Annotated in this window: 42 protein-coding genes and 3 pseudogenes (1 of these 45 running past the window's edge); 32 read left to right on the forward strand and 13 right to left on the reverse strand. The window is 66.4% G+C overall.

What is annotated here, in order from left to right:
• Both CWS39_RS16875 and CWS39_RS16880 read right to left on the reverse strand, forming a co-directional pair.
• On the reverse strand, nucleotides 1-81 hold the start of the coding sequence (locus CWS39_RS16875) for a 1-phosphofructokinase family hexose kinase (RefSeq protein WP_102144081.1). The gene continues 903 nt to the left of window position 1, outside the view; the window shows 81 of its 984 coding nt (coding positions 1-81); the start codon lies at nucleotides 79-81; the stop codon falls past the left edge of the window.
• Nucleotides 78-845: a DeoR/GlpR family DNA-binding transcription regulator gene (locus CWS39_RS16880; protein WP_102144082.1), complete on the reverse strand. Its 768-nt coding sequence runs from the start codon at nucleotides 843-845 to the stop codon at nucleotides 78-80. Before CWS39_RS16880 ends, CWS39_RS16875 begins: the two co-directional genes overlap by 4 nt.
• Nucleotides 846-889: 44 nt before the next feature.
• Between CWS39_RS16880 and ptsP the strand changes: the two genes are divergently transcribed.
• Nucleotides 890-2626: a phosphoenolpyruvate--protein phosphotransferase gene (gene ptsP, locus CWS39_RS16885; protein WP_102144083.1), complete on the forward strand. Its 1737-nt coding sequence runs from the start codon at nucleotides 890-892 to the stop codon at nucleotides 2624-2626.
• Between the two features lie 55 nt (nucleotides 2627-2681).
• On the forward strand, nucleotides 2682-3656 hold the full coding sequence (locus CWS39_RS16890) for a pirin family protein (protein ID WP_102144084.1): 975 nt from the start codon (nucleotides 2682-2684) through the stop codon (nucleotides 3654-3656).
• Here CWS39_RS16890 and CWS39_RS16895 read toward each other — a convergent pair.
• Entirely contained in the window at nucleotides 3653-5785 is a 2133-nt protein-coding gene (locus tag CWS39_RS16895; protein ID WP_102144085.1) for an FUSC family protein, read from the reverse strand. The genes CWS39_RS16890 and CWS39_RS16895 overlap by 4 nt on opposite strands.
• Before the next feature lie 110 nt (nucleotides 5786-5895).
• Nucleotides 5896-6462, reverse strand: a complete 567-nt coding sequence (locus CWS39_RS16900; protein WP_102144086.1) for a TetR/AcrR family transcriptional regulator — start codon at nucleotides 6460-6462, stop codon at nucleotides 5896-5898.
• Nucleotides 6463-6621: 159 nt separating this feature from the next.
• Between CWS39_RS16900 and CWS39_RS16905 the strand changes: the two genes are divergently transcribed.
• The 7 genes from CWS39_RS16905 to CWS39_RS16935 all read left to right on the forward strand — a co-directional run bounded on the left by CWS39_RS16905 (nucleotide 6622) and on the right by CWS39_RS16935 (nucleotide 12827).
• The gene (locus tag CWS39_RS16905; protein ID WP_102144087.1) at nucleotides 6622-7272 is read left to right on the forward strand and encodes a TetR/AcrR family transcriptional regulator; all 651 of its coding nucleotides are present in this window, start codon (nucleotides 6622-6624) and stop codon (nucleotides 7270-7272) included.
• A gap of 73 nt (nucleotides 7273-7345) precedes the next feature.
• Complete coding sequence (locus tag CWS39_RS16910; RefSeq protein ID WP_102144088.1) at nucleotides 7346-8281, forward strand: class I SAM-dependent methyltransferase; 936 nt, start codon at nucleotides 7346-7348, stop codon at nucleotides 8279-8281.
• 85 nt (nucleotides 8282-8366) lie between these two features.
• The gene (locus CWS39_RS16915) at nucleotides 8367-9773 is read left to right on the forward strand and encodes an aldehyde dehydrogenase family protein (RefSeq protein ID WP_102144089.1); all 1407 of its coding nucleotides are present in this window, start codon (nucleotides 8367-8369) and stop codon (nucleotides 9771-9773) included.
• Nucleotides 9774-9817: 44 nt separating this feature from the next.
• A complete protein-coding gene (locus tag CWS39_RS16920; RefSeq protein ID WP_102144090.1) occupies nucleotides 9818-10678 on the forward strand; it encodes an SDR family oxidoreductase in 861 nt (286 codons plus the stop codon).
• The gene (locus tag CWS39_RS16925) at nucleotides 10679-11650 is read left to right on the forward strand and encodes an NADPH:quinone oxidoreductase family protein (protein WP_102144091.1); all 972 of its coding nucleotides are present in this window, start codon (nucleotides 10679-10681) and stop codon (nucleotides 11648-11650) included.
• Nucleotides 11647-12345, forward strand: coding sequence for a haloacid dehalogenase type II (locus CWS39_RS16930; protein WP_102144092.1), 699 nt, complete (start codon nucleotides 11647-11649; stop codon nucleotides 12343-12345). The genes CWS39_RS16925 and CWS39_RS16930 overlap by 4 nt, the downstream gene beginning before the upstream one ends.
• Nucleotides 12342-12827, forward strand: a complete 486-nt coding sequence (locus CWS39_RS16935; protein WP_102144093.1) for a DUF456 domain-containing protein — start codon at nucleotides 12342-12344, stop codon at nucleotides 12825-12827. The genes CWS39_RS16930 and CWS39_RS16935 overlap by 4 nt, the downstream gene beginning before the upstream one ends.
• On the opposite strand, the gene CWS39_RS28880 is transcribed toward CWS39_RS16935, so the two are convergent.
• The 5 genes and pseudogenes from CWS39_RS28880 to CWS39_RS16965 form a co-directional block, all read right to left on the reverse strand.
• Nucleotides 12817-13659 carry a type IV toxin-antitoxin system AbiEi family antitoxin gene (locus CWS39_RS28880; RefSeq protein ID WP_158240351.1) on the reverse strand — a complete coding sequence of 281 codons (843 nt, stop codon included), beginning with the start codon at nucleotides 13657-13659 and terminating at the stop codon, nucleotides 12817-12819. The genes CWS39_RS16935 and CWS39_RS28880 overlap by 11 nt on opposite strands.
• A gap of 86 nt (nucleotides 13660-13745) precedes the next feature.
• Nucleotides 13746-14525 carry a tyrosine-protein phosphatase gene (locus CWS39_RS16950; protein WP_199178157.1) on the reverse strand — a complete coding sequence of 260 codons (780 nt, stop codon included), beginning with the start codon at nucleotides 14523-14525 and terminating at the stop codon, nucleotides 13746-13748.
• Nucleotides 14525-15739, reverse strand: coding sequence for an acyl-CoA dehydrogenase family protein (locus CWS39_RS16955; protein WP_199178161.1), 1215 nt, complete (start codon nucleotides 15737-15739; stop codon nucleotides 14525-14527). Before CWS39_RS16955 ends, CWS39_RS16950 begins: the two co-directional genes overlap by 1 nt.
• Before the next feature lie 58 nt (nucleotides 15740-15797).
• A pseudogene (locus CWS39_RS16960) lies at nucleotides 15798-16142 on the reverse strand (cytochrome bc1 complex cytochrome b subunit); the annotation flags it as partial.
• Between the two features lie 199 nt (nucleotides 16143-16341).
• Nucleotides 16342-17481, reverse strand: coding sequence for an acyl-CoA dehydrogenase family protein (locus CWS39_RS16965; protein WP_102144097.1), 1140 nt, complete (start codon nucleotides 17479-17481; stop codon nucleotides 16342-16344).
• Nucleotides 17482-17563: 82 nt separating this feature from the next.
• Here CWS39_RS16965 and CWS39_RS16970 point away from each other — a divergent pair, with 82 nt between their 5' ends.
• The 3 genes from CWS39_RS16970 to CWS39_RS16980 are packed head-to-tail and all read left to right on the forward strand — an operon-like array spanning nucleotide 17564 to nucleotide 20403.
• Nucleotides 17564-18649, forward strand: a complete 1086-nt coding sequence (locus CWS39_RS16970; protein ID WP_102144098.1) for a Re/Si-specific NAD(P)(+) transhydrogenase subunit alpha — start codon at nucleotides 17564-17566, stop codon at nucleotides 18647-18649.
• The gene (locus tag CWS39_RS16975; protein ID WP_102144099.1) at nucleotides 18650-18982 is read left to right on the forward strand and encodes an NAD(P) transhydrogenase subunit alpha part 2; all 333 of its coding nucleotides are present in this window, start codon (nucleotides 18650-18652) and stop codon (nucleotides 18980-18982) included.
• On the forward strand, nucleotides 18979-20403 hold the full coding sequence (locus CWS39_RS16980) for an NAD(P)(+) transhydrogenase (Re/Si-specific) subunit beta (RefSeq protein ID WP_102144100.1): 1425 nt from the start codon (nucleotides 18979-18981) through the stop codon (nucleotides 20401-20403). Before CWS39_RS16975 ends, CWS39_RS16980 begins: the two co-directional genes overlap by 4 nt.
• On the opposite strand, the gene CWS39_RS16985 is transcribed toward CWS39_RS16980, so the two are convergent.
• Nucleotides 20400-20510 carry a hypothetical protein gene (locus CWS39_RS16985; protein WP_102144101.1) on the reverse strand — a complete coding sequence of 37 codons (111 nt, stop codon included), beginning with the start codon at nucleotides 20508-20510 and terminating at the stop codon, nucleotides 20400-20402. The genes CWS39_RS16980 and CWS39_RS16985 overlap by 4 nt on opposite strands.
• 150 nt (nucleotides 20511-20660) lie before the next feature.
• On the opposite strand from CWS39_RS16985, the gene CWS39_RS16990 reads away from it, so the two are divergent.
• Complete coding sequence (locus tag CWS39_RS16990) at nucleotides 20661-21308, forward strand: TetR/AcrR family transcriptional regulator (RefSeq protein ID WP_102144102.1); 648 nt, start codon at nucleotides 20661-20663, stop codon at nucleotides 21306-21308.
• Here the strand turns inward: CWS39_RS16990 and CWS39_RS16995 are convergent.
• A complete protein-coding gene (locus CWS39_RS16995) occupies nucleotides 21305-22399 on the reverse strand; it encodes an alcohol dehydrogenase catalytic domain-containing protein (protein WP_102144103.1) in 1095 nt (364 codons plus the stop codon). The genes CWS39_RS16990 and CWS39_RS16995 overlap by 4 nt on opposite strands.
• A 35-nt stretch (nucleotides 22400-22434) precedes the next feature.
• Here CWS39_RS16995 and CWS39_RS17000 point away from each other — a divergent pair, with 35 nt between their 5' ends.
• Nucleotides 22435-22863, forward strand: a complete 429-nt coding sequence (locus tag CWS39_RS17000) for an acyl-CoA thioesterase (protein ID WP_102144104.1) — start codon at nucleotides 22435-22437, stop codon at nucleotides 22861-22863.
• Nucleotides 22864-22880: 17 nt separating this feature from the next.
• Entirely contained in the window at nucleotides 22881-23315 is a 435-nt protein-coding gene (locus CWS39_RS17005; RefSeq protein WP_102144105.1) for an SRPBCC family protein, read from the forward strand.
• Between the two features lie 34 nt (nucleotides 23316-23349).
• Here the strand turns inward: CWS39_RS17005 and CWS39_RS17010 are convergent, their stop codons facing one another.
• Complete coding sequence (locus CWS39_RS17010; protein ID WP_233213546.1) at nucleotides 23350-24060, reverse strand: GntR family transcriptional regulator; 711 nt, start codon at nucleotides 24058-24060, stop codon at nucleotides 23350-23352.
• A 135-nt stretch (nucleotides 24061-24195) separates the two neighbouring features.
• On the opposite strand from CWS39_RS17010, the gene fadD5 reads away from it, so the two are divergent.
• From fadD5 to CWS39_RS17075, 13 genes are all read left to right on the forward strand, one after another.
• The gene (gene fadD5, locus CWS39_RS17015) at nucleotides 24196-25851 is read left to right on the forward strand and encodes a fatty-acid--CoA ligase FadD5 (RefSeq protein WP_102144107.1); all 1656 of its coding nucleotides are present in this window, start codon (nucleotides 24196-24198) and stop codon (nucleotides 25849-25851) included.
• Nucleotides 25852-26063: 212 nt separating this feature from the next.
• Entirely contained in the window at nucleotides 26064-26861 is a 798-nt protein-coding gene (locus CWS39_RS17020; protein WP_102144108.1) for an MlaE family ABC transporter permease, read from the forward strand.
• 1 nt (nucleotide 26862) lies between these two features.
• On the forward strand, nucleotides 26863-27732 hold the full coding sequence (locus CWS39_RS17025; RefSeq protein ID WP_102144109.1) for an ABC transporter permease: 870 nt from the start codon (nucleotides 26863-26865) through the stop codon (nucleotides 27730-27732).
• Nucleotides 27733-27737: 5 nt separating this feature from the next.
• Nucleotides 27738-28958, forward strand: coding sequence for an MCE family protein (locus tag CWS39_RS17030; protein WP_102144124.1), 1221 nt, complete (start codon nucleotides 27738-27740; stop codon nucleotides 28956-28958).
• Nucleotides 28955-29986: a virulence factor Mce family protein gene (locus tag CWS39_RS17035; protein WP_102144110.1), complete on the forward strand. Its 1032-nt coding sequence runs from the start codon at nucleotides 28955-28957 to the stop codon at nucleotides 29984-29986. The genes CWS39_RS17030 and CWS39_RS17035 overlap by 4 nt, the downstream gene beginning before the upstream one ends.
• On the forward strand, nucleotides 29983-31566 hold the full coding sequence (locus tag CWS39_RS17040; RefSeq protein ID WP_102144111.1) for an MCE family protein: 1584 nt from the start codon (nucleotides 29983-29985) through the stop codon (nucleotides 31564-31566). The genes CWS39_RS17035 and CWS39_RS17040 overlap by 4 nt, the downstream gene beginning before the upstream one ends.
• 9 nt (nucleotides 31567-31575) lie before the next feature.
• Nucleotides 31576-33219 (forward strand): virulence factor Mce family protein, encoded by a 1644-nt coding sequence (locus tag CWS39_RS17045; RefSeq protein WP_102144112.1) that lies wholly within the window; start codon nucleotides 31576-31578, stop codon nucleotides 33217-33219.
• Entirely contained in the window at nucleotides 33219-34358 is a 1140-nt protein-coding gene (locus CWS39_RS17050; protein ID WP_102144113.1) for a virulence factor Mce family protein, read from the forward strand. The genes CWS39_RS17045 and CWS39_RS17050 overlap by 1 nt, the downstream gene beginning before the upstream one ends.
• Before the next feature lie 3 nt (nucleotides 34359-34361).
• Nucleotides 34362-35915: an MCE family protein gene (locus CWS39_RS17055; protein ID WP_102144114.1), complete on the forward strand. Its 1554-nt coding sequence runs from the start codon at nucleotides 34362-34364 to the stop codon at nucleotides 35913-35915.
• The gene (locus tag CWS39_RS17060; protein WP_102144115.1) at nucleotides 35885-36535 is read left to right on the forward strand and encodes a hypothetical protein; all 651 of its coding nucleotides are present in this window, start codon (nucleotides 35885-35887) and stop codon (nucleotides 36533-36535) included. Before CWS39_RS17055 ends, CWS39_RS17060 begins: the two co-directional genes overlap by 31 nt.
• A complete protein-coding gene (locus CWS39_RS17065) occupies nucleotides 36532-37506 on the forward strand; it encodes an RDD family protein (protein ID WP_102144116.1) in 975 nt (324 codons plus the stop codon). Before CWS39_RS17060 ends, CWS39_RS17065 begins: the two co-directional genes overlap by 4 nt.
• A complete protein-coding gene (locus tag CWS39_RS17070; RefSeq protein ID WP_102144125.1) occupies nucleotides 37503-38063 on the forward strand; it encodes a mammalian cell entry protein in 561 nt (186 codons plus the stop codon). Before CWS39_RS17065 ends, CWS39_RS17070 begins: the two co-directional genes overlap by 4 nt.
• Entirely contained in the window at nucleotides 38030-38881 is an 852-nt protein-coding gene (locus CWS39_RS17075; protein WP_102144117.1) for a mammalian cell entry protein, read from the forward strand. Before CWS39_RS17070 ends, CWS39_RS17075 begins: the two co-directional genes overlap by 34 nt.
• A 12-nt stretch (nucleotides 38882-38893) precedes the next feature.
• On the opposite strand, the gene CWS39_RS17080 is transcribed toward CWS39_RS17075, so the two are convergent.
• Nucleotides 38894-40528: an HNH endonuclease signature motif containing protein gene (locus CWS39_RS17080; protein WP_102144118.1), complete on the reverse strand. Its 1635-nt coding sequence runs from the start codon at nucleotides 40526-40528 to the stop codon at nucleotides 38894-38896.
• A gap of 123 nt (nucleotides 40529-40651) precedes the next feature.
• Here CWS39_RS17080 and CWS39_RS17085 point away from each other — a divergent pair, with 123 nt between their 5' ends.
• The 4 genes and pseudogenes from CWS39_RS17085 to CWS39_RS29630 all read left to right on the forward strand — a co-directional run.
• A complete protein-coding gene (locus CWS39_RS17085) occupies nucleotides 40652-41488 on the forward strand; it encodes an SDR family NAD(P)-dependent oxidoreductase (protein WP_102144119.1) in 837 nt (278 codons plus the stop codon).
• Nucleotides 41481-42250: pseudogene (locus CWS39_RS17090) on the forward strand (fructosamine kinase family protein). The gene CWS39_RS17085 and the pseudogene CWS39_RS17090 overlap by 8 nt, the downstream one beginning before the upstream one ends.
• A 399-nt stretch (nucleotides 42251-42649) precedes the next feature.
• Complete coding sequence (locus CWS39_RS17095) at nucleotides 42650-44002, forward strand: hypothetical protein (RefSeq protein ID WP_199178158.1); 1353 nt, start codon at nucleotides 42650-42652, stop codon at nucleotides 44000-44002.
• Nucleotides 43984-44227 (forward strand): annotated as a pseudogene (locus CWS39_RS29630) (hypothetical protein); the annotation flags it as partial. The gene CWS39_RS17095 and the pseudogene CWS39_RS29630, both read left to right, overlap by 19 nt.

Consider the following 44227-nt stretch of genomic DNA (forward strand, 5'->3'; position numbering starts at 1 on the left):
CTGGACCGCGCCCCGGGTCAGCGGCGCGGCGAGCGTGACGGTGCGGTCGATGCTCGGGTTAGGTGTGACAGTGACGATCATGCGGTCACCACCTCAACGCCCTGCTCGGTGAATTCCCGGCGGTCGGCGTCGGTGATCTCGGAGTCGGTGATCAGCGTGTCGACGCTGGAGATCGGTGCGAAGCTGACCAGCTCCTCGCGGCCCACCTTCGACGAATCCGCCGCCACCACAACGTAGTTCGCGGACTTGACCATCGCGCGCTTGACCGCGGCCTCGTCGCTGTCCGGGGTGGAGAGGCCATGGCGGACGCTGATCGCGTTGGTACCGATGAAGGCGATGTCCACCCGCAGGGTGTCCAGCACGCGGAGCGCCTGCTCGCCGACCGCGGCCTGGGTGAGGCCGCGCACGCGCCCGCCGAGCACCTGCAGCGTCACCGACGGCATACCGGCCAGCCGGGCCGCGATCGGCACGGAGTTCGTCACGACGACGAGCTCGCGATCCGTCGGCAACTGCGCGGCGATGCGCGCGGTCGTCGTCCCGGCATCCAGCAGCACGCTCGCCCCGCTGAGCGGAAAGAACTCGGCGGCGGCCGCGGCGATGGCGTCCTTCTGGGCGGAGCGCGTGGTCTCGCGTTCGCCGACACCGGTCTCGACGAGGTGAAGCGCACGCACCGGCACCGCGCCGCCGTGCACGCGGCGCAGCACGCCGGCCTTGTCGAGCGCGGCCAGGTCGCGGCGCACCGTCTCGGTGGTGACGTCGTAGGCCTGCGCCAATTCCGCGACGGAGGCGCGGCCCTTCGCGATCACCAGCTTGGCGATCGCTTCCTGGCGCTCTTCGGCATACATCGCGGCTCCCGATTGTGTGGCATCACGCCCACTTGAATGTGGATATGTTTGGTTTTACTCCCGTTCATGTTGACTTGTCAAGAAATTCTTGTAATCTGCTTCACATGACTGCTTCATCGCCGCCTACCTCACTCACCGTGCTGCGCGGGGTTCCAGTGGTCGCCGGCGTCGCCTACGGCCCGGTGATCCGCCCGGGCCGGCCGCCCGTGCTCGAGGACACCGAGCCCGAGGTACCCGAGCAGGACCGCCGCGGCGAAGCGGCCCGATTCGCCGCGGCCGCCAGCGCCGTCGCCAACCGCCTGCGGGAGCGCGCGGCCCACGCCACGGGCGCGGCCTCCGAAGTGCTCGCCGCAACCGCCACGCTGGCGCAGGACCGGGCCTGGCTGGGCGCCGCGGAGAAGCGCATCACCAGCGGGGTCCCTGCGGTGCGTGCGGTGGTCGAGGCCGTCGACCAGTTCATCGACCTGTTCACTCAGGTCGGCGGGCTGATGGCCGAGCGGGTCACCGATCTGAAGGACATCCGCGACCGCGTCATCGCCGAACTACGTGGATTGCCCGAACCCGGCGTCCCGCTGCCCGCGGTGCCGTCGATCCTGTGCGCCGAGGATCTGGCGCCGGCCGACACCGCCGGCCTCGACCCGTCGCTGGTCATCGCGCTGGCCACCACGCTGGGCGGGCCGACGAGCCACACCGCGATCATCGCCCGCCAGCTGGGCATTCCGTGTGTGGTCGCCGTCGACGGCCTGGACGCAGTGGCAGCCGGAACCATGGTGCTTGTCGACGGCACCCGCGGCACGGTGCGCGTTGCCCCCGACGAGGCCGCTGCGGGCGAGGCCGTCGCGGCCGCACAACGAGAAGCCGAACGCGCCGCGCATTGGACCGGGCCGGGCGCCACCGCCGACGGCCACGCCGTCGCAATCCTCGCCAACGTGCAGGACGGCGCCGCCGCCCGCTCGGCACGCGAAACGCCGGCCGAGGGCGTCGGGCTCTTCCGCACCGAGCTGTGTTTCCTCAACCGCGACACCGAGCCGACGGTCGACGAGCAGGCCGATATCTATGCCGAGGTGCTGAGCGCCTTCGACAAGGTCGTCGTCAGGACGCTCGACGCGGGATCGGACAAGCCGCTGAAATTCGCCGGGCATCCGGACGAGGCCAACCCCGCGTTGGGGGTGCGCGGCATTCGTATCGCACACGGCAATCCGGGGATTCTGGAGCGTCAGCTGGAGGCCATCGCCCGCGCCGGCGAGCGCACCGGCAATGCGCCGTGGGTGATGGCGCCGATGATCGCCACCGCCGACGAAGCGAAAGACTTTGCCGCCAAGGCCCGTTCGCATGGCCTGACGCCGGGCGTGATGATCGAGGTGCCCGCGGCGGCGTTGCGGGCCGACCGGATTCTCGAACACGTCGACTTCCTGTCGATCGGCACCAACGATCTGGCCCAGTACACGATGGCCGCCGACCGGATGTCGGCCGAACTCGCCACGCTCACCGACCCGTGGCAGCCCGCGGTGCTGGCGCTGGTCGCGATGGCCGCGCAAGCGGGTGCGCGGGCGGGCAAGCCGGTCGGGGTGTGCGGCGAGGCCGCGGCCGATCCGCTGCTGGCCTGCGTGCTGGTCGGTCTCGGTATGACATCGCTGTCGGCGGCTGCCGCGGCGATTCCCGGGGTTGGCGCCAAACTCGCGCAGGTCACGCTGGCGCAGTGCCGGGCGGCGGCCGACGCCGTGCTGGCCAGCGCCACCGCCGCCGACGCGCGCGCTGCGGCGCTCGAGGCGCTGTCGTAGGAATAATCGGACCGCAGTCCGGTTATAACCGGTACGCCATATATAGGAGGTACCGATGCCCGCCGTCACCGCCGATACGTTGACCCTGCCCCGAATCGCCCCACCCACGCCGTCCGACACCGAACGCCCGGTCCGGTCGATCACCACCGGCCCCCGCGGTTACGAGGGTGAGGGATTTCCCGTCGTCCGCGCGTTCGCCGGCGTCAGCACCGCCGACCTCGACCCGTTCGTGCATATGGATCAGATGGGCGAGGTGGAGTACCAGCCCGGTGAGCCGCGAGGCACCGACTGGCATCCGCATCGCGGATTCGAAACCGTCACCTACATGATCGACGGCCGCTTCGCGCACCAGGATTCGCACGGCGGAGGCGGGTTGATCACCGACGGCGCGACGCAATGGATGACGGCCGGGTCCGGCATCCTGCACATCGAAACCCCGCCCGCGGAGCTCGTCGAGAGCGGCGGGGTGTTCCACGGCATCCAGCTGTGGGTGAACCTGCCGCGCAAGGACAAGTTCGCCGAGCCCAGATACCAGGCCATCGAGGGCAACCAGGTGACGCTGCTGAGCTCCGACGACGGCGGGGCGCTGGTGCGCATCATCGCCGGCGACATCGCCAGTCATCGGGGTCCGGGCGCCACGCACACGCCAATCACCTTGGCGCACGCGACGATCGAGCCCGGCGCACGGTTGAACCTGCCGTGGAAGCGCGACTTCAACGCACTGGTCTATGTGCTGTCCGGCCGCGGCGCCGTCGGCCCCGTCGGCCATCCCATCCACCAGGGCCAGCTGGCAGTGCTCGGCCCGGGCGACCGGATCAGCGTCGCCGCGCAAGCCACGCAGGATTTGAACCGGCCCGCGCTGGAAGTGCTGCTGCTTGGCGGTCAACCGATCCGCGAGCCGGTGTTCCATTACGGCCCGTTCGTGATGAACACCAAGGCCGAACTGGTCCAGGCGCTGGAGGATTTCAACGCCGGGAAATTCGGCGCGATCCCGCCGAACGCGCTGATGCCGCACCGGCCCGGCCGCTAACCCACCTTCTCGGCGGGCTGGGGGTAGAGCAACTCCAGCTCACCGAGATTGGCCGCGACGGTGACCAACGGCAGCGCCGCCGAGATCGCCAAGTCGTCACCGGCCGACTCCGCGCGAAGCGCGAGGACGAACGCGTCGGAGATCGGCGGCCGCGGCGGCCAGGCATGCACGCCCATGAACCGCGCGCTGATCGCATCGGCGTGCTCTTCGAGCACGTCGCGGGTGCGTGGGTAGACGCCCAGCGGCGGCGGCACCACGTCGGTGATCAATTCCGCGGCGGCGCGCAACCGGATGGCGCGGTTGGCGGCCCGCACCACCGGCGCCCGCAGATCGGTGGTGCCGCCATTCTCCGAAAGATATTGCCGCACAGCATCGTCCATCGTGCGCGACGCCTCCAGCGCGGCGTGGCTGAGCGCCATCACCCGGTCGGTGGCCGCCTCGGACGCTCCGCGTGTGACCCGCCGCACGGCCGCGGTCAGAAACTTCGCGCCGACGGTGCGGGCCCGTTCGATCGCCTTGGATGCCGACGCCGTCGCACCCCGGGGCCAGAGCAGAAGCGACACCACGATGCCCACCATCGCGCCCACCACGACGTCCTCCACCCGCACCAGCCCCACCCGCCAGCCCGTCGGGTTGATCAGGTTGAAGTTGATCAGCACCATCATCGTGAACGCGGCCTGCCCGGCGATGAACGACGCCACCTCGGGCACATACGCCGAACCGAACGCCACAATCGGCAGCAGCGCCCACAACACCACCGGCTCCACCCCGACCAGCTCGATGAGCAGCGCGCCCAACACGAAACCCACCGCCGTCCCCGCAACCGCGCGCAACACCCGGGTGCCGGTGGTCAGCGCGCTGCTGCGCAACACCGACATCGCGCCGAGCACCACCCAGAACCCGTGCTCCACCGGAAAGACGTGGGTGACCGCGACCGCCAGCGCCAGCCCCAGCCCGGTGCGCAAACTGTTGCGCAGCACCACCGCCCGGGTGGCGAGGAAGCCCTTGGTGATGGCCGCGACCGCCGTCGTCTCCGGCATGATCCAGTCCGCGGCGCCGGTCTCGGGCAGCCGGCGGCCCAACACCCGCGCCCAGACAGGTCGGGCGTCGGCCTCGGCGGCGTTGCGGATGATCCGCCCGGTCACCGCGACGGTGGCCGAGATGGTGCGGCGGTTCAGTAAGGTACGTCCGATCGCGAGCGCGGTGGCGTCGTCGGGTGCGTCCAACAACTCGACGATGTCGGTGCGGTAGGTGCCCTGCGCGACCGACCGCTGCTGGGCAAGTGCCTCACGCAGGTCGTTGCTGCGGGCGGAACGCTCGGCGCGGCCGCGAATGCGAAGCACCGCGGCGCAATCGCGCAGCACCCGCACCGCCGGATCCCGCATGGCACCGAGCTTTTCGCCGGTGTCGGCGGTAATCCGATCGGAGAGCCAGCCGAGGTCGTCGACCACCCGCACCAGCGCCCGGCTGCCCGCGGTCAGGGCGACGGGGCGATAGTCGGCGTTGAGAAAGCTTTCGTAGAGCGCGTTCATCGCGCGGGTGACCTCGCGCCCGTCCGCCGCGCCCTCGAGCCGGTCGGCCAGCCTGTTGCAGACCCGCGCCGCTTGCCGGCGCAGCTCGTCGTGATGTTGCGGCGGGAAGAGGAACAACGCCGCGGGCACGCACACCACCAGCGCGATGAGCCAGCCCAGCAGCCGCTCCGAAATGGGGCCGACGGGCGTGCACGCCGGCAGCACGAACAGCAGCAGAGTCGCCCGTTGGCCCGCGGCGATGATCTCGCTGAGCACGCCGGCGAAGATCACCGCGACGCCGAGCACGAACATCGACACCACGGACAGCCAGGGATGGGGTGCCACGAGCGTGCCCAGCGCGATCAGCACGGCCCCGTTGAAGCCCAGGCCGAAGTAGGCGAGCGCGCGGGCCGGCCGGTTGCCGGGGAAGTCGACCATGATGAGCAGCGCGACCGACCCGAAGATGCAGAACAGCGGCGTCTGCGAACCGGCGCCGACGGTGAAGCCGGCGGCCGCCGCGACGGGCATCACGATCGCCGCGCGCAGTGCGCGACGGAACGCGTCGTGCTCGGGATCGCGTTGCTGTATGCGGTGCCACAGCGATTTCGGCGAGCGCAACCAACTGACCGGAAAATGCGTAACTGATGTGCCTGGTGGTGCTGGTGAGGCGAATTTTCACGCCTACGAGGCGTCCCCTGAAGGAAAAGTAGAGCTACGCCGAAATCGCATCAGTCGGCGTCGGGCACCGAGGCGAAGTGGCCGGAGTCCAAAGCGTCGAGCAGTTGGTCGACGAGCCACTCCAGCGCGGCCGGATCGGGTGGCAGCGCCGCCTGCTCGTAGCCGACCACCAGGTACAGACCCCACGAGGCGAACAGATGCGCCGCCCGCTTGTTCTGAAGAATCTCGAACGCCGACTCGTACATGATGTCGAAGCGCTGTTGATCGACCGCGGCCTGCACCGCGTACACATCCCGGTCCATCGAACTCCACACCCGGATGGCGGCCTCGGCGCCGTGCGGCAACGCCAACCCCTCCTTCTTCAGCGCGTCGATGCGCCGTCGCGGATCCGGCTCGGTGCGCACGCCGTCCAACACATGCGTGGTTCGGGCCTGCATCCAGTGCGTGACCAGCTCCCGGGTATAGGCTGGCCAGTTGGGGAAATAGTGATAGAAGGACCCGGTCGTGACGCCCAGCCGGTTGCACACCTCGGCCAGTTTCAGGCCGCCATACCCCCGCTCCGCCAAGACCTCGAGACCGGTTTCGAAGTAGGCCTCTCGCGAAACGCCGCTCGCCATGGCAGCTCACCCTAGTTCGCCACCGTGCCTGCGTCTGCCCTCATCGCTGGATTGCGTACGCACTACGCATTCATGTCGTTTGCTGGAATCCCATCGCGGCGGTTTCTGCAAAGGGGGACCCCGCTCATCAGGCAACGTGATCTGTGGCACAATTTGACCGTGGTGCATACGGCGAGTCGCGGCCCCGGACGTCCTCCTGCAGCTAAGGCCGCGGAAACGCGCGAGCGCATCGTGCGGGCCGCCCGAGAGGTGTTTAGCGAACTCGGCTACGACGCCGCGACCTTCCAGGCGATCGCTATCCGGGCCGATCTGACCCGGCCCGCGATCAACCACTATTTCGCCAGCAAGCAGGTGTTGTGGCGGGAAGTCGTCGAGCAGACCAACGCGATGGTTATTAGCGCGGGGTTGGCCAGAGCCCAGGACGCGACCTCGTTGTTGGGACAGCTGTCGGCGTTTTTCGCGGCTACGATGCAGGCCGATTCCCAAGACCGTTCGGCCGCAGCTTTTCTCGTGACCTCGGTGCTGGAGTCTCAGCGCCATCCCGATCTGCGCAACGACAATGGCGATGCCTTGAAGCATTCCCGCGAGTTCGTGTCGTCGGCGGTGACCGACGCGATCAAGCGCGGCGAGCTGGTCACCGACACCGACGTCTCTTCGATCGTCGAGATGCTGGTGGCGGTGATGTGGGGGATGGGCTTCTACGCCGGCTATGTCGGAGACCACGAGGACCTTGCGGCCATCGTCGACAAGTTCGAGATGCTGATGGCCAACAAGCTGTGGCAGCTGCGCGACGGCGCGGCAGTGAGGTAGCGCACAGCTCGTATAGCTCAGCTAAGTTATTCGGTAGCATTGCGAACCAAATGACTGATCTGAGCGACGTGCGATGAGCTCGCTGCGGACCGACGACGACACCTGGGACATCGCGACCAGCGTGGGCTCCACCGCGGTGATGGTCGCGGCCGCCCGGGCCGCCGAAACCGAACGCGACGACCCGCTGATCCGCGACCCGTACGCCAAGATTCTGGTTGCCGGCGCGGGGACCGGTGTGTGGGAGTCGATGCTCGACGACACATTCGTCGAGCGCGTGAGCGAGATCGACGCCGAGGCGGCGGTCATCTTCGAGCACATGGGCGCCTACCAGGCGGTGCGCACGCATTTCTTCGACAACTACTTCGCGGACGTGATGGCGGCCGGGATCCGACAGGTGGTGATCCTGGCCGCGGGCCTTGATTCACGGGCCTACCGGTTGCCGTGGCCTGCGGGCACGACAGTGTTCGAGATCGACCAGCCCAAGGTGCTGGAGTACAAGTCGTCGACGCTGGCCGAGCATGGTGTGCAACCATCGGCGGTGTTGCGGGAAGTGCCGATCGATCTGCGCTATGACTGGCCATCGGCGTTGCGCGACAACGGGTTTGAGGCCCAGGCGCCGACGGCGTGGCTGGCCGAGGGGCTGTTGATGTATCTGCCCGCCGAGGCGCAGGACCGGCTGTTCGAAGAGGTCACCGCGTTGAGTGCGTCCGGCAGCCGGATCGCCGTGGAAACCGTCGGCGTGCAGGCCGAGGAGCGGCGTGAGCAGATGCGGGAGCGGTTCGCGCGCATCGCCGAGAACGTCGGCATGGTGGCTGCTCTCGACATCCAGGAGCTGATGTACAACGACCCCGACCGCGCCGATGTCGCCGAGTGGCTCGACGCGCACGGCTGGCAGAGCGCCGCGGTGACGTCGCAGGCCGAGATGCGACGGCTGGGCCGCTGGGTGCTGCCGCCCGAAGACTCCCACGACGAGTCGTTCTCGACGTTCGTCACCGCCTCGCGCCGCTGATTTTCCCGGCGCGAGCGGGCCTCTATTGGGCGGCCAACCGGATGGTTAGTATCGGGTATTCCTCCGGTCAGGAAGGACACCCGCCATGACCACCGAATCCGTCGCCGCCGCGCAGGTTCCCGCCGCCCCCGACATCCCGGGCACCGTCCGCCGACTTCGGGAAACCTTCGCCACCGGCCGCACCCGCGGCGTCGAGTGGCGCAAACAGCAACTCAAGGCGCTCGAGCGGTTGCTGGTCGACAACGAGTCGGCGATCGCCACCGCGCTGGAAAAGGACCTCGGCCGCAAACCGTTCGAGGCGTGGCTGGCCGACGTCGCGAGTACGGCCGCGGAGGCCCGCTACGCCGCCAAGCACGTCGGGAAATGGATGCGCCGCAAGCGCAGCTTCCTGGAGTTCAACCAGCTGCCCGGCAGCGCGTGGGTGGAGTACGAGCCCTACGGCACGGTGCTCATCATCGGCGCGTGGAACTTCCCGTTCTACCTGACGTTGGGACCGTTGGTCGGCGCCATCGCGGCCGGAAACACCGTGGTGCTCAAGCCATCTGAGATCTCACCGGCCAGCTCGGCGGTGATGGCCGAGCTGGTGCCGAAGTATCTGGACCGCGACGCCATCGCAGTGGTGGAGGGCGATGGCGCGGTGAGCCAGGAACTCATCGCGCAGGGCTTCGATCGGGTGATGTTCACCGGCGGCACCGAGATCGGTCGCAAGATCATGGCCGGCGCCGCGCCGCACTTGACGCCGGTCACCCTCGAACTGGGCGGGAAGAGCCCGGTGATTGTCGCGGCCGACGCCGATGTGGACGTCGCCGCCAAGCGGATCGCCTGGACCAAACTGCTCAACGCCGGCCAGGTCTGCCTGGCCCCCGACTACGTGCTGGTCGACGCCGCCATCCGCGACGAGCTCGTCAACAAGATCGGCGAGGCCATCAAGACCTTCGCCGCCGACGAGCCCAAGGGCATGCGCATCGTCAACCAGCGTCAGTTCGACCGGCTCGTCGGCTATCTGTCGGAGACCAAGGGCAAGGTGGTCCTCGGCGGGCAGTCCGACGCCGCGGAGCTGAGACTGCAACCCACCGTCGTCGTCGACCCCGACCCGGACGAACCGCTGATGAAAGATGAGATCTTCGGGCCGATCCTGCCCGTGGTCACCGTCCAATCTCTGGACGACGCAATCTCATTCGTCACCAGCCGGCCCAAGCCGCTGGCCGCCTACCTGTTCACCAAGGCCAAGGCGATCCGCGAGCGCGTCGTCAAGGAAGTTCCCGCCGGGGGCATGCTGGTCAACCATCTGGTGTTCCACGCGACCAGCGCCAAGCTGCCGTTCGGCGGCGTCGGCCCGTCCGGTATGGGCGCCTATCACGGTAAGTACGGCTTCGAGGAGTTCAGCCACCGCAAGACCGTGATGACCAAGCCGACCCGACCCGACTTAACGGCCATGATCTACCCGCCGTATACAGAGAAGGCGTGGAAGCTGGCGCGCAAACTGTTCTAGGTTGAGCGTCGGCCCGACCCCATCCCGTTCAGGAGAGGAACGTAATGCCAGGAGTGCAGGATCGCGTCATCGTCGTCACCGGAGCGGGCGGAGGCCTGGGCCGCGAATACGCATTGACGCTCGCCAGGGAGGGCGCCAGCGTCGTAGTCAACGACCTCGGTGGTGCGCGCGACGGCACCGGCGCGGGACATTCGATGGCCGATCAGGTGGTCAACGAGATCAAAGAAGCCGGTGGCCGAGCCGTCGCCAATTACGACAGCGTGGCCGAACCGGAGGGCGCAGAGAACATCATCAAGACCGCGCTCGACGAGTTCGGCAAGGTCGACGGCGTGGTCTCCAACGCGGGCATCCTGCGCGACGGCACCTTCCACAAGATGACGTTCGAGAACTGGGACGCCGTGCTCAAGGTGCACCTGTACGGCGGCTACAACGTAATCCGTGCTGCCTGGCCGCATTTCCGCGAGCAGAGCTACGGACGCGTCGTCGTGGCCACCTCGACCAGCGGGCTGTTCGGCAACTTCGGGCAGGCCAACTACAGCGCCGCCAAGCTCGGCCTGGTCGGCCTGATCAACACGCTGGCGCAGGAGGGCGCGAAGTACAACATCAAGACCAACGCCGTCGCGCCGATCGCGGCCACCCGCATGACGCAGGACATTCTGCCGCCGGAGGTGTTCGAGAAGCTGACGCCGGAGTACGTGGCGCCGGTGGTGGCCTACCTGATGACCGAGGAGCTGCCGGACACCGCGTCGGTGTTCATCGTTGGTGGCGGAAAGGTGCAGCGGGCCGCGCTGTTCCAGAACGAGGGTGTGACGTTCTCCGAGGTGCCGTCAATCGATGACGTGGCCGCCAAGTGGGGCGAGATCACGGATCTGTCTGCCGCACAACGCGCCACGTTCAGCCTCTAAATGAAAGCACTTGTCGCGCAGGAGCTTTCCGGGCCTGCGGGGTTGGCCTATGTAGACGTTGACGACCCCGGCGGTGACGACAAGGTGGTCGTCGACGTACGTGCCGCCGGGGTGAGCTTCCCCGAGCTGCTGCTGCTGCGCGGCGAGTATCAGTTGAAGCTGGACCCGCCGTTCATCCCCGGCACCGAGGTCGCCGGAGTGGTGCGCTCGGCACCGGATGACTCCGAGTTCAAGCCGGGACAACGGGTGACGGCGCTGACGATGCTGGGCGGATGGGCAGAGCGGGTGGCGGTCGCGCCGTCCTATCTCACGCTGACGCCGGACAGCCTCGACGACGCCGAAGCCGTTGCGCTGCTGGGCAATTACCAGACGATGTACTTCGCGCTGGCCCGGCGCGGCGCGTTGCGGCCGGGGGAGACGGTGCTGGTGCTGGGATCGGCCGGGGGCGTGGGCACCGCGGCCGTTCAGATCGCAAAGGCGCTGGGCGCCACGGTGATCGCGATGGTGCACCGGCCGTCGGCTCTGGAATTTGTGAAGTCGCTGGGCGCCGACGTGGTGCTGCCGCTGACCGATGGTTGGCTTCAGGCCGTGAAGGATGCGACCGACGGCCGGGGCGTCGACCTGGTGGTGGACCCGATCGGTGGTGAGGCCTTCGACGACGCCATCCGCGCGCTGGCCGTCGAGGGCAGGTTGCTGGTGATCGGCTTTGCGGCGGGCGGCATTCCGACCGTCAAGGTCAATCGGCTGCTGCTGCGCAACGTCAGCGTCGTCGGCGTCGGATACGGCGAGTTCGTCAACCGCAAGCCGGGATCCCAGTCGGTCTTCACATTCGGCGTCTCCGAGCTCGTCAAGGCGGGGCTGCGGCCACCGCCGCCGGTGCGCTTCCCGCTGGCCGAGGGCCGGGCCGCCCTGCAGACCCTGGCCGATGGCGGCGTATTCGGCAAGGTCGTGCTGGAGCCACTGGGGCCATAGTGAAAGTGCTGGCGTTCGACGTGTTCGGGACGGTCGTCGACTGGCGCTCCAGCATCATCGCCGAACTCAAGGCGTTCGGCCAACGCCATGGGCTACACCGGGATTGGGCCGCCATTGCCGATGCTTGGCGAGACGGGTATGCGCCGGCGATGGACCGCGTGCGGCGCGGCGATGTGCCGTGGATGACGATCGACGACCTGCATCGCGGGATTCTCGTCGACCTGCTGGAGGGCGCGGACATCGCCGTCGGCGGCGACGACATCGACCACCTCAACCGCGCCTGGCACCGGCTCGAAGCATGGCCGGATTCGGTGGCGGGTCTGACTCGGCTGAAGCGCCGGTTCGTCATCACCACGCTGTCGAACGGCAACATGTCGCTGTTGGTCAACATGGCCAAACACGCTGACCTGCCATGGGATTGCGTGATCTCGGCGGAGTTGTTCCGGCATTACAAACCCGACCGCGAGGCCTATCTGGGATGTGCAGCGCTGCTTGACGTCAGGCCTGATGAGGTGATGCTCGTCGCGGCCCATCCCAGCGATCTGCGGGCGGCGCGCGAGGCAGGGTTGAAGACCGCGTACGTGACGCGGCCGCTGGAACGCGGGCCCAGACGCCCGCCGCACCCGGTCGACGAGGGCGAGTTCGACGTCATGGCAACGGATTTCGTCGACCTCGCAGAAAGGCTGGGCGCGTGAGCACACTGGGGATCGTCCTCGTCGCGCTGGCGATCGCCGTCGGCATCATCGGCATCATCGTGCCGATCCTGCCCGGCGGGCTGTTGGTGTTCGCCGCCATCGCCGTGTGGGCGATCGTCGAGCGCGACACCGTGGCGTGGGTGATTCTGGGCATCGCCGCCGCGCTGTTCGTCGCCGCCGAAGTCATCAAGTACACCTGGCCGGTGCGGCGAATGAGGGCCGCGGACGTGAGCACCCGCAGCCTGGTGGCCGGTGGCGTGCTGGGCATCATCGGCTTCTTTGTCATTCCGGTGATCGGCCTGGTGATCGGCTTCGTGCTGGGCGTCTTTCTTGCCGAGCTGGCGTACCGCCGCGACCGGGCGCTGGCGTGGACGTCGACCAAACACGCCTTGAAGGGTGTGGCGCTGTCGGTGGGGGTGGAGCTGACGGGCGCATTGCTGGCCACAGTGGCGTGGGTGGTCGGCGTGTACCTCACGCAGTAGCGCAGCGGGCCCAGGCCGTGGCCAGCCTGCGGAGGATGGTGGCCTTGCTGTCGGCGGCCGTCACCCGGATGACGATCCAACCCTGCTCGATCATCGCCTCGATCCGTCGAATGTCCTTGGCAAAGGCATCTCGGCTCATGCGGTGGTGCTTGCCTTCGTATTCGAGCGCGATCGTGCGGTCACGCCAACCCATGTCGACCACACCGATGAGCGCGCCGTACTCGTTGTAAATCGGAATCTGGGTCTCCGGAGGCGGATAGCCGGCGCGGATGACGAGCAGCCGCAACCACGTTTCGCGGGGCGATTCCGCTCCGGGGTCGACCAGTTCGATTGCGGCGCGGGCTTTATCGAGCCGTCGCCCGCGATGCCGCCGCAGGGCCAACTCGATGTCAGGAACCTTGAGACGAGTGGCTCGGGCCAACGCGTCGATAGCGGCGACCGCGGTGTCGAGCGGATATCGGCGGGCAATATCGACGGCTGTTCGAGCCGGTGTCGTGGCCCGCATGCCGTCGACGATGCAGACCTCGTCGTCGTCGACCACGTCGGCCCGAACAAGGATTCCGGCCGTTCGCCGGCGGTTCGTGTCGATGATTTCGGCGGGCCGGTTCGCGTCGATCCACCGAGCACCGTGTAACGCTGAGGCCGAGAAACCCGCCAGAACTCCATGCCCGCGCGATCGCAGCCAGGCGGCCTTCGCGCGGACGACGGCCGTTATCTCTGCGTCCTTGTCGATGTAGACGTCATGGTGCAATGCGACGAAGCGCGTTCGGAGTATGTGACGCGTCAGACTGCCGGCGGTCAGCGCCGCGCTGCCGATGAAGGGCTCTCCCATACCGGCAGTGTGTAGGGGGGTACCGACAGAAACCGTAACGCTATGGCGGAAAATCAGCCGAAAAAACGCCGTAGCGTTACGGTTTCTCAGTCCAAGAGCGTGGTGCGCAGGTTGGTGACGTCCGCGTCCGTCACCCCAGCCGCTTCCAAATAGCCCCGCAACCCGCCGTAGTTCTCGTCGATGGTGCGGCGGGCCGCGTCGAGGTAGGCCTCCTGCACGCCGAGCACTTCGTCGGTCAACCGCGCTTCGGCGAACGTCACCACCTCGGGCGTCTCGGACCGGTTGCGGATCGACTCCAAAATGCGTTCGCGCAGCGGGGCAATCGCCTCATTGCTGCGCAGGAAGTCGGCCAGGATGGCGTCCCGGGGGACGCCGAGAGCCTCCAGCACCGTCGCGACCGTGAAGCCGGTGCGGTCCTTACCCGCGAAGCAGTGCGTGATCACGGGCCGGCCCGCGGCGAGCAGCGCCACCACATGTCGCACCGCCCGCTGCGCGCCGCCCAGCGTCGGGAAGCGCAGGTACTCCTCGGTCATGAACCGCTTGGCGGCGACGGCGGCATCCTCGTCGTCGGGCTTCTCGGACATCATCTTCTGGAACGAGGCCTCATGCGGCGCCTCGCCATCAACGGCGGACACGTCGGGAAACGGCAGCAGATGCACCGCGACGCCGGGTGGCACCGCGCCGGGCCCGCGGCGCTCCACCTCCCGCGGCGAGCGCAGATCGGCGACGTCGGTGATGCCGAGCTCGACGAGGCGGCGCTGCCCCTCTTCGGATAGTCGGCTCAGCTCGCTGGACCGGTAGAAGCGGCCGGGACGTATGCCCGTCTCCTCGGCGACGTCGCGGAAGTTCCACGCACCGGACAGCACTACCCCGTCACCGCCGCGGCCAGCGGGGATTTCTCGCGGCCCAGTTCGGCGCGGGCGATGGTGCGCATGTGCACTTCGTCGGGCCCGTCGAACAGTCGCATCGCCCGGTGCCAGCTGTATAGCCGCGCCAGCGGGAAGTCGTCGGACACGCCGGCCGCGCCGTGCACCTGAATGGCCCGGTCGATGACGTCGCAGGCCACCTTCGGGGCCACTGACTTGATCTGCGACACCAGCACGTGCGCCGCCTTGTTGCCCTGCTGGTCGATGGTCCACGCCGCCTTATGGCACAGCAGCCGCGCTTGGTCGATCTCGTTGCGCGACTTGGCAATTGCTTCCCGCACCACGCCCTGCTCGGCAAGCGGCTTACCGAACGCCACCCGCTTCTGCACGCGATCGATCATCAGCGCCAGCGCCCGCTCGGCGGCCCCCAACGCCCGCATGCAGTGATGGATGCGGCCCGGCCCCAGCCGTGCCTGTGCGATCGCGAAGCCCTCGCCCTCCTCACCGAGCAGGTTTTCGACGGGCACCCGCACGTTGTCGTAGACGATCTCGCAGTGCCCGTGCTGGTCCTGCCAGCCGAACACCGGCGTCGACCGAATGATGTTCACCCCTGGGGTATCGGTCGGCACCAGCACCATCGACTGCTGCTGATGGCTGGCCGCCTCTGGGTTGGTGCGGCCCATCACGATGAGGATCTTGCAGCGCGGGTCGGCGGCGCCGGTGGTCCACCACTTGCGGCCGTTGATGATGTAGTCACTGCCGTCGCGGGTGATGCTGGTTTCGATGTTGCGGGCGTCGCTGGACGCGACGGCCGGTTCGGTCATCGAGAAGCCGCTGCGGATCTCACCGGCCAGCAGCGGCTCGAGCCACTGCTTGCGCTGCTGCTCGGTGGCGAACAGGTGCAGGGTCTCCATGTTGCCCGTGTCGGGGGCCGCGCAGTTGAGCACCTCCGGCGCGATCTCCAGGCTCCAGCCGGACACCTCGGCCAGCGGCGCGTACTCCAGGTTCGTCAGCCCCGACTCCGCCGGCAGGAAGAGGTTCCACAGGTCGCGCTCCTTGGCCTTCGCCTTGAGCTCTTCGACGATCGGCGGCACGGTGTGGTCCTTCGGGCCGGCCTCCTCGCGATAGCGGTGGTATTCGGCCTCGGCCGGGAACACGAACTCGACCATGAAGTCGGTGAGTCGTTTGTGGTAATCAGCCGCCTTGGCCGACATCGCGAAGTCCATGCCCGCCACGATATGACACGCGTCGAGTAGAGCCGATACGCCGGTGCTAGCCGCGGCGCAAGGCGGTGAGCGCGCGGCGTTGCGCGGCATGCGCGGCCTCGGTCAGCGCCTCGTGCTCATCGGCTGGGTCTGCGCTGAGCAAGCCGCCCGTCCCCGGCACGCCCGCGGCCCCGAGCTTGTTGAGCCGTTTGGGGACGGGTGCGCCCTGATACTCCAATGGAGCCGGACCGAGCGGTTGGTGCAGTTCGATATAGGCGCCGTGGGGCAGGCGTTTGATGATGCCGGTTTCGATGCCGTGTTCGAGCACCGCGCGGTCGCTGCGCTGCAGGCCCACACACCAGCGGTAGGTGATGTAGTAGACGATCGCGGGCAGCACCACCATGCCGATGCGGATGACAATCAATTTTGGGAAGCCTCGACCGACGCGTTCTGGCCCTGTCGAGCGAGGCATTTGTCGCTGAAACGTCAGCACATGGTGATGCGTCCAGTGGGATATACCCTGGAAATCCGCGTCAACCGATGCTGACGCGTCTCGTGAGGAGGGCCCTCGACGGCTGCGAAACCGGTGTGTGGTGGACCTCGAACCTACGCTAAGTGGTGAGCGATCGCGCGATGACCAAGCGCTGAATCTGGTTGGTGCCCTCGAAGATCTGCGTGATCTTGGCCTCGCGCATATAGCGCTCGACGCGGTAGTCGCGGGTGTAGCCGACGCCGCCGAACACTTGCACCGCGTCCGTCGTCACCTTCATCGCGGCGTCGGTGGCCACCAGCTTGGCGATGCTGGCCTGCGTCGAATACGGCCTGCCCGCATCGCGTCTGCGCGCCGCATCCAGGTACGTCGCCCGTGCCGAAACCACCGCCGCTGCCATATCCGCCAGCAGGAACCCCAGCCCCTGGTGGTCGATGATCTTGCGGCCGAACGTCGTCCGCTCATTGGCATACGACACCGCCTCGTCCAGTGCGGCCTGCGCAATACCCGTCGCCACCGCGGCAATACCCAGCCGGCCCGAATCCAACGCGGAGAACGCGATCTGTAGACCCTGGCCCTCAGCACCGATGAGTCGATCACCGGAGATACGGGCATGGTCGTAGAACGCCGACGTCGTCGGCACCGCATGCAGCCCCATCTTCTCCTCGGGCTTGCCGAACGACAGCCCGGGCAGGTCGCTCGGCACCAGAAAACACGAAACGCCCCGCGAGCCTTCGCCGGTGCGCGCGAACAAGGTATAGAAATCAGCCCGGCCGCCATGGGTGATCCACGACTTCGACCCGTTGATCTCAAAGCCGTCGTCGACCCGCACCGCCTTGCACTGCAGCGCCGCCGCATCCGAACCGGCCTGCGGCTCCGACAGGCTGTACGCCCCGATCTGCGAGCCCGAAAGCATGCCGGGCAGCCACCGCTTCTTCTGTTCCTCGGTGCCGAATATCAGCAGCGGATGCGACGACAGGCTGTGCACGCTCACCGCAACCGCCACCGCCGCCCACCGGGCCGCGATCTCCTCGAGCACCTGCAGGTACACCTCATAGGGCTGGCCGCCGCCGCCCCACTCCTCGGGCTGCGGCAAGCTGAGCAACCCCGCCTCGCCCAACTGCGCGAACACGCCCTCGGGATACGTCTCGGCCTTCTCGTGCGCATCGACTATCGGGTCGAGCACCTTGTCGGCGATGTCGCGGGTCAGCGCGATCAGCTCAGCGGCTTCCTCGGTGGGCAGCAACCGGTCGACAGTCATGCGATATGTGTCTTCCTACTAGGGTTCTGCACAATGCATACCGCAGGGTGAATCCGGCGGGGGAAGTAGAGCTGCACAACTTATGACAGATACACAGACGACTGTGGGGGTCGTCCGGGAATCAGTTGCGGACGAACGGCGCGTGGCTCTGGTGCCCAAAGCCGTCGCGTCGCTGGTCAACCGCGGTGTCGCGGTGGTGGTGGAGGCCGGCGCCGGCGAGGGGGCGCTACTGCCCGACGACCTCTATACCGCGGTGGGCGCGACGATCGGCGATGCCTGGTCGGCCGACGTGGTGGTCAAGGTCGCGCCGCCGACCCCCGACGAAGTAGACCGGCTCAAGAGCGGGCAGACGCTGATCGGCTTCCTCGCCCCGCGCAACGCTGACAACCAGATCGACGCGCTGAAGGCCAAGGGCGTGCAGGCGTTCGCCCTCGAAGCCATCCCGCGGATCTCCCGAGCACAGGTGATGGACGCGCTCTCGTCGCAAGCCAACGTCGCCGGGTACAAGGCGGTGCTGCTCGCGGCATCGGAGTCCACGCGGTTCTTCCCGATGCTGACGACGGCGGCAGGCACCGTGAAGCCGGCCAGCGTGCTGGTGCTCGGCGTCGGTGTCGCCGGCCTGCAGGCGCTGGCCACCGCCAAGCGCCTGGGCGCCCGCACCACCGGATACGACGTGCGTCCCGAGGTGGCCGACCAGGTCCGCTCCGTCGGCGCGAACTGGCTGGATCTGGGCATCGAGGCCGCGGGCGAGGGTGGCTACGCGCGTGAGCTCACCGACGAGGAGAAGGCCCAGCAGCAGAAAAAGCTCGAAGAGGCGATCACCGGGTTCGACGTGGTGATCACCACCGCGCTGGTGCCCGGCCGTCCCGCGCCGCGATTGGTGACCGCCGCCGCGGTCGAAGGCATGAAGCCGGGCAGCGTCGTCGTCGACCTCGCCGGCGAGACCGGCGGCAACTGCGAACTCACCGAGCCGGGCAAGACCGTCGTCAAGCACGGCGTGACCATCGCCTCGCCGCTGAACCTGCCCGCGACCATGCCCGAGCACGCCAGCGAGCTGTACTCCAAGAACATCACCGCGCTGCTGGACCTGCTGATCAAAGACGGCACGCTGGCGCCCGATTTCGACGACGAAGTGATCGCGGCGTCCTGCGTCACACGAGAGGCATAGATGTACGAACAGCTACTCGCCAACCTGGCGATCCTGGTGTTGTCCGGGTTCGTCGGGTTCGCCGTGATCTCGAAAGTGCCCAACACGCTGCACACGCCGCTGATGTCGGGCACCAACGCCATCCACGGCATCGTGCTGATCGGCGCGCTGGTGGTGCTCGGCCGCGCCGAGCACCCGTCGCTCGCGATCCAGATAATCCTTTTCGTAGCGGTGGTTTTCGGCACGCTCAACGTCGTCGGCGGTTTCGTGGTCACCGACCGCATGCTCGGCATGTTCAAGGGTAAGAAGCCCGCCAAGGCCGCCCCCGCCGAGACGAATGGACAAGCCCGATGAACTACCTCGTCGTGCTGCTGTACCTCGTCTCGTTCGCGATGTTCATCTACGGCCTGATGGGGTTGACCGGGCCGAAGACCGCGGTGCGCGGCAACTGGATTGCCGCCGCGGGTATGGCGATCGCGGTGATGGCCACGCTGGTCGCCATCCGCGACACCGAGAACTGGGGATTGATCATCGGGGGTCTGCTGGTCGGTGTGGCGCTGGGCGTGCCGCCGGCGCGGATGACGAAGATGACTGCGATGCCGCAGTTGGTGGCGTTTTACAACGGCGTCGGCGGCGGCACCGTCGCACTGATCGCGCTAGCGGAATTCATTGACACCAGCGGGTTTTCGGCCTTCAAGCACGGCGAGGAACCCACCGCGCACATCGTGGTGGCATCGCTGTTCGCGGCGATCATCGGCTCGATCTCGTTCTGGGGGTCGATCATCGCGTTCGGCAAGCTGCAGGAGATCCTGCCCGGCAAGCCAATCGGCATCGGCAAACTGCAGCAGCCGTTGAACATGCTGCTACTGGCCGGCGCGGTGGCCGCCGCCGTCGTGATCGGGCTCAATGCCCATCCCGGCACCGGCGGGGCGTCGCTGTGGTGGATGATCGGCCTGCTGGCCGCTGCGGGTGTGCTCGGCCTGATGGTGGTGCTGCCGATCGGTGGCGCCGACATGCCCGTCGTCATCTCACTGCTCAACGCGTTGACTGGATTGTCTGCAGCCGCAGCAGGTTTGGCGCTCAACAACACCGCGATGATCGTCGCCGGCATGATCGTCGGCGCGTCTGGTTCGATCCTGACCAACCTGATGGCCAAGGCGATGAACCGGTCCATCCCGGCGATCGTGGCCGGCGGGTTCGGTGGCGGCGGCGTGGCCGTCGGCGGCGGGGACGGCGGCGAGAAGCACGTCAAGTCCACGTCAGCCGCCGACGCCGCGATCCAGATGGCCTACGCCAACCAGGTGATCGTCGTCCCGGGCTACGGCCTCGCGGTGGCCCAGGCGCAGCACGCCGTCAAGGATCTGGCCACCCTGCTCGAAGAGCGTGGTGTGCCAGTGAAATACGCCATCCACCCGGTGGCCGGCCGGATGCCCGGCCACATGAACGTGCTGCTGGCCGAGGCCGAGGTCGACTACGACGCGATGAAGGACATGGACGACATCAACGATGAGTTCGCCCGCACCGACGTCACCATCGTCATCGGCGCCAACGACGTCACCAACCCCGCGGCACGCAACGAGGCGAGCTCACCGATCTACGGCATGCCGATCCTCAACGTCGACCAGTCCCGGTCGGTGATCGTGCTCAAGCGGTCGATGAATTCGGGTTTCGCCGGCATCGACAACCCGCTGTTCTACGCGGAGGGGACGACGATGCTGTTCGGCGACGCGAAAAAGTCGGTTACCGAGGTGGCGGAGGAGTTGAAGGCGCTTTAGACGGGCGGGTACGCCGGTGGCGGATACACGCCGCGAAGACCCCAGGCGAACCAGTTGAAGAAGAATTCGCCCTCGTCGCTGATGTCGTAGTCCGGATTCGGATCCATCGAATGCCTCCCAGCGTGCCGCGAGCGTTTCCCGGTCGAACCGGATCTCAAGGGGAGTCTAAACCGACCGGCGGCGCCGGGCACACCCCATTTGCTTAAACTGTCCAACCAGTTGTTTGATCCCGATCCGCCTGCCGATAGTGAGTCGCCATGTCATCCGACGCCAACAACGGGATGTCCCGGCGCGAAGAGTTGCTGCTGGTCGCCACCAAGCTCTTCGCCGCCCGCGGATATCACGGCACCCGGATGGACGACGTTGCCGATGCGATCGGGCTCAACAAGGCCACCGTCTACCACTATTACGCCAGCAAGTCGCTGATCCTCTACGACATCTACAAGCGCGCCGCCGATCAGACGGTGGCGGCGGTGCACGACGAGCCGTCGTGGTCGGCGCGCGAGGCGATCTACCACTTCACGCACCGTCTGCTGGCCAACATCGCCAACAACATCGACGGGGCGGCGGTGTACTTCCAGGAGAACCCGTATATCGCCGAGTGGTTCACCGAGGACCAGGTCGCCTACATCCGTACCGCCGAGGCCCAGGTCTACGAGCATGTCCGCGATGTCATTGACCGCGGCATCGCCAGCGGCGAGTTCTACGAGTGCGACTCTCATGTGCTGGCTCTTGGCTACATCGGCATGACGCTGGGCGCCTACCGTTGGCTGCGGCCCACCGGCCGGCTCGGCGCGCAGGAGATCGCCGTCGAGTTCAGTACCGCCTTGCTGCGGGGGCTGATTCGCGACGAGGCTGTGCGGGCCGATTCACCGCTGGGCATCGACATAGAAGCGCAGCGTTAGAAAAGGATGATCTGCCGCACCGCTTTACCGTCGGCGAGCTGGTCCATGCCGTCGTTGATCTGTTCAAGCGTGATCGTCGACGACACCAGAGCTTCGACCGGCAGCCGCCCCGCCCGCCACAGGTCCACGAAGCGGGGGATGTCACGGGCGGGCACGGCGGAACCGAGATAGCTGCCGATCAGCGAGCGCCCTTCGGCGACAAATCCCAACGGCGACACGCTGATTCGCGCCTCCGGTGGTGGCAGGCCGACGGTGATGGTGCGTCCGCCGGGTGCCGTCAGCCCGATCGCGGTCTCCAGCGCGCGCGGGTGCCCGGCGGACTCGATCACTGCCGCCGCCTTGATGCCGTGCTGGGTGGCCTGTTCCGGCGTGTACGTGTCGTGCACGCCCAATTCACGCGCACGGTCGAGTTTGTCGGACAGCCGGTCGACGCCGACGACGTGGACGTCGTCGTGCGCCAGTGCGGTGAGCACCGCGGCCATGCCGACACCGCCGAGGCCGACGACGACCACGGTGTCACCGGGCCGAGGTTTGGCGACGTTGAGCACCGCGCCGCCGCCCGTCAGTACCGCGCACCCGAGCAGTGACGCGACCGTGGGCGGCACATCGGCGGGCACCGGCACCACCGAGCGACGGTCGACGACCGCGTGGGTGGCGAATCCGGATACCCCGAGGTGGTGGTAAATGGGCCGGTTGTCGCGGGTGAGGCGAATGTCGCCGCACATCAGCGTGCCCGCGGCGTTGGCGGCGCTGCCCGGCTCACACGGGGTCAGACCGTCGGTCGCGCAGGCCGGGCAGCGACCGCAGCGCGGCAGGAACGTCATCACGACGCGCTGTCCGACGGCCAGGTCGGCCTTGCTCTGCTCGACGACGCCGGCCGCCTCGTGGCCCAGCAGCATCGGCACCGGCCGGACCCGGTTCCCGTCGACGACCGACAAATCGGAGTGACACAGTCCGGCGGCCTCGATGCGGACCAGAAGTTCGCCGTCCTCGGGGGGCGCCAGATCCAGCTCATCGACCGTCAGCGGCGTCGAGTCGCGGTAGGGACGGGGCAGACCGATCTGTTCGAGTACGGCTCCACGGATCTTCATGCCGACAAGCCTGCCCTGGCTGAGACACTTCAGCCATGACCAGCGAGCTCACCCGCCGCGATTTTCCAGTGCACTGGCCGGTGCTGACCCGGTGGACCGACAACGACATGTTCGGCCACCTCAACAACGCGGTGTACTACGAGTTGTTCGACACCGCGATCAACGCGTGGATCAACACCAGCTGCGATATCGATCCGCTGGCGGTGCCGTGGCTGGGCGTGGTGGCCGAGTCCGGGTGCAAGTACTTCGCCGAGCTCAAGTTCCCCGACCCGCTGGTGGTCGGGCTGGCGGTTGCGCGGCTGGGCAACAGCAGCGTCACCTACCGGCTCGCGATCTTTCAAGTGGATGACGCTCCCGTCGCGGCGGAGGGTCACTGGGTGCACGTCTATGTCGACCGGGTGACCCGACGGCCGGTGCCGATCCCCGACGCCATCCGTTCGCTGCTGAAAACCGCTTGTGTGTAGGCCGATATGCTCGCCCAATGCCGCTCGTGAGCAAGACCGTCGAGGTCGCCGCCCCCGCCGAGGCGATCCTGGCCATCGTCAAGGACTTCGAGAAGTATCCGGAGTGGAATCCGGAGATCAAAGGCTGCTGGGTGCTGGCGCGCTACGACGACGGCAGGCCCAGCCAGCTGCGGCTCGACGTCGAGGTTCAGGGACAGGCCGGCACGTTCATCACGGCGGTCTACTACCCGGGCGAAAATCAGATCTACACCGTGCTGCAGCAGGGCGATCACTTCGACAAACAGGAGCAGAAGTTCTCCGTCGTCCCAATCGGCGCGACCTCACTGCTTACCGTCGACCTCGACGTCGAGACCAAGATGGCCATCCCCAAGACCATGGTCAAGAAGGCGATCGGCGACACGCTGGATTACCTGGCCGACAACTTGAAGACGCGCGCCGAGCAGCTGGCCTAGTGGCTTGATGGTCAGGCGCCGAGCACCTTTAGTACTACCCCGGAGCGTCGGGGCCGTTCCACAGGCCGGTCTGCTCCAAACGCGCGATCAGCCGTGCCGCACCGTCGGTGAATTGACCACTGACCAGCTCGACCGCGGCCCCCGCATCGTGGCGGCGTAGCGCCTCGATCAGTGCGCGGTGGTTCGCGATCGCCGCGGTCGCCCATTGCGGGTCGCTCGCATAGATCAGCGGCGGCAGGTAACGCGCCACATGCAGCCGGAACCACGCCAGCTTGATGCGCCCGCTGGCGAGATTGAACGCCCGGTGGAACGCGAATTCGGCGGCCGCCACCGCCTCGGCGTCCGACCGTGCGACCGCGTCCTCCAGGTCGGCGAGCACCCGCTCCAACTCGTCGATCTGTTCGTCGGTGATGCGTTCGGCCGCGGTGGCGGCGAGCTTCCTCGCGAGCGTGGCCTGCAACCAGAAGATGTCCTCGATGTCGGTGCGGGTCAGCGGTAAGACGACGTGGCCGCGATGCGGCTCCAGCTGCACCATGCCCTCGCCGCGCAGCGTGCGCAGCGCCTCACGCACCGGGGTGATGCTGACACCCAGGGCCGCGGCCGTCTCGTCCAGCCGGATGAAGGTGCCCGGCCGCAGAGCGCCCGACATGATGTCCACCCGCAGACGCGCGGCGACCTCGTCGGACAGCTGCTCGCGGCGCACGCCGCGCGACGGCGTCGGCAGTGGTCTGACGGGTGCGTTCACGGTGGCCTCCACGGCCTCTCCATGGCCAGTTGTGCGCTCAATGCCGAGGGGTTGTTCCCGGGCCGCCGAGGCCATAGTGTGACCGGGGCAACACCATGTTTGATCAAATATCATCGCCGCGCAAGCCACCGACCGATGGAGCACGAAACGTTGAGTAACCCCGCCGTGCCATCCGCTACCGAGCAGCCTTATCTCGCCCGCCGCCAGAACTGGTGCAACCAACTCGCCCGGCACGCGTTGATGCAGCCCGACGCGACGGCACTGCGTTTCCTCGGCCACACCACCACCTGGGGTGAACTCGACCGTCGGGTCAGCGCTCTCGCGGGCGCGCTGCACCGCCGCGGTGTCGTGTTCGGCGATCGGGTGCTGATCCTGATGCTCAACCGGACCGAATTCATCGAATCGTTCTTGGCGGTCAACAGGCTCGGCGCCATCGCGGTTCCGGTCAACTTCCGGATGACGCCGCCGGAGATCGCGTTCCTGGTCAGCGACTGCCAGGCCAAGGTCGTCATCACCGAGTCGGTGTTGGCCAACGTCGCCACCGCCGTGCGGGATCTCGATGCCACCCTCACCACGGTGATCGTCGCGGGCGGCGCCGGTGAGGACGGGGTGCTCGACTACGACGACCTGCTCGCCGAAGAAGGCGACGCCGCGCCGACGGTGGACATCCCCAACGACTCGCCCGCGCTGATCATGTACACCTCCGGCACCACCGGCCGGCCCAAGGGCGCGGTGCTGACCCACACCAATATCGCCGGCCAGGCGATGACCAACCTGTTCACCACCGGCGCCGACATCAACAACGACGTCGGCTTCATCGGCGTGCCGCTGTTCCACATCGCCGGCATCGGCAACATGATCGGCGGTTTGCTGCTCGGCCTGCCAACGGTGCTGTACCCGCTGGGCGCGTTCGACCCCGGCGCACTGCTCGATGTGCTCGAGGCCGAGAAGGTCACGGCGATGTTCCTGGTGCCCGCGCAGTGGCAGGCGGTATGCGCCGCGCAGAAGGCCCAACCGCGCGATCTCAAACTGCGGGTGCTGTCGTGGGGTGCCGCGCCGGCGTCGGACACGCTGCTGCGCGAGATGTCCGAGACTTTCCCCGGCACCCAGATTCTTGCCGCCTTCGGACAGACCGAGATGTCGCCGGTGACGTGCATGTTGTTGGCACAGGACGCAATTCGCAAACTCGGATCGGTCGGCAAGGTCATCCCGACGGTGACCGCGCGGGTGGTGGACGACGATATGAACGACGTGCCGGTAGGCCAGGTCGGCGAGATCGTCTACCGCGCACCGACGTTGATGGCCGGCTACTGGAACAACCCGAAAGCCACCGCGGAGGCCTTCGCCGGCGGCTGGTTCCACTCCGGCGATCTGGTCCGCCAGGACGAAGAAGGCTATGTCTGGGTAGTCGACCGTAAGAAGGACATGATCATCTCCGGCGGCGAGAACATCTACTGCGCCGAAGTAGAGAATGTGCTCGCCGCGCACCCCGCAATCGTTGAGGTCGCGGTCATCGGTCGCCCCGACGAAAAGTGGGGCGAAGTCCCCGTCGCGGTAGCCGCTGTCACCGAGTCCGGCCTCGATCTGGCCGAGCTCGACGAATTCCTTACCGAACGGCTGGCCCGCTACAAGCATCCGAAGGCGCTGGAGATCGTCGACGCGCTGCCCCGCAACCCCGCCGGCAAAGTCCTCAAGACGGAACTGCGAGCACGGTTCGGCGTTGCGAAATCTGCTGACGCAAACGAAAGGAGTTCTGCGGCAACGGTTTCTGCTGGTAGCCGGGAGGCATAGGCATGGAGCAGATGTTTGCTAACGGTTCGGGTCTCAATCCAGCGGATGCGGTGTACGGTCAGCACAGCATCGGGTACAGTCCTGTGGTCTCACTTACTACCCACGGGTAGGGAGACGGTGGTCACACACACGGGGACGGGGCAAGGAGGGGGCGTGCGACAGCGACTGCCGTGGCGCCACGACGATCCGAGATCTGTCGTGGGAGTGCACCGGTGACAACGCAGACCAGCCTGGTTGATTACGCCCGCGGCCAGATCCAGCCCGGCCTGGAAGCCGTCGGCGGGTTCTTCCGGATGTGCGTGCTGACGGCCAAGGCACTGTTCCGCCGGCCGTTCCAATGGCGCGAGTTCATCTTGATGAGCTGGTTCGTCATGCGCGTCGCGATCATGCCGACCATCGCGGTCTCCATTCCTCTGACCGTATTGCTCATCTTTACCCTGAACATCCTGCTCGCCCAGGTCGGCGCCGCCGACATCTCCGGCGCGGGCGCGGCCATCGGCGCGGTCACCCAGCTGGGGCCGTTGACGACGGTGCTCGTGGTCGCCGGCGCCGGTTCGACGGCCATCTGCGCTGACCTCGGCGCCCGCACCATCCGCGAAGAGATCGACGCGATGGAGGTGCTCGGCATCGACCCCATCCACCGGCTGGTGGTGCCGCGCGTGCTCGCCGCGACGTTGGTCGCCACCCTGCTCAACGGGCTGGTGGTCATCGTGGGTCTGGTCGGGGGCTTTATATTCGGGGTGTATCTGCAGAACGTGTCGGGTGGCGCGTACCTGGCCGGTCTGACGCTGATCACCGGTCTGCCCGAAGTGGTGATCGCGACCATCAAGGCCGCGACGTTCGGGCTCATCGCCGGCCTGGTCGGCTGCTATCGCGGACTCACTGTGAAGGGCGGCTCCAAGGGCCTGGGCGTCGCCGTGAACGAGACGGTGGTGTTGTGCGTCATCGCGCTGTTCGCGGTCAACGTGGTGCTGACGACCATCGGCGTGCGGTTCGGGACGGGGCGCTGAGATGTCCACTACCGCAGTCCTTCGCGCTCGCTACCCCCGGGCAGCCGCCAACCTCAACCGCTATGTCGGTGGCGTGGGCCGCGCGCTCGAAGACGTCGGGAAGATGGCGGTCTTCACGGTCACCGCTGCCTGGGGGGTCGTGTGGGCGACCCGGCGCTATCGCAAGGAAGCCCTACGCCTGATCGCCGAAATCGGCATGGGCACCGGCGCGATGGCCGTCGTCGGCGGCACGGTGGCGATCGTCGGCTTCGTCACCCTGGCCGGTAGCTCGCTGGTGGCCATCCAGGGCTTTGCGTCCTTGGGCTACATCGGTATCGACGTCTTCACCGGCTTCTTCGCCGCCCTGATCAACGTGCGCCTGGCCGCCCCGATCGTCACGGGTGTCGCCCTGGCCGCCACGGTCGGCGCCGGCGCGACGGCCGAGCTCGGCGCGATGCGCATCAGCGAAGAGATTGACGCGCTGGAAGTGATGGGCATCAAGTCGGTCGCCTACCTGGTGTCCACCCGCATCATGGCCGCGGTGGTGGTGATCATCCCGATCTACGCGCTGGCGATGCTCATGTCGTTCATCTCCCCGCAGGTCGTCACCACGGTGCTGTACGGCCAGCCGTCGGGCACCTACGACCACTACTTCCGAACCTTCCTGCGCCCGGAAGACGTCTTCTGGTCGTTCGCACAGGCAATCCTCATCGCAGTGATGGTGATGGTCACCCACTGCTACTACGGCTACACCGCCAGTGGTGGTCCGGTCGGCGTCGGTGAGGCGGTCGGTCGATCGATGCGCTTCTCCTTGGTATCCGTGACGGTTGTTGTCCTGTTCGCCGCGTTGGCGCTCTACGGCGTCAACCCGAACTTCAACTTGACGATGTGAGCGCCATGACGACACCGATGAAGTTGAACCAGCCGCGCATACCGCCCTACAAACTGGCGGGCCTTGCTCTGCTGTTGATCGTTGCGTTGATCACCGCCTTGGTGTTCCTGCAGTTCCGCGGCTACTTCGTGCCGAAAGAGCAGTTGACGATGCTGGCCGGCCGGGCCGGGTTGGTGATGGACCCCGGCACACCGGTGACTTTCAACGGCGTGCACATCGGCCGCGTCGATTCCATCGAGCCAACGCAGCGCGATGGTGAGCCGGCGGCGAAGTTCACCCTGAATGTCAACCCGAAGTACATCCATCTGATCCCGGCGAACGTCAACGCCGAAATCAAGGCCACCACGGCGTTCGGCAACAAGTATGTGGCGTTGTCGTCGCCGGAAAATCCATTGGCGCAACGTATTTCGCCTGACAACGTCATCGACGCCACGCATGTCACCACCGAGTTCAACACCCTGTTCGAGACCATCATGTCGATTTCGGAGAAGGTCGACCCGGTCAAGCTGAACCAGACGTTGACCGCCGCCGCGCAGGCTCTCGAGGGACTCGGCGACCGGTTCGGTGAGTCGATCATCCACGGCAACCAGATCCTGGCCGACATCAATCCGCAGATGCCCCAGATCCGTTACGACATCGCGCGGTTGGCCGATCTGGGCGAGGTGTACGCCAACGCCGCCCCCGATCTGTTCGACGGGCTGGAGAACGCCGTCACCACCGCGGTGACGCTGAACGAGCAGCGCGGCAACCTCGATCAGACGCTGATGGCCTCGATCGGGTTCGGCAACACCGGCGCGGACATCTTCGAGCGCGGCGGGCCGTACCTGGTGCGCGGCGCGCAGGATCTGATCATCACGTCGCAACTGCTCAACGAATACAGCCCGGCGCTGTTCTGCACCGTCAAGGGCGTCTACGACGCGGCACCCAAACTCGAGGCCGCGCTCGGCGGGGCGAATGGCTATGGGCTGCAAACCCATTCGTTCATCCTCGGCGCGGGCAACCCGTATGTGTATCCGGACAACTTGCCGCGGGTGAACGCCAAGGGTGGCCCGGAGGGTCGGCCGGGATGCTGGCAGAAGGTCACCCGGGATCTGTGGCCGATTCCGTATCTGGTGGCTGACACCGGTGCCTCCATCGCGCCGTACAACCACTTCGAACTCGGTCAACCCATCGCCATCGAATATGTCTGGGGCCGCCAGGTCGGGGAGAACACGATCAACCCATGAAAATCACCGGTACCGCCATCAAGCTCGCCGCGTTCTCGCTGGTGCTGTTGCTCTTCACGGTCATGATCATCGTGGTGTTCGGCCAGGTTCGGTTCGACCGCACCACCAAATACTCGGCCATCTTCAGCAGCGCCAGCGGTCTTCGTTCCGGTCAGTTCGTCCGCGCCTCCGGGGTCGAGGTCGGCAAGGTGGACAAGGTCGAACTGATCGACGGCGGCCACAAGGTGCGCGTCGACTTCAAAGTCGACCGCTCACTGCCGTTGTTCGAGGGCACCACCGCGTCCATCCGCTACTTGAACCTGATCGGCGACCGCTACCTCGATCTCAAGCGCGGAGACAGCGACGAGCGGATGCCGGCGGGCGGCACCATCCCCATCGAACGCACCGAGCCGGCACTGGATCTGGACGCGCTCATCGGCGGGTTCCGGCCGGTGTTCCGGGCTCTCGACCCGGACAAGGTCAACAGCATCGCCGAGTCGATCGTGACGATCTTCCAGGGCCAGGGCGGCACTATCAACGACATCCTCGACCAGACCGCGGCGCTCACGTCGACGCTGGCCGAGCGAGACCAAGCCATCGGTGAGGTCATCCGCAACCTCAACACCGTGCTCGATACCACCGTCAAGCATCAGAAGCAGTTCGACGAGACGGTGCAGGACCTCGAGGTTTTGATCACCGGGCTGAAGAACCGGGCCGACCCGATCGCGGATTCGACAGTCCAGATCAGCGACGCCGCAGGGTCGCTCGCGGACCTGCTGTCCAACAACCGGCCGCTGCTGCAGGACACTCTGGTGCACCTGGAAAACACACTGCAGCCGCTGATCGACCAGCGCCAGCAGGTCAGCGACTACCTGGCCAGTCTGCCGCCGACATTGAAGATCATCGGCCGTGCCGGCGGCATCTACGGCGACTTCTTGAACTTCTACGCCTGCGATATCTCGTTGAAGCTCAACGGATTGCAGCCCGGCGGCCCCGTCCGCACGGTCAAGCTCACCTCACAACCGTCGGGTAGGTGCACGCCGCAATGAGAACGCTGACGGAATTCAACCGACTCCGTATCGGGCTGATGGGCGTCGTTGTGGTGGCGCTCGTCACGGTCGTGGGGCAGACCTTCACGGGTGTGCCCATGCTGTTCGCGCAGCCGACGTACTACGCGCAGTTCAGTGACACCGCCGGGCTCAATGTCGGAGACCGGGTGCGCATCGCCGGCGTGGACGTCGGCCAAGTCAAGAGCATGGCGATCGACGGCGATCGGGTGGTGATCGGTTACACGCTGGGCGGCAGGCAAATCGGCACCGACAGCAGCGCGGCGATCCGCACCGACACCATCCTGGGGCGCCGCAACATCGAGATCACGCCGCGGGGCACCGAATTGATGGAGGCCGGGGGCATGCTGCCTTCGGGTCAGACCACCACGCCGTATCAGATCTACGATGCGTTCTTCGACGTCAGCAAGGCGGCGTCGGGCTGGGACACCCAGATGGTCAAACGTTCGCTGAACGTGCTGTCGGAAACCATTGACCAGACGTATCCGCATCTGAGCGCGGCGTTGGAAGGCGTGGAGCGGTTCTCCGACACCATCGGCAAGCGCGACGAGCAGATCAACCAGCTGCTGGAGAACGCCAACAAAGTGGCCGGCATCCTGGGTAACCGCGGCGGGCAGATCAACGCGCTGCTCGTCAACGCGCAAGTGCTGTTGGGTGAGATCAACGCCCGCGGTCAAGCGGTGAGCGCACTGCTGGAACGGGTCTCGGAGGTCTCCGAACAGTTCAAGGGCCTCATCGACGACAACCCGAACCTCAACAAGGTGCTCGAGCAGCTGCGCATCGTCACCGACCTGCTGAATGAGCGCAAACATGATCTCGCCGAGGGCTTGACGCTGGCTGCGGGCCTGGTCACCTCGCTCGGCGAGGCCGTCTCGTCCGGCCCGTACTTCAAGGTCATGCTCGTCAACCTGCTGCCGTACCAGATCCTGCAGCCGTTCGTCGACGCGGCGTTCAAGGACCGCGGTATCGACCCGCAGAAGTTCTGGCGCGATGCCGGCCTGCCGGCGTTCCGGTTCCCGGACCCCAACGGTCAGCGTTTCGAGAACGGCGCACCGCCGCCGGCGCCGACGCCGATCGAGGGCACCCCGGAGCATCCGGGACCCGCCGTGCCGCCCGGTTCACCCTGTTCGTACACGCCCGCCGCGAACGGCTTGCCGACGCCCGGTAACCCGTTGCCGTGTGCGCACGCCACCGTGGGACCGTTCGGCGACAACCCGTACGGCCCGAACTACGGGCCGCCCAATGTGGCGACCTCGGAGCCGAACCCAGGCGGCTTGCCGCCGACGCCCGGCATCTCCAGTGCCGGCATCCCCGGACAGCCGGCGCCTGTGGTGCCCGGCACCCCGGTGCCGATCGCGCCGGGCCCGCCGGGGGCGCGCCAAGAACCGCCGGGGCCGTTCCCGGGTCCGACGCCGCCTGGTCCGCTACCGGGCTACGCGCCGCATCCCGCGCCGTTGGTGGGTCCGCCACCACCGCCGGGGCCGGGCCCGCAGCTACCACCCGCCGGAACAGCGCCGTTGCCGGGCAACCCGCCGTACCTCCCGCCCGGGGCACAGGAGTAGGGGCGCACGATGTCAACGATTTTCAACATCCGAAACATCAAGTTGCCGAGCCTGTCTCGGGCGTCGGTGATCGTCGGCGCGCTCGCCGTGATCCTGGCGTTGGTGGCCGGCTATGTCGGCTGGCAGCTGTACAAGCGGGTGACCAATAACACCGTCGTCGCCTACTTCTCGGACACCTTGTCGCTGTATCCCGGCGACAAGGTGCAGATCATGGGCGTTCAGGTCGGCGCCATCGACAAGATCGAGCCCGCCGGCGACAAGATGAAGGTGACACTGCACTACCGGAACAAGTACAAGGTTCCGGCGAATGCCACCGCGTCGATCCTCAACCCGAGCCTGGTGACGTCGCGCAACATTCAGCTGTCACCGCCGTATACCGGCGGGCCGGTCATGGAGGACGGCGCCGTCATTCCGCTCGAGCGCACCCAGGTGCCCGTCGAATACAACGAGCTGCTCGACTCGGTGAACCGGATCCTGCGTGAACTCGGCCCGACGCCCGAACAGCCCAAGGGGCCGTTCGGTGATGTCATCGAGTCGTTCGCCTACGGGCTGGAGGGCAAGGGCGAACAGCTCAACAAGACGCTCACCAGTTTGTCCGACGCGCTGACGACGCTGAACCAGAGCCGCGGCGACTTTTTCGGTGTGGTCAAGAGTTTGGCGCTGTTCGTCAACGCGCTGTACAAGAGCGATCAGCAGTTCGTCGCGCTCAACGACGACATCGCCCAGTTCACCAACTCGCTGACCGACTCCGATCAGGAGCTGGCCACCGCGCTGCGCGATCTCGACACCCTGCTGACCACCACCCGCGGCTTCCTCGATGAGAACGCCGAGGTCCTGACGCACGACGTCAACAACCTGTCCGACGTGACGACCGCGCTGGTGCAGCCGGAGCCGTTCAACGGGTTGGAGACGTTCCTGCATGTGTATCCCACCCTCGCGGCGAACCTGGTCAACATCCTGACCCGCAACAGCGGCGGCGTGATGAGCCTGCCGGTCATCAACGGCTTCGCGAACCCAATGCAGTTCATCTGCAGCGCGATTCAGGCCGGCAGCCGACTGGGCTACCAGGAATCCGCCGAACTGTGCGCGCAGTATCTGGGGCCGATTCTCGACGCGATCAAGTTCAACTATCCGCCGTTCGGTCTGAACCAGTTCAGCTCCGCGCTGACCCTGCCCAAGCAGATCTCGTACTCCGAGCCGCGGCTGCAGCCGCCGCCGGGCTACAAGGACACCACGGTGCCCGGCATCTTCTCCCGCGACACGTTGTTCTCGCACGGCAACCACGAGCCGGGCTGGACCGTCGCACCCGGCATGCAGGGTGTGGACGTGCAGCCGGCGACCGCGGCCATGCTCACCCCCGAGTCGCTCGCCGAGCTGATGGGCGGCCCGGACATCGCGGCACCGCCGGCGCCGCCCGCCTTCGGGGTCGGGCCAAGCGGCAAGCTGCCTGGACCGCCGAACGCCTACGACGAGCGCAACCCGTTGCCGCCGCCGTGGTATCCGCAGCCAGGGCCTCCGCCCGGACCCGCGCCGGGTGTGCTACCCGGCGACCCGTTGGGGGCCATGTCGGCGCCCAATCCGGGATCGGGTCCGGCGCCTGCGCCGGCCGCCCCGGCCGGACCACCGCTGCCCGCTGAAGCAGGAGCACCGTGATGGCTAAGTTGACTCAGATCGCCTACCGCGCGATGGCGCTCGGTGCCGTCGCGGTGGTGCTGTCGTCGTGCGGTTGGCGCGGTGTCGCCAACCTGCCGTTGCCCGGTGGTCCCGGTGGTGACAACCCCATGACGGTGTACGTGCAGATGCCGGAAACGTTGGCGCTCAACGCCAACAGCCGCGTGCGGGTGGCCGACGTCTACGTGGGCAACGTGCGCAACATCGAGTTGAAGAACTGGGTGCCCACGCTCACGTTGGAGTTGCAGCCAGATATCAAACTGCCGGCCAACGCTCAGGCCAGGATCGGTCAGACCAGCCTCCTGGGATCGCAGCACGTAGAGCTGTTGTCACCGCCGGATCCGTCGTCGGAGCCGTTGAAGGACGGCGACACGATTCCGTTGGCCAACTCGTCGGCCTACCCGAGCATCGAGCGGGTGCTGGCCAGCGTCGCCACCATCCTCACCGGCGGTGGCATCCCGAATCTCGAGGTGATTCAGACCGAGATCGACAACCTGCTGACCGGGCGCGCCGGCGAGATTCGGGAGATCTTCAACAAGCTCGACGTGTTCACCGATGAACTGAATCAGCAGTCGCAGGACATCACCCGCGCGATCGATTCCACCAACGAGTTGTTGACGATCGTCGCGAATCGCAACAACACCCTGGATCGGGTGTTGACCGAGTTCCCGCCGCTGATCAAGCATTTCGCGGAAACGAAGGATCTGTTCACCAACGCCGTCGAGGCCGTGGGACGGCTCAGCGCGGCGGCCGGTCCGACGCTGGAGCAGACCAACGATCCGTTGCACACCAACCTCGAGTTGCTGCAGGACCCACTCGGGGAGGTGGCCAAGGCAGCGCCCTACGCGATCGGCGCGTTGGACATCCTGATCAGCTTCCCGTTCTCGGTGAAGGGTGTGCCGAAAGCGATTCGGGGCGACTACATCAACGTGTCGGCGATGATCGACCTGACGCTGTCCTCGGTGGACAACGGGATCCTGTCGGGCACAGGTGTTTCGGGCATGCTGCGTGCACTCGAGCAGGCCTGGGGCCGCGACCCGGCCACCATGATTCCGGATGTGCGGTTCACGCCGAACCCGCACAACGTGCCGGGCGGACCGCTGGTCATAAGGGGTGAATGAGCCGTGTTGACGCGCTACATCCGGATCCAGCTGATCCTGTTCGGGATCGTCACGTTGATCGCACTGGTCGCGTTGGGCTGGTACTACCTGCGTATCCCCGCGCTGATGGGGATCGGGCAGTACACGCTGCACGCCGACCTGCCGCGGTCGGGCGGTCTGTACGAGACGTCGAACGTCACCTATCGAGGCACGACGATCGGGAAGGTGACCGCGGTCGAGCCGACCGAACAGGGCGCGCGCGCCACGATGAGCATCGACAACAGGTACAAGATCCCGATCGATGCCACGGCCAACGTGCGCTCCGTGTCCGCGGTCGGTGAGCAGTACCTCGACCTGGTGTCGACGGGCGCGCCGGGACAGTACTTCAAGCCGGGGCAGACGATCACCGAAAGTACCGTGCCCACCGAAGTCGGGCCGGCGATCGATGCCGCCTACGACGGGCTGGAGGCACTACCTGCGGAGCAGATCGACAATCTGCTCACCGAAACCGCCCAAGCCGTAGGCGGATTGGGCCCCGCACTGCAGCGGTTGGTCGATTCAACGACGAACATCGCCAGTGACTTCAAGGACAACCTTGGGCCGGTCAACGACATCATCGCGAACTCGGCGCCCATCCTGGACAGCCAGGTGCAGTCCGGCACCGCGATCGAGCAGTGGTCGCGCAACCTGAACATCCTGGCGACGCAGGCCGCACAGCAGGACGCGGCGTTGCGCAGCGGGCTGCAGCAGGCGGCACCGACGCTGGATCAGCTGAACACCGTGTTCAGCAATGTTCGTGAATCGTTGCCGCAGACGTTGGCCAACCTCGAGATCGTGATTGACTTGCTCAAGCGCTACAACAAGCCGCTCGAGCAGATCCTGGTGATCTTCCCGCAGGTCGGTCCGGCCGCGGACACCGCGACGATCTTCGCGCCGAAGGGTCTGATACACTTCGCGTTGTCGATCAACCAGCCGCCGCCCTGCCTGACCGGCTTCCTGCCGGCGTCGGAGTGGCGCTCGCCGGCCGATACCAGCACGGCGCCGCTGCCGAAGGGGCTGTACTGCAAGATCCCGAAGGACTACCAGGGCAATGTGGTTCGCGGCGCGCGCAACCTGCCCTGTGTGGACGTGCCGGGCAAGCGGGCGGCCTCGCCACGCGAATGCCGCAGCGACGAGCCGTACACCCCGCTGGGCACAAACCCGTGGTACGGCGATCCGAACCAGATTCGCAACTGCCCCGCGCCGGGTGCCCGCTGCGATCAGCCGGTCGACCCTGGCCGGGTGATTCCGGCACCGTCGATCAACAACGGGATGAACCCGCTGCCGGCCAGCCAGCTACCGGAAACCTCGTCGCCGGCCCCGGTCAGTGACCCGTTGACCCCGCCTGGCCAGGGAACTGTCACGTGCAGTGGACAACAACCCAATCCCTGCATCTACACTCCGGCAGCAGGCAGCACAGCCATCTACAGCCCATCCAGCGGCGAGGTGGTTGGACCGGACGGCGTGAAGTACTCCGTCAGCAATTCGAGTAACCCAGGAGACGACGGATGGAAGGAGATGCTGGCACCCGCCAGCTGAACCCCACCCCTGCTGATGAGACGCCGGACCAGTCGGTAGAAGTACCTACGGAATCTACGGAAGAACGAGCCGAGGAGTTCCCAGAGCAGGTCGACAACGCCGAGGGACCCGGGCGACGTCCGTCGCGGCTGGGTCGCGGCTGGGTGGCCGGCATCTGTGCGGGCCTGGTGCTGGCGGCGATCGGAGCGGGCGTCGGCGGGTGGCTTGCCTTGCGGTCGCACCAGGACAGTGAAGAGATCGCGCGTAACGAAGCGACCGCGATACAGGCCGCGAAGGAGTGCGTGACCGCCACGCAGGCACCCGACATCGAGGCGATCACGGCGAGCCAGACCAAGATCATCGAATGCTCCACCGGCGACTTCGGTGCGCAGGCCACGTTGTACAGCAGCATGCTCGTCGACGCGTACAAGGCCGCCAACGTCAAGGTGCAGGTCTCGGACATGCGGGCGGCGGTGGAGAAGCACAACGACGACGGGACGATGGATCTGCTGGTGGCGCTGCGGGTCAAGGTCTCCAACACCGAGGCGACCGACCAGGAGCAGGGGTACCGGTTGCGGGTCCAGATGGCGCCAGTCGACGGCACGTACAAGGTCGCCAGGCTGGATCAGGTTGCTTCGTGACGGCGGTGCTTGACACAAACGCGGATGTAGCGGCTGGCGACTCCCAGTCGACGGAGGTGCTTGCCTCGTGGGGGGCGCGTGCCGGGGCGTTCGCGGTGGATGTATTGGTGGGGCTGGCTGTCCTTGTGACGCTGGCGCTTTCGGCCCTGACCGCGCCGCAGCAAGGGTGGCTGTGGTGGGTGTTCACCGCGGGGGCGGCGGCGACGGTGGTGGCGATGGCCGTCAACCGGTGGCTGCTGCCGAGCATGACAGGCTGGAGCCTGGGACGGGCGCTGTTCGGCATCCGCGTGGTGCGTCGTGACGGCGCCGACGCTGGAGTGTTCCGGCTGATGCTGCGCGATGTCGCGCATGTGCTGGACACGCTGGCGATTTTCGTGGGATGGCTGTGGCCGTTGTGGGATCGGCGGCGACGGACGTTCGCCGATCTGCTGGTGCGGACCGAAGTGCTTTCGGTGCCGCGGCCCGAGCGGGACATGCGGCGGCCGGTCGGTTGGGTGTTGGTGGCGGCGACGCTTGTGTGCGCGGGGGCGGTCGCGCTTGGCTATCTGGCCGTGTATCGGCAGGACCAGGCGGTGGACGCGGCGCGTTCGCAGATTGCCGAGGAGGGGCCGCGGATCGTCGAGCAGATGCTGAGCTACAACGCCGACACGATCGAGGACGACTTCAAGCGAGCGCAGGAGCTGGCGACGGATAACTACCGCGAACAGTTGGCTGCTCAGCAGGCGGCGGTGCGCAAGGCCGGGCCGACGAACAACGAGTACTGGGCGGTCAGCAGTGCGGTGCTGTCGGCATCCGAGAATCAGGCGGCCATGCTGATGGCGATGCAGGGCCAACGCGGCGCCAACGCAAAGGATTTGAAGTTCATCACCGCCACCGTACGAGTGGATTTCGACAAGTCCGCCGACGGAAAGTGGCGGGTGGCGAATCTGACGGTATTGAAGAGTCCGCAGTTGCAGGAGGCCGGCCAGTGAGCCCGCGGCGGCGCGTCGAGGCGCAGGAGCGTGACTTCTTCGAGGTGGAACCCGTGGAGCCTAAGCCGCCTCGGCGGTGGGGCCTGCCGGTGGTGGCCGGTCTGGCGGCGGTGTTGATCGCGGCGGCGGTGGGGGCGAGCACGTTCATGTTGGTCCGCCATGAAATGGACCGGCGCACCGAGCTGCGCACTGCGGCGGCGCTGGACTATGTGCGGAGCTTCATGACCGACTACACGTCGCTGGATCCGTTCAACGCCAACGCTTATGCGGACCGGATCCAGTCGAAAGGCACCGGGGAATTCGCAAAAATGTTCTCCGAGCGCAAGAACGAGATCCTGCTGCAGGTGGCGCGGGCCGAACCCACGAAGGGCACCGTGCTGGAGGCGGGCGTGCAGCGGTGGAGTGACAACGGCAGCGCCGAAGTGCTGGTGGCAACGAAGGTCACCACCAAAACGCCGGACGGGAAGTCGACGATCGAGAGCGGAAACCGTTGGATTGCAACGGCTACCAAGGAAGGACAACAGTGGAAGATCAGCAACCTGATTCAGGTGATCTGACCACCGAAGCCGCCGAGGAGACGCCGACGGCCCGTCCTCGGCGGTGGCAGTTCTGGCGGAGGCGTGCCGAAAGTGCGTCGCCGCAGCCGGAATCCGAGCCAGAGGATGCGCCCGCCTCCGAGACTGCCTCGGAGCCGGAGCCGAAGAAGCCGGTCGGGAAAGCGGGGCGGACGGCGAAACCGGTTGAGCCGGTGGTCGAAGATCCAGCGGACGAAGGTGAAACCGCGGAATCCGACTCTTCTGATGTTTCTGATGCTGAGGACACCGCCGACGAGGAACCGGTGGTGTTGGTGCCGCATCAGGCGGCGGGTAAGCGCCTGACAATCGCGGCGGCGGCCGCGGCAGCGCTGTTCGTGGCGGCGGGTGCATTCGCCGGGGCGATGGCGCAGCCGTACCTGGCGGACCGAGCGTTGGTGCACACCAAGGTCGATATCGCGCGGACGGCCGCCAACGCCATCACCACGTTGTGGACGTACACGCCAGAGGACATGGAGTCGTTGCCGGACCGGTCGGCCAAATTCTTGTCCGGGGATTTCGCGCACGAGTACCGGCGCTACATCGACGCCATCGTGGCGACCAACAAGCAGGCGCAGGTGTCGAACAACACCGAGGTGATGGGCACGGCGGTGGAATCGGTCGGCCCGACGGAGGCGACCGCGATCGTCTACACCAATTCGGTGGCCACCAGTCCAGCGTCGAAAAACATCCCGTCGCTACGGTATCTGTCGTACCGCTTGACGATGGAACGCCGCGGCGGCGACTGGTTGATCAATCGGATGACCGCCATCACCAGCCTGGATCTGACGCCGCGGCTCTAGCGTGGCCCGCTCTTAAAAGGGTGGCGGTCTGTTGCGTTTGGCGACGTGGTCGTCGTTGAGTCCGCGTTCTTCGGCGATGCGGCGGGCGCGATCTTCAGCGCGGGTTCGTCGCCGTTTGGGCATCATCACCCCACGGCCGTGGCCGGCCGGTGGCATCGTGTCAGGCAGCTCGAGGGTGCCGGTAGGTGTGCACAGCATCGGGAAGTGCCACAGGGCACCCGGATAGGTCGTGTAGGTATGGCCTGTTGGGGAAGTCCAGATCACTGTGCCGTCGGGCAGTTGTCGGTCACGCCAGCCCGGATTGCCTACCCAGAACGTTTTCATCAAATGGTGAAAACGGCACAGGCACTTCAGATTTGAGGCATGCGTCGGCCCATAAGGGTAGGGCACCGTATGGTCCAAGTCGCACAAGTCGGCGGGTTTATCGCAGCCTGGCCAGCGACACGTCAGATCGCGGCAACGCACGAAGTCGGCCAACTTCCGTGAAGGGGTATACCGCGGCTCGGGCGGTGCGGCCCCGGGATGGACGACCTCACGTACGACGGCCCGATCCATCAGCCCCGCGAGCAGAGGCGCGGGCATCAGCCCGCCTCCCATCACGTACGCCGGCGGCGCGCACGCCGGCCGCACCAGCGCGCCGTTGCCGTCGATCACCAACGACGACTCCGGCAACAGGCTCCGGGGCGCAGACGCACCCGCTGGCGCAGTTGATGGTGGCCGATCCTTCGGCGTGGCGGGGTCCGGCTCGGGTGGCGGATCGTTTGGCGGCGTGGGATCCGGCTCGGGCGCAGGCGCTGCCGGTGGGGTGGCGGCAGCGGCTACGGCGGTGGAGTCGGCAACCAGATGCAGAACAATGTTGCGCTCCGGTGCATCTGAGGGCCCCGCAGGGCAGTTCTCGTCCCCGCAGCCGCACGGCAGCCGGTCCGCGCCGACCGCCATCGCGGCCAATGAGTCGGCCAGTCGCTCCTTCAGCGTGCGTGGGTCGTCGTCGCAGACCGTGCGGGCCAGCTCTTTGACCCGGCGCTCTACGAGCGCGGAATCGCTGGCGTATAACCGGCCATAAATGCTCTCGAAACCGGCCTCGTCATCGGGTGTGCCGAACTCCAGCCACCGTTGACGGTCCAGTCGTCGCGTCTGGCGCAGCGCTCCCGGATCCACCTGATCGATCAGCGCGTCAATGGCGTGCTCGGTCTTCTTCTGCGACAACGGTCCCCACCGCTTGACCTGATCGGCAAGCAACGCATCGACCGCCGCCAGCGCTTCGGGGTTTTCGATTAGATGCGTGCGGTACACGATCGTGCGCACCAACAAATCGGTGATCTCCCCGGCCGCGAACAACTCGGCCACCTTGGGAAGCCGCTCGCGCAGCGCGACCCCGCGGTGCGCTTGCCCCAACGCCAAGCCCTGGCTGATGCCCTGGGCTGCGCCCAACTCGGCGCCCACCGACCACTCTGGATCAATCCACCAGTCGTGGCGCTCCTGGGCGCTGGCACATTTAGTACGCCGGCAGAACAGTTCGGCCATTACCGCCTGCTTGCGCGCACACGCCGCATTCTCGGCCCGGGCGAAAGCGCGCACCAAATCCACCAGCGCCGCGTTGTCCAACGCAGCAAGCTCGACGACATTCGGCGACGAACAATCGAACATGTTTTCGAAGTTAGCGGCAGGCCCTGACGATGGCCACCGCTATGCCCTCCACCTGTGGATGAACTCGCAACTGGGGATAACTCCAGTCGCGGCGGCGAAATTTGTCGGGACTACTCTCACGGCATGCCATCAGTACTCGTCACCGGTGCGGCTCGCGGTATCGGCAAGTCGATCGTCGAGCGCCTCGCATCCACCGGCTGGGACGTCATCGCCGGGGTTCGGTCCACGGCGGACGCCGATGCGATCACCAAGGTCAACCCGCAGCAGATCTCGGCGGTGATGCTGGACGTCACCAGTGCCGACCACATCGCCAAACTGCCAGAGGCGCTGCCTGATCGACTGGACGCGATTGTCAACAACGCCGGCGTCGTCGTTGCCGGAGCCATTGAGACGGTGAGTACAGATGAATGGCGAAAGCAGTTGGAGATCAACATCATCGGCCAGCTGGCGGTGACGCGGGCAGTGCTGCCGAAACTGCGGCAATCGCACGGCCGCACCGTATTCATCTCGAGCGTCAACGGAAAGATCTCGACGCCGCTCATCGGAGCCTACTGCGCCTCGAAGTTCGCACTGGAGGCGGCCGCTGACGCGCTTCGAGTGGAGTTGCGGCCCTGGAGGATTCCCGTCGTACTAGTGGAACCTGCCCAGACCGACACCGACATCTGGCGCAACGCCGACACGATGGTGCTGGAGACCGAAGCGGCGATGTCACCAGAGCAGCGCGCGTTGTATGCGAAACACATTGCGGCCATGAAGAAATTTGTGCCGATGTCGCAGCGGATGGCGGTACCGGCGGAGAAGGTCGCCGCCGTCGTGGAAGAGGCGTTGACGGCCCGACGGCCGCGGGCACGCTATGTCGTCGGACTAGGTCCGAAGATGCAGACTGCATTTGTGACCAATCTTCCAACGGCACTGCGTGATCGAATGATCGCAACGATGATGCGCCTACCGCGTGGGTGATTTCGTCAAGAGAAACCCGGACGCCCCGCCAGGCTTCTTCGGCGTAGAGGCGGCGGGCTTGCGATGGCTCGCGGTGGACGGCGGAGTTCGGTGTGCGCGTGTGGTGTCTTGTGACGCAACGCCGTTGACGCTGGAGCGCTTGGATTCGGTCTCGCCAACGCCGGCGGCGGCGCGTGACTTCGGCGCACACCTGGCCGTGACCCATGACGCTGGTGCCTCGTCATTCGGTGTGGGACCGGATAATTGGGGCGGTCCCGGATACTTCGGCCCGATGTCGCAGCCACTCCCGATGTCGTTCACCGCGCACGAGCGCTGGGGCGAGTTCTATGCGTATGAGCGGTTGCGGCCGATGGCCGACCTGGCCGCGCCGCGGCTGAGCGCGGCCGGCCGGACCGCGGTCGACGAGGTCATGGACCAATGCTTGGCGGGTGCGTTCGACGACGACGACCGCCCGGCACGCCTGCACGGTGATCTGTGGAGCGGCAACGTGATGTGGACGTCCGAAGGTGTCGCGCTGATCGATCCCGCGGCCCATGGGGGTCATCGCGAGACCGATCTGGCGATGCTCGCGCTATTCGGCTGCCCGTTCCTCGGTGAAGCCTGGAGGGTTATCAATCCGTGCACCCGCTGCCGGAGGGCTGGCGCGAGAGGACGGGACTGCATCAGCTGTACCCGCTGCTGGCGCACGTGGTGCTGTTCGGAGGCGGCTATGGCGCTGAGGCTGAGGCCTCCGCGCAGAGCGCGTTGATGAGCAACAGTTAACGACGCAATCCGTAGCTGTCAGCTGGGTCGACGCACCCGAAAGCCGCGGGACGGTGATCTGGACCGTATCCACCAGTTCGAAACGGTTGGGAACTAGCTGCGGAATCCGAAGCTCACGTTGCCGGTACAGATTCCGGCAACGGTGGAAGTTATCGAGGATTCTGGCGAGTTCCAGCAACCTACGGTTGCGTAGATATGACAGTTGCTGCCATATGACGGGAAGGTAAGAAGGATCGCGGTCTAGCTGCGGCAAGCTAATTGACGGCGATGCAGAAGAATATTTGCGATAAGCGCGCGCTGACGTACATAGAAATTTCTCAGCAATCTCTCTCCGAAGCATGAAAGCGGTGTTACGGTGCCTGAGAAGTAGCTGAGATTCCGGGTGAAGGGACAGGTCAGATGGCGTCGAAACACCGGAAGTTGCGGAGCAGTACGAAGAAGGTGGCGACGATCAGTGCGGCAACGGCAACAGTTACCGCGTTGACGGTGGGCGTTGCTCCGCCACCGAAAGCGAATGCAGCCTTCGTCGACCCAAATGTCGACCTCCAAGCCGACTTCCGTCCGTTCCCGCCGCCCGAGCAGATCCCGGATCTGACCGGCGGGCTCGGCACCGCGGGCTATGACCTAGCGCAGGAGATCGGCGCGCAACTTTTGACCGCCTTTGTAGAGAACATCAATCTGGCGGCGCTCGCTGAAGCCGCGGGGGTTGATCCCGAGAGCTTGGTAACCAACCTTCTCGGTGGTGCGCTCGACGGCGTGCTAGCTAGTGGACTTGGTGCAGTTCCGCTGGACCTTACGGGTGTGGTGACTCCACTCCTGGAACAGGTGCTAACACCTGCGCTTGGTGAAACACTTGCGGGTCTCGTGGCCGGCGTGGTGGGGCCGGAGTTGGCTGATGCTCTTGATGCGGAGGATCTAGGCGGACTTCTTGACCTGCTGGGGCTTGATCTAAGTAGCCCCCTCGATCTGTCCGGCGATCCGGTCCCCGGCCTTAACGTCGTAACGGCGGGGTGGCCGTTCACGTTGCTCAAACTGTTGGGTGTGGACCTCGGATGGGTACCACCTTTCCCTAACTCAATTGCCGAGGACATCAATAACACCGACTATCTAGACGTGGGAGTCGCCGGCCTGCTCGATGAGCTTGGTGTCGATGTTGCAGCCATAAATCTGATCCTCGACGCTCTCACCCCGCTTGAACCCGGTCCGACGCTTGCGGACTTGCCTGACCTGGTTGCGCTGCGAGCGCCAATTGTTATCGGTGTCGGGCTAGGAGCGTTCGCAGCTGGCGCTGCATACCCGCAAGTCGTTGCCGACTTACCGAACCAGCCAGGCGGCGCCGCCTTTACCGGAACTGACCCGATTCTCGGCAGCTTCACGATCATGCCGATGCTGCTGATCGACAACCCAGGTCGAGCGAACGGTGGAATCCTGGCGCGCGCCTACCCGTTGTTCCGGCTTGTCGGCATCGACACCGTCACCCCGGACACGCAAGTCCAAAGCAGCACCGACGGAGAAGGCCTTCTGAACGATGTGCAGTTCCTCGGACTAACGCTCGGCGGTGCAAACCTGATCCCGATCAAGATCGACGCGACGGCCGAGTACCTGCCAATGTCAGACTTCGCCGCGTGGCCAACCCGTTCACAATGGCGAATAACGTTGCGGCAGGTGCTTTCCCGACCTACATTCTCAGGAATCAATCGATTCCAGACATCGTCGCCGACCTGGGCGGCCAGGTGGGGTCACAGCTGCTAGCGGATATTGCGGACTATCTGGCTAATCCTGGTGACGACCCAACGAAGGGTCCCAAGCTCAATATCTACTACACGCTTGATGCCAAGAGTCTTCCGCTTCTTGAGCCGACATATCTGGTAGTCGATGTCGTCAACTTGCTGACCGGTGCGAACCTGAACAACCCGATTGGCACGGCGCTGACGCCGGCGCTAACGACCTTGAGCATGTCCCGAGTCTCGTGGAACT

This window comes from Mycobacterium hubeiense, from assembly GCF_002838065.1.
GTDB classification, from domain to species: Bacteria; Actinomycetota; Actinomycetes; order Mycobacteriales; family Mycobacteriaceae; genus Mycobacterium; species Mycobacterium hubeiense.

What these genes read in the sequence shown, in the direction of transcription:
- CWS39_RS17000 (WP_102144104.1), top strand. Translation starts at nt 22,435, where the DNA reads ATGACCAGCGAGCTCACCCGCCGCGATTTTCCAGTGCACTGGCCGGTG.
- CWS39_RS17060 (WP_102144115.1), top strand. Translation starts at nt 35,885, where the DNA reads ATGGAAGGAGATGCTGGCACCCGCCAGCTGAACCCCACCCCTGCTGAT.
- CWS39_RS16890 (WP_102144084.1), top strand. Translation starts at nt 2,682, where the DNA reads ATGCCCGCCGTCACCGCCGATACGTTGACCCTGCCCCGAATCGCCCCA.
- ptsP (WP_102144083.1), top strand. Translation starts at nt 890, where the DNA reads ATGTTTGGTTTTACTCCCGTTCATGTTGACTTGTCAAGAAATTCTTGT.
- CWS39_RS16965 (WP_102144097.1), bottom strand. Translation starts at nt 17,481, where the DNA reads ATGACTGTCGACCGGTTGCTGCCCACCGAGGAAGCCGCTGAGCTGATC.
- CWS39_RS16990 (WP_102144102.1), top strand. Translation starts at nt 20,661, where the DNA reads ATGTCATCCGACGCCAACAACGGGATGTCCCGGCGCGAAGAGTTGCTG.
- CWS39_RS16915 (WP_102144089.1), top strand. Translation starts at nt 8,367, where the DNA reads ATGACCACCGAATCCGTCGCCGCCGCGCAGGTTCCCGCCGCCCCCGAC.
- CWS39_RS16995 (WP_102144103.1), bottom strand. Translation starts at nt 22,399, where the DNA reads ATGAAGATCCGTGGAGCCGTACTCGAACAGATCGGTCTGCCCCGTCCC.
- CWS39_RS16925 (WP_102144091.1), top strand. Translation starts at nt 10,679, where the DNA reads ATGAAAGCACTTGTCGCGCAGGAGCTTTCCGGGCCTGCGGGGTTGGCC.
- fadD5 (WP_102144107.1), top strand. Translation starts at nt 24,196, where the DNA reads ATGGAGCACGAAACGTTGAGTAACCCCGCCGTGCCATCCGCTACCGAG.
- CWS39_RS16910 (WP_102144088.1), top strand. Translation starts at nt 7,346, where the DNA reads ATGAGCTCGCTGCGGACCGACGACGACACCTGGGACATCGCGACCAGC.
- CWS39_RS17040 (WP_102144111.1), top strand. Translation starts at nt 29,983, where the DNA reads ATGAGAACGCTGACGGAATTCAACCGACTCCGTATCGGGCTGATGGGC.
- CWS39_RS17080 (WP_102144118.1), bottom strand. Translation starts at nt 40,528, where the DNA reads ATGTTCGATTGTTCGTCGCCGAATGTCGTCGAGCTTGCTGCGTTGGAC.
- CWS39_RS16980 (WP_102144100.1), top strand. Translation starts at nt 18,979, where the DNA reads ATGAACTACCTCGTCGTGCTGCTGTACCTCGTCTCGTTCGCGATGTTC.
- CWS39_RS16920 (WP_102144090.1), top strand. Translation starts at nt 9,818, where the DNA reads ATGCCAGGAGTGCAGGATCGCGTCATCGTCGTCACCGGAGCGGGCGGA.
- CWS39_RS16985 (WP_102144101.1), bottom strand. Translation starts at nt 20,510, where the DNA reads ATGGATCCGAATCCGGACTACGACATCAGCGACGAGGGCGAATTCTTC.
- CWS39_RS17095 (WP_199178158.1), top strand. Translation starts at nt 42,650, where the DNA reads ATGGCGTCGAAACACCGGAAGTTGCGGAGCAGTACGAAGAAGGTGGCG.
- CWS39_RS17045 (WP_102144112.1), top strand. Translation starts at nt 31,576, where the DNA reads ATGTCAACGATTTTCAACATCCGAAACATCAAGTTGCCGAGCCTGTCT.
- CWS39_RS16955 (WP_199178161.1), bottom strand. Translation starts at nt 15,739, where the DNA reads ATGTCGGCCAAGGCGGCTGATTACCACAAACGACTCACCGACTTCATG.
- CWS39_RS28880 (WP_158240351.1), bottom strand. Translation starts at nt 13,659, where the DNA reads ATGGGAGAGCCCTTCATCGGCAGCGCGGCGCTGACCGCCGGCAGTCTG.
- CWS39_RS17035 (WP_102144110.1), top strand. Translation starts at nt 28,955, where the DNA reads ATGAAAATCACCGGTACCGCCATCAAGCTCGCCGCGTTCTCGCTGGTG.
- CWS39_RS16970 (WP_102144098.1), top strand. Translation starts at nt 17,564, where the DNA reads ATGACAGATACACAGACGACTGTGGGGGTCGTCCGGGAATCAGTTGCG.
- CWS39_RS17085 (WP_102144119.1), top strand. Translation starts at nt 40,652, where the DNA reads ATGCCATCAGTACTCGTCACCGGTGCGGCTCGCGGTATCGGCAAGTCG.
- CWS39_RS17025 (WP_102144109.1), top strand. Translation starts at nt 26,863, where the DNA reads ATGTCCACTACCGCAGTCCTTCGCGCTCGCTACCCCCGGGCAGCCGCC.
- CWS39_RS17050 (WP_102144113.1), top strand. Translation starts at nt 33,219, where the DNA reads ATGGCTAAGTTGACTCAGATCGCCTACCGCGCGATGGCGCTCGGTGCC.
- CWS39_RS17030 (WP_102144124.1), top strand. Translation starts at nt 27,738, where the DNA reads ATGACGACACCGATGAAGTTGAACCAGCCGCGCATACCGCCCTACAAA.
- CWS39_RS16975 (WP_102144099.1), top strand. Translation starts at nt 18,650, where the DNA reads ATGTACGAACAGCTACTCGCCAACCTGGCGATCCTGGTGTTGTCCGGG.
- CWS39_RS16880 (WP_102144082.1), bottom strand. Translation starts at nt 845, where the DNA reads ATGTATGCCGAAGAGCGCCAGGAAGCGATCGCCAAGCTGGTGATCGCG.
- CWS39_RS16900 (WP_102144086.1), bottom strand. Translation starts at nt 6,462, where the DNA reads ATGGCGAGCGGCGTTTCGCGAGAGGCCTACTTCGAAACCGGTCTCGAG.
- CWS39_RS17005 (WP_102144105.1), top strand. Translation starts at nt 22,881, where the DNA reads ATGCCGCTCGTGAGCAAGACCGTCGAGGTCGCCGCCCCCGCCGAGGCG.